The 57,671-nt window shown below is 47.0% G+C and carries 45 protein-coding genes, 1 tRNA gene and 2 pseudogenes; 26 read left to right on the top strand and 22 right to left on the bottom strand.

Going from position 1 to position 57,671, the window contains the following annotated elements; translation table 11 throughout:
- Window positions 1-203 precede the first annotated feature (203 nt).
- The 7 genes from BHV83_RS03205 (at window position 204) to BHV83_RS03175 (ending at window position 8,496) form a co-directional block, all read left to right on the top strand.
- Window positions 204-692 carry a pyridoxamine 5'-phosphate oxidase family protein gene (locus BHV83_RS03205; protein WP_005639730.1) on the top strand — a complete coding sequence of 163 codons (489 nt, stop codon included), beginning with the start codon at window positions 204-206 and terminating at the stop codon, window positions 690-692.
- A 136-nt stretch (window positions 693-828) separates the two neighbouring features.
- Window positions 829-1,734 carry a serine O-acetyltransferase gene (locus tag BHV83_RS03200; protein ID WP_046451526.1) on the top strand — a complete coding sequence of 302 codons (906 nt, stop codon included), beginning with the start codon at window positions 829-831 and terminating at the stop codon, window positions 1,732-1,734.
- Window positions 1,735-1,826: 92 nt separating this feature from the next.
- On the top strand, window positions 1,827-3,332 hold the full coding sequence (locus BHV83_RS03195; RefSeq protein WP_005645251.1) for a THUMP domain-containing class I SAM-dependent RNA methyltransferase: 1,506 nt from the start codon (window positions 1,827-1,829) through the stop codon (window positions 3,330-3,332).
- Window positions 3,316-5,517, top strand: a complete 2,202-nt coding sequence (locus tag BHV83_RS03190) for a S9 family peptidase (RefSeq protein ID WP_122205526.1) — start codon at window positions 3,316-3,318, stop codon at window positions 5,515-5,517. The genes BHV83_RS03195 and BHV83_RS03190 overlap by 17 nt, the downstream gene beginning before the upstream one ends.
- Before the next feature lie 131 nt (window positions 5,518-5,648).
- Window positions 5,649-6,920, top strand: a complete 1,272-nt coding sequence (gene purD, locus BHV83_RS03185; protein WP_119216229.1) for a phosphoribosylamine--glycine ligase — start codon at window positions 5,649-5,651, stop codon at window positions 6,918-6,920.
- 128 nt (window positions 6,921-7,048) lie between these two features.
- Window positions 7,049-8,062 (top strand): hypothetical protein, encoded by a 1,014-nt coding sequence (locus BHV83_RS03180; RefSeq protein WP_286756226.1) that lies wholly within the window; start codon window positions 7,049-7,051, stop codon window positions 8,060-8,062.
- A complete protein-coding gene (locus BHV83_RS03175) occupies window positions 8,047-8,496 on the top strand; it encodes a YqaA family protein (RefSeq protein WP_286756224.1) in 450 nt (149 codons plus the stop codon). The genes BHV83_RS03180 and BHV83_RS03175 overlap by 16 nt, the downstream gene beginning before the upstream one ends.
- Here the strand turns inward: BHV83_RS03175 and BHV83_RS03170 are convergent, their stop codons facing one another.
- The 6 genes from BHV83_RS03170 to BHV83_RS03145 all read right to left on the bottom strand — a co-directional run bounded on the left by BHV83_RS03170 (window position 8,497) and on the right by BHV83_RS03145 (window position 16,097).
- Complete coding sequence (locus BHV83_RS03170; RefSeq protein WP_005639739.1) at window positions 8,497-9,210, bottom strand: DUF5036 family protein; 714 nt, start codon at window positions 9,208-9,210, stop codon at window positions 8,497-8,499.
- Window positions 9,211-9,278: 68 nt separating this feature from the next.
- Window positions 9,279-9,725 carry a helix-turn-helix domain-containing protein gene (locus BHV83_RS03165; protein ID WP_122205525.1) on the bottom strand — a complete coding sequence of 149 codons (447 nt, stop codon included), beginning with the start codon at window positions 9,723-9,725 and terminating at the stop codon, window positions 9,279-9,281.
- 203 nt (window positions 9,726-9,928) lie between these two features.
- Complete coding sequence (locus BHV83_RS03160) at window positions 9,929-11,233, bottom strand: S28 family serine protease (RefSeq protein WP_122205524.1); 1,305 nt, start codon at window positions 11,231-11,233, stop codon at window positions 9,929-9,931.
- A 4-nt stretch (window positions 11,234-11,237) separates the two neighbouring features.
- A complete protein-coding gene (queG, locus tag BHV83_RS03155; RefSeq protein ID WP_022321242.1) occupies window positions 11,238-12,245 on the bottom strand; it encodes a tRNA epoxyqueuosine(34) reductase QueG in 1,008 nt (335 codons plus the stop codon).
- A gap of 1 nt (window position 12,246) precedes the next feature.
- Window positions 12,247-12,855 (bottom strand): polysaccharide deacetylase family protein, encoded by a 609-nt coding sequence (locus BHV83_RS03150; protein WP_005639748.1) that lies wholly within the window; start codon window positions 12,853-12,855, stop codon window positions 12,247-12,249.
- A 2-nt stretch (window positions 12,856-12,857) separates the two neighbouring features.
- Complete coding sequence (locus BHV83_RS03145; RefSeq protein WP_286756218.1) at window positions 12,858-16,097, bottom strand: DUF2723 domain-containing protein; 3,240 nt, start codon at window positions 16,095-16,097, stop codon at window positions 12,858-12,860.
- A 1,584-nt stretch (window positions 16,098-17,681) separates the two neighbouring features.
- Between BHV83_RS03145 and BHV83_RS03140 the strand changes: the two are divergent.
- Window positions 17,682-18,633, top strand: a pseudogene (locus BHV83_RS03140) (glycoside hydrolase family 88 protein).
- On the opposite strand, the gene BHV83_RS03135 reads toward BHV83_RS03140, so the two are convergent.
- Window positions 18,630-19,103 carry an arsenate reductase ArsC gene (locus tag BHV83_RS03135; RefSeq protein WP_046451532.1) on the bottom strand — a complete coding sequence of 158 codons (474 nt, stop codon included), beginning with the start codon at window positions 19,101-19,103 and terminating at the stop codon, window positions 18,630-18,632. The pseudogene BHV83_RS03140 and the gene BHV83_RS03135 sit on opposite strands and share 4 nt — an antisense overlap.
- Window positions 19,104-19,458: 355 nt before the next feature.
- Here BHV83_RS03135 and BHV83_RS03130 point away from each other — a divergent pair, with 355 nt between their 5' ends.
- From BHV83_RS03130 to BHV83_RS03090, 9 genes are all read left to right on the top strand, one after another.
- Complete coding sequence (locus BHV83_RS03130) at window positions 19,459-19,632, top strand: hypothetical protein (RefSeq protein WP_259324878.1); 174 nt, start codon at window positions 19,459-19,461, stop codon at window positions 19,630-19,632.
- Window positions 19,633-19,761: 129 nt separating this feature from the next.
- On the top strand, window positions 19,762-22,494 hold the full coding sequence (locus BHV83_RS03125; RefSeq protein ID WP_122205521.1) for a DNA gyrase/topoisomerase IV subunit A: 2,733 nt from the start codon (window positions 19,762-19,764) through the stop codon (window positions 22,492-22,494).
- Window positions 22,495-22,522: 28 nt separating this feature from the next.
- Window positions 22,523-23,401, top strand: a complete 879-nt coding sequence (locus tag BHV83_RS03120) for a DUF3316 domain-containing protein (RefSeq protein WP_022322147.1) — start codon at window positions 22,523-22,525, stop codon at window positions 23,399-23,401.
- A 13-nt stretch (window positions 23,402-23,414) separates the two neighbouring features.
- Complete coding sequence (locus BHV83_RS03115) at window positions 23,415-24,431, top strand: S41 family peptidase (RefSeq protein WP_005639777.1); 1,017 nt, start codon at window positions 23,415-23,417, stop codon at window positions 24,429-24,431.
- 83 nt (window positions 24,432-24,514) lie between these two features.
- Window positions 24,515-24,596: transfer RNA gene (locus BHV83_RS03110), tRNA-Leu, on the top strand.
- 87 nt (window positions 24,597-24,683) lie between these two features.
- Complete coding sequence (locus tag BHV83_RS03105; protein ID WP_022322148.1) at window positions 24,684-25,589, top strand: metal ABC transporter solute-binding protein, Zn/Mn family; 906 nt, start codon at window positions 24,684-24,686, stop codon at window positions 25,587-25,589.
- The gene (locus BHV83_RS03100) at window positions 25,573-26,334 is read left to right on the top strand and encodes a metal ABC transporter ATP-binding protein (protein ID WP_005649832.1); all 762 of its coding nucleotides are present in this window, start codon (window positions 25,573-25,575) and stop codon (window positions 26,332-26,334) included. Before BHV83_RS03105 ends, BHV83_RS03100 begins: the two co-directional genes overlap by 17 nt.
- Window positions 26,327-26,527, top strand: coding sequence for a PLDc N-terminal domain-containing protein (locus tag BHV83_RS03095; RefSeq protein ID WP_005645287.1), 201 nt, complete (start codon window positions 26,327-26,329; stop codon window positions 26,525-26,527). Before BHV83_RS03100 ends, BHV83_RS03095 begins: the two co-directional genes overlap by 8 nt.
- Before the next feature lie 5 nt (window positions 26,528-26,532).
- Complete coding sequence (locus tag BHV83_RS03090) at window positions 26,533-27,543, top strand: NAD-dependent epimerase/dehydratase family protein (RefSeq protein WP_005639784.1); 1,011 nt, start codon at window positions 26,533-26,535, stop codon at window positions 27,541-27,543.
- A gap of 28 nt (window positions 27,544-27,571) precedes the next feature.
- Here BHV83_RS03090 and BHV83_RS03085 read toward each other — a convergent pair whose 3' ends face one another.
- The 9 genes from BHV83_RS03085 to BHV83_RS03045 form a co-directional block, all read right to left on the bottom strand.
- Window positions 27,572-28,357, bottom strand: coding sequence for a head GIN domain-containing protein (locus BHV83_RS03085; RefSeq protein ID WP_286756205.1), 786 nt, complete (start codon window positions 28,355-28,357; stop codon window positions 27,572-27,574).
- Between the two features lie 79 nt (window positions 28,358-28,436).
- Window positions 28,437-29,246: a head GIN domain-containing protein gene (locus BHV83_RS03080; protein ID WP_286756203.1), complete on the bottom strand. Its 810-nt coding sequence runs from the start codon at window positions 29,244-29,246 to the stop codon at window positions 28,437-28,439.
- A gap of 240 nt (window positions 29,247-29,486) precedes the next feature.
- Complete coding sequence (locus BHV83_RS03075; RefSeq protein WP_005645293.1) at window positions 29,487-30,446, bottom strand: DUF6807 domain-containing protein; 960 nt, start codon at window positions 30,444-30,446, stop codon at window positions 29,487-29,489.
- Between the two features lie 99 nt (window positions 30,447-30,545).
- Window positions 30,546-31,934 carry a Gfo/Idh/MocA family protein gene (locus tag BHV83_RS03070; protein WP_122205519.1) on the bottom strand — a complete coding sequence of 463 codons (1,389 nt, stop codon included), beginning with the start codon at window positions 31,932-31,934 and terminating at the stop codon, window positions 30,546-30,548.
- A gap of 26 nt (window positions 31,935-31,960) precedes the next feature.
- The gene (locus tag BHV83_RS03065; RefSeq protein ID WP_286756199.1) at window positions 31,961-32,464 is read right to left on the bottom strand and encodes a RagB/SusD family nutrient uptake outer membrane protein; all 504 of its coding nucleotides are present in this window, start codon (window positions 32,462-32,464) and stop codon (window positions 31,961-31,963) included.
- A 5-nt stretch (window positions 32,465-32,469) separates the two neighbouring features.
- Window positions 32,470-33,687, bottom strand: coding sequence for a RagB/SusD family nutrient uptake outer membrane protein (locus BHV83_RS03060; RefSeq protein WP_286756198.1), 1,218 nt, complete (start codon window positions 33,685-33,687; stop codon window positions 32,470-32,472).
- Between the two features lie 13 nt (window positions 33,688-33,700).
- Window positions 33,701-36,925 (bottom strand): TonB-dependent receptor, encoded by a 3,225-nt coding sequence (locus BHV83_RS03055; protein ID WP_286756196.1) that lies wholly within the window; start codon window positions 36,923-36,925, stop codon window positions 33,701-33,703.
- A gap of 209 nt (window positions 36,926-37,134) precedes the next feature.
- On the bottom strand, window positions 37,135-38,151 hold the full coding sequence (locus tag BHV83_RS03050) for a FecR family protein (RefSeq protein WP_122205517.1): 1,017 nt from the start codon (window positions 38,149-38,151) through the stop codon (window positions 37,135-37,137).
- A gap of 61 nt (window positions 38,152-38,212) precedes the next feature.
- Complete coding sequence (locus tag BHV83_RS03045; protein WP_005645311.1) at window positions 38,213-38,809, bottom strand: RNA polymerase sigma-70 factor; 597 nt, start codon at window positions 38,807-38,809, stop codon at window positions 38,213-38,215.
- 422 nt (window positions 38,810-39,231) lie between these two features.
- Here BHV83_RS03045 and BHV83_RS03040 point away from each other — a divergent pair, with 422 nt between their 5' ends.
- The 7 genes from BHV83_RS03040 (at window position 39,232) to BHV83_RS03010 (ending at window position 48,769) form a co-directional block, all read left to right on the top strand.
- Window positions 39,232-39,993 (top strand): LiaF transmembrane domain-containing protein, encoded by a 762-nt coding sequence (locus tag BHV83_RS03040; protein WP_122205516.1) that lies wholly within the window; start codon window positions 39,232-39,234, stop codon window positions 39,991-39,993.
- A gap of 3 nt (window positions 39,994-39,996) precedes the next feature.
- Complete coding sequence (locus BHV83_RS03035; protein ID WP_122205515.1) at window positions 39,997-40,794, top strand: LytR/AlgR family response regulator transcription factor; 798 nt, start codon at window positions 39,997-39,999, stop codon at window positions 40,792-40,794.
- A 789-nt stretch (window positions 40,795-41,583) separates the two neighbouring features.
- The gene (locus BHV83_RS03030; protein WP_122205514.1) at window positions 41,584-42,366 is read left to right on the top strand and encodes a HipA family kinase; all 783 of its coding nucleotides are present in this window, start codon (window positions 41,584-41,586) and stop codon (window positions 42,364-42,366) included.
- Window positions 42,344-42,727, top strand: a complete 384-nt coding sequence (locus BHV83_RS03025; protein ID WP_122205513.1) for a DUF3037 domain-containing protein — start codon at window positions 42,344-42,346, stop codon at window positions 42,725-42,727. The genes BHV83_RS03030 and BHV83_RS03025 overlap by 23 nt, the downstream gene beginning before the upstream one ends.
- A 105-nt stretch (window positions 42,728-42,832) precedes the next feature.
- Complete coding sequence (locus BHV83_RS03020; protein WP_286756189.1) at window positions 42,833-46,090, top strand: SusC/RagA family TonB-linked outer membrane protein; 3,258 nt, start codon at window positions 42,833-42,835, stop codon at window positions 46,088-46,090.
- 19 nt (window positions 46,091-46,109) lie between these two features.
- Window positions 46,110-47,864 (top strand): RagB/SusD family nutrient uptake outer membrane protein, encoded by a 1,755-nt coding sequence (locus BHV83_RS03015; RefSeq protein ID WP_195434685.1) that lies wholly within the window; start codon window positions 46,110-46,112, stop codon window positions 47,862-47,864.
- A gap of 26 nt (window positions 47,865-47,890) precedes the next feature.
- Window positions 47,891-48,769 (top strand): endonuclease/exonuclease/phosphatase family protein, encoded by an 879-nt coding sequence (locus BHV83_RS03010; RefSeq protein ID WP_286756185.1) that lies wholly within the window; start codon window positions 47,891-47,893, stop codon window positions 48,767-48,769.
- Between the two features lie 3 nt (window positions 48,770-48,772).
- On the opposite strand, the gene BHV83_RS03005 is transcribed toward BHV83_RS03010, so the two are convergent.
- The 4 genes from BHV83_RS03005 to BHV83_RS02990 all read right to left on the bottom strand — a co-directional run bounded on the left by BHV83_RS03005 (window position 48,773) and on the right by BHV83_RS02990 (window position 52,543).
- Window positions 48,773-49,543, bottom strand: coding sequence for a helix-hairpin-helix domain-containing protein (locus BHV83_RS03005; protein ID WP_005645323.1), 771 nt, complete (start codon window positions 49,541-49,543; stop codon window positions 48,773-48,775).
- 118 nt (window positions 49,544-49,661) lie between these two features.
- A complete protein-coding gene (locus BHV83_RS03000; protein ID WP_005645325.1) occupies window positions 49,662-51,029 on the bottom strand; it encodes a sodium-dependent transporter in 1,368 nt (455 codons plus the stop codon).
- Window positions 51,030-51,085: 56 nt separating this feature from the next.
- On the bottom strand, window positions 51,086-51,754 hold the full coding sequence (locus BHV83_RS02995; RefSeq protein ID WP_122205509.1) for an ABC transporter ATP-binding protein: 669 nt from the start codon (window positions 51,752-51,754) through the stop codon (window positions 51,086-51,088).
- 63 nt (window positions 51,755-51,817) lie between these two features.
- Complete coding sequence (locus BHV83_RS02990; RefSeq protein WP_122205508.1) at window positions 51,818-52,543, bottom strand: tRNA threonylcarbamoyladenosine dehydratase; 726 nt, start codon at window positions 52,541-52,543, stop codon at window positions 51,818-51,820.
- A 145-nt stretch (window positions 52,544-52,688) separates the two neighbouring features.
- Here BHV83_RS02990 and BHV83_RS02985 point away from each other — a divergent pair, with 145 nt between their 5' ends.
- A complete protein-coding gene (locus BHV83_RS02985; protein WP_122205507.1) occupies window positions 52,689-54,662 on the top strand; it encodes a beta-N-acetylhexosaminidase in 1,974 nt (657 codons plus the stop codon).
- A 192-nt stretch (window positions 54,663-54,854) separates the two neighbouring features.
- Window positions 54,855-55,181 (top strand): hypothetical protein, encoded by a 327-nt coding sequence (locus BHV83_RS02980; protein WP_005645329.1) that lies wholly within the window; start codon window positions 54,855-54,857, stop codon window positions 55,179-55,181.
- 96 nt (window positions 55,182-55,277) lie between these two features.
- Here the strand turns inward: BHV83_RS02980 and BHV83_RS02975 are convergent, their stop codons facing one another.
- Both BHV83_RS02975 and BHV83_RS02970 read right to left on the bottom strand, forming a co-directional pair.
- Window positions 55,278-57,140, bottom strand: coding sequence for an FAD-dependent oxidoreductase (locus BHV83_RS02975; protein WP_005639854.1), 1,863 nt, complete (start codon window positions 57,138-57,140; stop codon window positions 55,278-55,280).
- A gap of 6 nt (window positions 57,141-57,146) precedes the next feature.
- Window positions 57,147-57,671: pseudogene (locus BHV83_RS02970) on the bottom strand (FAD-dependent oxidoreductase); the annotation flags it as partial.

The raw sequence follows: 57,671 nt of genomic DNA, 5'->3' as shown, positions 1-57,671 counted from the left end.
TCTTTTATTTGTTGGGTTTTTGGTTGTGAAGTGCTGTCTTTAAACTGACAAAGAACCTTTGCTATGATATTATGACGTGCCGATAGGAAAATGAGAATGACCTTTCTGTTTTTGTAGGAGGATGCGACAAATATATCCTGCGAGAGCATCTTGAAAAAGATAAAAAACTTGTATGTTTGTAGGGATAAAAACAGAAATGCGAAATGAAGACATTAGTACATACCGACAAAGAACTGATTGAAGCGACCATTAAGAAGTGTGATATCTGTTATGTGGGACTGGCCGATACGGATGGGACTCCCTATGTATTGCCGATGAACTTTGGCTATCGTGATGGTGTTATATACCTGCATTCGGCACAGGAAGGACGGAGTATTTCCATTTTGGAACGGAATCCGCGTGTCTGCATTACATTTAGCACGGACCATGATCTCGTTTTCCAGCATCCGGAGGTCGCTTGTAGTTACCGGATGCGCTCCAAGAGCGTGATTTGCTGGGGTGAAGTCCACTTTGAAGAAGATTTCGATAAAAAAACGGAAGCTTTGGATATCATTATGAAACAGTATTCGGATAAGGAATTCCGCTATTCCGATCCGGCTGTGAAGAATGTCAAAATATGGATTGTGGAAATGGACGAAGTGACCTGCAAGGAATTCGGGGCACCGCATAATAAGCTGAAAATTGGAAGTTAAAAATTGAAAATTGACGTTGCCGGGTGGTTTGTCTTTTTGGATAAAGCGTTGTATGATGGGCAAATAATTGTCAATTGTCAATTGTTAATTGTCAATTTCTTCTTACTTTTGTTGCCAAATATGATATTGCTGAATAATGGGATTGCAAAAGCATAGCAAGGTCTTGAATGATACAGTTGAGATGCTCTCGGACGAGGGGTCTTACCATCAACTGTTTCATGCTTACCGCGATGAAGAGGCGCTTCCTTCGGGTGAGGTGCTGAAAGAGATCGTAGATTTATGCCGGGCAATCCTTTTCCCCGGTTATTACGGGAATGCACGGATCAGCAAGCAGACCATCCGTTTTCATACCGGCGTGAACGTCGGAACGTTGCATACGCTGCTTTCCAAGCAGATTTATGCAGGGCTTTGTTTTGCTGATACTGCCTGTGTTTCTTGTCCCGAAGAAAAGATCCTTACCGAGGCGGAAAAACTGTCGGAAGCCTTTATCCGTACGCTTCCCGAAATGCGCGCCTTGTTGGCGACGGATGCCGAGGCTGCTTTCAACGGTGATCCTGCTGCTCAGAACATCAACGAAGTTATTTTTTGCTATCCCGGTTTCCGGGCTGTCTGCAACTATCGTATTGCGCACCAGCTATACCGGTTGGGCGTTCCCTTTATTCCCCGCATGATTACTGAAATGGCCCATTCGGAGACTGGTATCGATATCCATCCGGGGGCGGAGATCGGACACTATTTCTCGATTGACCACGGGACGGGAACCGTTATCGGTGAGACCAGTGTTATCGGGAACCACGTCCGTATCTTCCAAGGAGTCAGTCTGGCAGGAGAGAAACTGCCGCCTGACGAAAACGGGAATGCGATACGCGGTGTGCCGCGTCATCCGGTGTTGGGCGATCATGTGACTGTTTATTCCAATGCCACATTGTTAGGGCGTATTCGTATTGGCGAAGGAGCTACGATCTGTGGCAACGTCTGGATCACGGAAGATGTTCCGGCGGGAGCAACCGTGAGCCAGCAGACAATTAATAAAGTCAGTTGACTGCCAGTGAAGTCATAGAACAAAGAATAATTAATAATTAAAATAGAATTACTAATAAACGATGAGGAATCATTGTTAACTTTCAACTTAAAATGAGCGAAACATTTGAAATGGTGGCTAAGACCCTTTACGGGTTGGAAGAAATCCTGGCCGGCGAGTTATTATCTTTAGGTGCCAACGATATACAGATTGGCCGCCGGATGGTTTCCTTTACCGGGGATAAGGAAGTGCTTTACAAAGCCAACTTCTATTGCCGTACGGCATTGCGTATCTTGAAGCCTATCTATCACTTTAAAGCTAAAGACGCCGATACTGTCTACAAAGAGGTTAAGAAGGTGAAATGGGAAAACTACATGTCTTTGGACAAGACGTTTGCCATCGACTCTGTAATCTACTCTGAAGATTTCAATCACTCCAAGTTTGTTGCTTATCGTACGAAGGATGCGATCGTGGATTATTTCATGGAGAAGGATCAGAAGCGCCCCTCTGTCCGTGTAAACAATCCGGATCTGTATATCAATATTCATATTTCACATAACGACTGTACGCTCTCTATCGACAGTTCGGGCGAGAGCTTGCATAAACGTGGTTACCGCGTGGACCAGACGGAGGCTCCGTTGAATGAGGTGTTGGCTGCCGGTATGATCTTGAAAACAGGCTGGAAAGGCGAATCGAATTTCGTCGATCCGATGTGCGGTTCCGGTACGTTGCTGATCGAAGCGGCGATGATCGCCTTGAATATTGCGCCGGGCGTGCATCGTAAGGAGTTTGCTTTCGAGAAATGGATCGATTTCGACCAGGAACTGTTCGACCGTATCTATAACGACGAGAGTCAGGAACGTGAGTTTAATTTCAAATGTTATGGTGCCGATATCAATCCGGCGGCGATCGAGATTGCCGAGAAGAATATCCGTAGTGCCGGCCTGATGAAATATATCGAACTGAGGACCCAGCCGTTCCAGCAATGCACGGAGGCTCCCCAGCCGGGCATCATGGTGACCAATCCCCCTTATGGAGAACGTATTTCCAGTCGTGATTTGTTGGGGTTGTACAATATGATCGGTGAACGTGTCAAACATGTGTTTACTGGCTATAAAGTATGGATTCTGAGTTATAAGGATGAATGCTTCGACAAGATCGGCTTGAAACCGAGTGAAAAGATGAAGCTTATGAACGGATCGTTGGAATGCGAATACCGTTGTTACGATATATTCGAAGGAAAAATCAAAGACTATAAGAAAGCACTGAACGAAGAAGGTGAAGCACGTCCTTCCCGTCCGGAAAGACCTTCTTTCGAACGTAAGCCGGACCGCTCGTCACGTCCGAATTTCCGTACCGACCGCATGGATCGTCCCGCCCGCCGTTTTGCTGCCGCGCATGCTGAGGACGACAATGAGCGGACGCCTTTTATCCCCGGCAAACGCTATTTCGGCGATGACCGCGCAGATGGCCGTCCGGCTCGTAGGGATTTTGTCGGCAAACGTCCTGTCAAGAGACATTTTAAGGATGACGAGGAGTTTGGCGGTAAGAAAAAGTTCGGTGACCGTTCGTTTAAGAAACCATTCAAAAGAAGAGGAAAGGATGATTTTGAGGATTAATATTTTAGGTGTATTATGTGCTTTGGCACTTATAAATCCGTTGTCGATGATGGGACAAGACAAACAGTTTACTTTGCATGACTTGATTCCCGGTGGAAAGACGCAAAGTCGTTTTGTGCCTCGCAACTTGAAACAGTTGCAGTGGTGTGGAGACACATATCTGTATGTCAAGGGTGACAGCATGATGAGTGGAGAATCGACAAAGGCGGTGAAAGTCGCCTTTACCCGCCAGCAGTTGAACGAAGCGCTTGCGGTGGCTGGCGCGCAGTCGGTTGGCGGTATGCCCTTCTTCTCGGTTCCTTACAAAGATCAGCCGGTGCTTGCTTTTAATGCCAAGCACCATCGTTTCCATTACGATTTTGTGGAAAACAGGATTGTAAGCATGTATGATCTGAATGGTTCCTGGGAGAATTTAGACTTTTGTCCGGCCAACGGTTATTTGGCTTTTACGGAGGAGGACAACCTGAAAATCCTTTCGCCGGATAACGCTGTCAGTATCGTGACGGACGAAACAGCTGAAGGTGTTGTTTGCGGGAAGTCCGTTCATCAGAACGAGTTCGGTATCCATAAAGGGACTTTCTGGTCTCCGAATGGTTCGGCGCTGGCTTTCTACCGGATGGATGAAAGCATGGTGACGGATTATCCGTTTGTCGACATTACTGCCCGTTGCGCGAAAGCCGAACCGCACAAATATCCGATGGCTGGGATGAAAAGCCATGAGGTGACAGTCGGTGTCTACAACCTGGCGACCGGAAAAACCGTCTGGTTGAAAACCGGATTACCGAAGGAAAAGTATCTGACGAATATTACCTGGAGCCCGGATGAAAAGAGCATTTATATTGCTGAACTGAACCGGGATCAGAACGAGATGCACCTGGTACGCTATTCTGCCTTGACAGGTGATAAAGAGGCGGATTTGTTTACCGAAAAGAACGAACATTATGTAGAGCCGCAACATCCGGTGCTTTTCCTGCCGAACAATCCGGATCAGTTTATCTGGCAGAGCCGGCGTGATGGTTATAATCATTTGTATCTGTATAATACGAAGGGAGAACTGTTGAAGCAGTTGACGGAAGGCGAGTGGGAAGTCCTGGACATCCTCGGTTTCGATATTAAGGGAAAGGCGTTGTTTTTCTCTTCCACAAGGCCGTCAATGCTGAGCTCGTTCAGTTATGGTGATGCTCTGTATGTCGGAACGTCACGCCTGGATCTGAAAAAGGGAACTTCTTACGAATTGACTTCGGGAGGTTTGCAAGGAGTTCATGCTACGCAACTGAGTGCTTCCGGTAAATATTTGATCGACAGTTATTCAGCTCCCGATGTCCCACGTGAAATTTCGATTATCGACGGACAGAAACGTGAAACTTTACGGACGTTGTTGACGGCGAAGAATCCGTACGAAGGTTATGCGATGCCGGAAATCGTTACCGGAAAAATCAAGGCGGCAGATGGTGTCACCAATTTGAATTTCCGTCTGGTAAAACCTGTCGGTCTGGATGAGACGAAGAAATATCCGACGATCGTCTATGTGTACGGCGGCCCGCATGCCCAGTTGGTAACAGGCGGATGGAAGAACGGTGTAGGCGGTTGGGATATCTATATGGCTCAACGCGGATATGTGGTTTTTACGCTCGATAGTCGGGGATCGGCAAACCGGGGACAGGCTTTCGAAAATGTCATACATCGTAATTTGGGTGTGAACGAGATGGCAGACCAGGTAAAAGGCGTTGAGTTTCTGAAATCACTTCCGTATGTCGATGCCGACCGTATCGGTGTGCACGGATGGAGCTACGGCGGCTTTATGACGACGAACCTGATGTGTTCGTATCCGGAACTGTTCAAAGTGGGGGTTGCCGGTGGTCCGGTGATCGACTGGAGCAACTACGAGATTATGTATGGCGAGCGCTATATGGACCGTCCGCAGGACAATCCGGAAGGTTATAGGAATGCCAACCTGAAATTGAAAGCAGGTAATCTGAAGGGACATCTGCTGTTGATCCACGGAGATATCGATCCGGTTGTTGTTTGGCAGCACAGCCTGGGATTCCTGAAAGCCTGTGTGGATGCGGATACATATCCCGATTATTTCGTTTATCCCCGCCATCTGCATAATGTGATTGGTAAAGACCGTCCGCATCTGTATGAGAAGATAACGCGCTACTTTGACGACTACCTTAAGGATTGACAATTGACAATTGAGAGAAAGAACAAAAATGAAATAACAAAGAAAACAATAACCATTAAAAAAAGATGATTGGGAAAGGATAATGACAAGTAATTGTCAATTGTCAATTGTCAATTGTCAATTATAAAAAAATGAATATTCTTTTATTAGGCTCAGGCGGCCGCGAACATGCAATAGCCTGGAAGATTGCTCAAAGTCCGAAAGTGGATCAGTTATTCATCGCTCCCGGTAATGCAGGTACTGCATTGGTAGGCACGAATGTAAATATCAAGGCCGACGATTTTTCTGCTATCAAGGAATTTGCTTTGGCAAATCATATCGGTATGGTGGTGGTAGGTCCGGAAGATCCGCTGGTGAAAGGGGTGTATGATTATTTCAAGAACGATGTCGCCCTGGCAGGTATTCCCGTGATAGGCCCTTCGAAAGAGGGAGCGCAACTGGAAGGCAGCAAGGACTTTGCGAAGGCCTTCATGATGCGCCACAACATTCCGACAGCTCGTTATAAGAGTATTTCTGCCGGAAATTTAGAAGAAGGATACGCTTTCCTGGAAGAATTGCAGGCTCCCTACGTATTGAAGGCCGATGGTCTGGCTGCCGGTAAAGGTGTGCTGATTCTCGACACGCTCGAAGAAGCAAAGAAGGAGCTGGACGATATGCTGGGGGGTATGTTCGGTGATGCCAGCAAGACGGTCGTGATCGAAGAGTTCCTGGACGGTATCGAATGTTCCGTGTTTGTGATGACGGATGGCGAGAGCTACAAGGTGCTTCCGGTGGCAAAAGACTATAAGCGTATCGGCGAAGGCAATACAGGTTTGAATACAGGTGGAATGGGAGCCGTTTCTCCGGTTCTTTTTGCCGATGAGACGTTTATGCAGAAGGTGGACGAGCGTATTATCCGTCCGACGATCGAAGGGCTGAAAGCGGAAAATATCGACTATAAGGGTTTCATCTTCCTTGGTCTGATCAATGTGAAGGGCGAACCTATGGTGATCGAATATAATTGCCGCATGGGTGATCCGGAAACGGAAGTTGTCATGTTACGTATCCAAAGCGACTTGGTTGAACTGTTGGAAGGTGTGGCCGAAGGTAATTTGGGCAGTCGTACATTGGTTCACGATCCGCGTGCGGCCGTAACAGTCATGCTGGTAAGCGGCGGTTATCCTGAAGCGTATGAAAAAGGGAAGGTTATCAGTGGCCTGGATAAGGTTCCCGCCGAAAACATCATTTTCCACGCAGGGACAAAAGCTGCCGATGGGCAGATCCTGACCAGTGGCGGTCGTGTCATCGCTGTCAGCTCTTACGGAGCCGACAAGGAAGAAGCCCTTGCCCGATCTTTCGCCGGTGCCAAGCTCATCGATTTCGAAAAGAAATATTTCCGTAGTGATATCGGATTCGATTTATAAATTGTTGTCATAAATGCTGATTTATAGGGTGAGCTAACAGACGATTCAAGCCTTGTGTGTTGCAGGCTCTCTTTTGCCTCGTCTGTTGGCTCGCATGTAAGTCAGCATTTATCTATTCCTGATCAGAAATGCGAGTAGCTTATAACAAATATTCCCGTCGATTCGACTTCTCCGCGCCACCGACATTCGTGCCGGTCTTATTGGCATGTATTGCCTGTTGGGTGGTCAGTTATTTGTACTCCGTGGGCTATCCTGTCTATGGCGAGGTTTCGGCTACTCCTCTCTGGAATACGATTTGCCAGACATTGCCAGGCAAGGAGTTTACCTATATTATCGGGATGACGTTGATGTTCGGAGGGGCTTTCCTATTGCATCGTGCGAACTATGTACTGGTGTTGATACGGGAGAAGACGATGCTGCCCTTCCTCTTCTATGTCCTGTTCATCAGTACGAATCCCGACTTCTTTCCTTTGAAATCGACTTCGGTCGGTGTTTTCTGCCTGATTCTGGCAATTTACCAACTGTTCACGACCTATCATGATCCCGGGGCGAGAGAGAAGGCCTACAGTGCCGCCTTGCTGATCGGTATAGGCAGTCTGCTTTGGGTTCATTTGCTGTGGTTTTTGCCGTTGTTCTGGCTGGGGATGTATAATTTCCGTTCGCTGACGTCCCGTACCTTTATCGCCTCTTTGTTAGGGGTGGCGACAGTATATTGGTTCCTGTTGGGGTGGTGTGTCTGGCAACGGGATTTCACGCCGTTCAACGTCCCTTTCTCGACGCTTTTCAAGGTGCGCCTCTTGGCGACGGACGGAATAGTGTTGCTGGATTGGATCAGTATCATGGCGATTGCCCTGTTGACAGTTGTCGCTTCCCTGAATATTGTCATGCACGATACGGAGGATTCGCTTCGCTCCCGTCAGTTTCTCTCGTTCCTTATTGCGATGTCCGTATGGGCGTTCAGCCTTTATTTCCTCTATGATCAGGTTTCGGAAGAATTTTTGGAAACAGCTTGCGTGCCAGCCTCTATCCTGATCGCTCATTTCTTTACGGTGACACGTGGCAAGATCGTGTTTTGGTCGTTTTTTACAACTGTGGCAGTCCTGGTTGCCACTCTATTCATTCGTATATGGAATTTCTTATAGAATACGGATATATCGGTGTGTTCATCGCCTCTTTTTTGGCTGCTACCGTTTTGCCGTTCAGCAGCGAGGTCGTTCTAACCGGAGTGTTGTTGGCGGGAGCGGCCTACTGGCCTTGTATGATTGCGGCTACGTTAGGTAATTTCTTAGGTGGCATGAGTTGTTATTGGCTGGGTATGCTGGGCAAGGTCGAATGGATAGAGAAATGTCTGAAACTGGATGCCGTCAAATTGCAGAAAGTGCAGGATTGGATAAAAGGGAAAGGTTCCTGGATGGGCTTTTTCGTTTTCCTTCCCGGTATAGGCGATTTTATCGCCGTGGCGCTCGGTTTTCTCCGCGCCAATATCTGGATCGTGGCTGTCTCGATGTTTCTCGGAAAGGCGATCCGATATTGGGTTTGGATGGAATTTGTCTATAAAGTACAGGGAATGTTCTGATTATTCCACTTTGACATATATTTTCGTATACACCTCGTTATGGCGGGCGTAAATGGCATAATTTCCCCGGATGTCGCTCCACGAAGGCAGAAGTGTGACTTTCAGTATGCCGCCTTCGGTCGTAATCTGAAAGAGGTCTTCGAGGTCGCTATCGTAGCTGAACTCCGTGTCTTTGGGAAATTCCCGGACAATCTCGTCTTCATAACCGCTTACCACTGTCCCGATCGTGCTGTCGTAGGCGGGTAACCCGTCTGCTTCGGGATTGATCAGGGCAAACTGGATGACAGCGCCTACTCTTTTCTCCTCTTTCATGATCTCGGATCCGACATAGAATTGGTAGTAGTCTCCTGCCAGCGCCAATGCGAATTTTCCCGATGGAAATTGCTTCACGGCTTCTTCCTTGAAAGCTTGGTAGAGGTGTCCCGGCGTTACGGCTGCTTGATAAACCAATCCATTGCCGACTTGGGGCGGAATGACTTTTCCAATCCCTTTCGACGGACCGATTTCGGCGATCAGGCATTCGTTTGTTTGAAAGTTGTTTGCCGCGTTGATATAGATGTCCGAATTGCCCAGACGGGTCGCTCCATTCTCCACATCGAGCATGTTCAAGGTTGTTGCATTGTTGATTTCAGGAGCCGAATCGTCGTCCGAACAAGAAAAAGCCGGTAACAGGAATGCTGCCAGCAAGAGCTGGAACAAGAAATTCTTTTTCATTTCTTCTTTATTTATAAGTTAGACAATAGGTAAAACATGCACAAAGGTATTTATATTTTCCTGAAAAGCTAATCATTCCCTTTATATTTCGCCCGCCAATGGGACGGAGGTATGCCGACACGCTCGATGAAGGCGCGACTGAAGGTTTTCACCGAACTGTAGCCCATTTTCGTCGCCACTTTGCCCAAAGGCCAGTCCGTATGGAGCAGGACGTCGCGGATGGCCACCCAACGGTAGGCTTCGAGCCATTCGTCTGTAGTCACCCCGGTCAGTACCCTCAGGCAGCCGGACAGATCGACTCGCGAGACGCCTAATTTTTTTGCATAGAAAACCGGATCATGATTCATATAATGATGAACCATCGAGGCGAAAAGGTCCAAAAATTCGTTGCCCGTTCGTTTATGGAAAATGATACCCGATTGTACGCCTTGCCAGCGTTCCGCTTCGGTCGCTTCCCGGCCACAGAAGGAGATAAAGATATCTTTGGGAGTGTATAGGGGGTATTTTGTGTCCATTTTTGTATATATTCGTTTGTTTATAGCTTATACAAGACCGACGGATTCGTTCAAGGGGTAATTAGAGAACGAATCCGCAGGTTATAATTCGTTAACCGGATAATTGTAGAATGAATATGGGAGTTATGATTCATTCGCTAAATGCTCGTTAAACGAATCTGTTGATCGTAATTCGTTCTGCAATTAATTGAGAAACGAATCCGCTATTCTGCCAGCCATTTGTTAATCTGTGTCAGTATCTTTTCCTTCATGTCTTCGGGCATGTTGCCGATACGGGCGCGGTGGCTGCCTCCGGGTTGGATGTAGACTTGTTCGTTTACCTTGCCTTTGAAGATCGGGACGCGGGTGGCGCTCCACGGGTCTACTTCGCCATAGATAAAGATCATCTTCGGATCGTTGTCACGGAGGAAATCATAGACTTTGTGGTAAAGTTCGGGGCGGTATTCAACTTTGTCGACCAGCTCTTTCGGCAGCATGATGCGGTTCAGGTATCCCCGGCTGCTGTCGATTGTCAGGTATTTCCTGAACGGTTTCGTGTCATAGCCGTAATAACCCAATTCGCGGGCAGCTTGTACGAAGAAGGAGATATTCGGCTGGTTTTCGGCAAAATAGTCGGGTCCGCTGATGTCAACCAAATGATAAAACAGTGTCTTTGCATCGGATGTGAGCGGCGGGATCACGCTGGTCGGCGTACCCCATTGCCAGAGGGCGAACGGGTATTCCAGGACGCAATAATCCAATACTTCGGCTATCGGAATGCGGAATTCCAGCTTCTTGTCCTTGCAGAACTTTTCCAGCATCGGGACGATTTCGTCCTTGTGTTTCAATATTTCAATCTGGAAAGCTTCGATCTTCTGACGGTCTTTCTTCGTGCCTACTTTGCGGAGGAACGGTTCGTGGCGCCCGTCTTCCACACCGCGGTTCAAGGGGGCTACGTAGGGGACGGAGAAGTCTACGTCGTCCGGAAACCAGGCACGGTACAGGCAAGTGGTTTGTCCGCCTTTGCTGATGCCGGTGCTGACCCATTTACCGGTGTACAGCTCTCGGAATGTTTGGTTGACGTTATGCAGGTCGTAGGCCGAGTTCTCTGCCGTCAGGTATTCCCAGTTACAGGGGGTCGGGGTGGATTCGAGGAAATAACGGTATTCCACGAATACCATATTGGCATCGAGCAGCTTCGACAGCTCTTCCTGATAACGAGGGTTCAAGGCATACGCCGCACCATATCCTTCCGTGACCAATATGGTCGGGCGGTCGAAACCGACGTGGGCGACGATCACGCGTTGCGTGAATGTTCCGGCTGCCGGGTTCTTATGGTCGACAGGCTGTGTGATGCGTACGAGATATTTCTCGGCATAATGGTCCGATTCCAGCTTCTCGATGCCGCTGATTCCTTTCAGCCCTTCCAATTTCTTTTGTAATTCCTGTGCGTAACCTGCAAATGCGACTGTCAGCATCAACAGGAATGCGACGAGGCATGGCGATAAGGTTTTCAATGTCCTTCTCATGGTATTAATCTTTTAAGTTATGTATATTTCGTATCAATCCTTCGTATTTGGCTCTTTTGACCGCCGATTTGGCAAATATACGATTATAATCCTCACGGGAAAAGACCTTTAGATCCTCTTTTCGAAGAGAAAGCAAAGTCGGTTTCGGACGGAATGCCTCTATTTGGGTCGGGCGGGCGAAACGGTTCCAGGGGCAGACCTCCTGGCAGGTGTCGCAACCGTAGAGGCGGTTACCGAGTCGGGAAGCCTGTTCGGCGGGGATTTCTCCGCGGTTCTCGATGGTGAGATAGGAGAGGCATTTGCGGGCATTCAGGTGGCGGGGGCCTTCCAGTGCTCCTGTCGGGCAGGCATCCAGGCAACGGCTACAACTGCCGCAACGGTTCTTCTGCGGTGTGTCGTACTGGTCCGCTTCGAGGGTGGTGACGATTTCTCCCAAGAAGAAGAAAGAGCCTTTTCCGGGAATAATCAGGTTTGTGTTCTTCCCGATCCATCCCAGTCCGGCTTTCCAGGCCCAATAGCGTTCGAGGATGGGAGCTGAGTCGGTGAAAAAGCGGGCGGCTGTTACGTCTGCCTGTTCCGTTCCCGCGCTTGACGCGGGATCGCAAAAGAACAGCCCGTTGCGATCCATACCTTTCCCGTCCGTCTCTATGCGATCCCGCGCGGGGCGCGGGAACAGGGCGGTCCATAGCTCGCTCAACATCTCTTTGACGACGAGATGGTAATCCTTCCCGTAGGCGTAGTAGGCGATATGGGGCGCTTCGGGTGGAAGTTTCTGCTCCGGATAATAGTTCAACGCCACGGATATGACTGTCTTGGCTCCTTCCACCAATCCGGCGGGATTCAACCGGATCTCGCGATGGTTCTCCATATACGCCATCCCTGCATGGTTGCCCTCCTTCAGCCATCTGTCAAAAAATAAGGCCTCGCTGTCTGCGGCCGCTACTTGTGCGATCCCGCAGGCATCGAAGCCGATCTCTTTTGCTTTCTCTTTTATTTCGATAGCTGGAAGCATATTAAAACACTTTGAACTCATACCCTTGTTCCTGTAGCCATTCGATGGCCCTGGGCATCGCTTCGCGCATGTTGCGTTCGGCTTTCAGCGAGTCGTGAAAGACGATTACGGAACCGTTGCGGGTATAGTTCTTCACCACGTTGAAGACACCGTTCGGTGTCATGTGCGGACTGTAATCGCGCGTCACCACGTCCCACATGATGATCCGGTAATGCCTCCTGAGTCCTACCACCTGTGGGAAACGCATGTGTCCGTGGGGCGGACGGAACAGGTCGCTTTTTATATATTCGGCAGCCTTTTCCACATTCGCCAGATAGTTCTTGGTCCAGAAGCGGATACCTTGAATATGGTTGAAAGTGTGATTGCCTACACGATGCCCCCTGTCCAGTACCATCTGGTAGATGTCCGGATGTTTGCGGACGTTGTCCCCGACACAGAAGAAGGTCGCCTTCACGCCATATTTGTCTAATATATCCAATACCCAAGGGGTAACCTCAGGGATCGGGCCATCGTCGAAGGTGAGATATACACACTTCTTCTTTGCCGGAATCCGCCAGATTACCCCTGGAAACAGAGCCCTGTAAAACCAGGGCGGTTGTTCTATAAACATATCTATTCTCTGCGCACCGATTCGTAAGCCATACGGTAGTTGTCAAACTCTTCCTGGTATTTCTTGTTGAATTCGGGGTTGTAATGTTTGTTGATTAACAATACTTGATTCAAAACCTGCATGTCCTGTAACAATTCTGTTTCTACGGACGCCAACTGCACCGGGTTCAAGCGGAAGTACCAGTTTATGTTACGCATCATGTTATCGGCGATGCCTGTAAATATTTCTGCCGCTTTTTCTTTCTGGCCCAGCACATAATAGAGTTCACCGGTTGAAAGAGCCGTGTAGTCGAGCGGGACATTTTCCGGCGGCAACACCTGCATACATTTGTCCAATACTTCCAAAGCCTTGTCGTTCTTGCCTTCTTTCACCAATGCTTCTGCCAACTTGTTGAACAGCATCATGCGGTAGCTCTTGCACATGCGCATTACGTTTTCGTCGATGTAAACGCCTGGCTTGTCTACGCCGCCCCATTTGAATTTGTTCATCACGTTGTCGTACATTTTGTCGGTGTTGACTGCTTTGTTGGCATTTTTCGGAACGACCTGGTAAGCGAGACCTGTCTGTTCGAAGTAGCCGTCCAGGTTGACGAACTGATCCGGGCTGACCGTGATCGCGTAGTACATAGGACGTTCGAAGTTGTTGGTCTGCAACATGTCGAGGATCGTCAGTTCCTGTTTACCCAGCGCATTCTTTCCGGCGAGGTTGATCATCATCTGGTCTACCATGCCGTCTGTCTTACTGCCTAAGATCTTGGCGCCGGCGACCGAGTCGACTTTGTAGTACAGTTTGTCGGCCGGGATATAATCGAGTTCCTGGTTGATACCCGGAATCTTCTTGAACTTCGGATCATCGCTGCGGACAAAGTTCAAGGCCGTGTTCAGGTCGATCGAATCTTTTGTCAGCGGGAATACATAAGCTGCATCGCGGGTCCCTTGTATATACTGGTCGCGTGTCCAGGTGATCGGCAGCGGAGCGGACTCGTAAGCCTGTTTCTTCATCTGGTCGATATACCAGTCTGTTTGCAGGTAGCTGGTGTTACATACGCGAACATCGGTACGGACGCCTTCTACCTCCTGGGCATACCACAAGGGGAATGTGTCGTTGTCGCCGTTGGTGAAGATGATGGCATTCGGCTCGCAGGATTCCAGATAGTTAGAACCGAAATCACGGCAGACATAGCGGCCTGAACGGTCGTGGTCGTCCCAGTTTTGTCCGGCCATCTGGATAGGTATGAACAAGCAAAGCACGGTTGCCACCGATCCGGCGATGACCGGATTCAGTTTGCCGTATCGCTCCAGTCCCTTTGCCAGTGCCGCGACACCGAACCCGATCCAGATACAGAACGCATAGAACGATCCGGCATACGCATAGTCTCGTTCACGCGGCTGATATGGCGTCTGATTCAGATACAGAACGATAGCCAGACCAGTCATGAAAAACAGGAAGAAAGTCACCCAGAAACTCTGGATTCCTTTTTCGCCCGAATAAGCCTGGAACAGCAAACCTAAAATACCTAACAGCAACGGCAGCATATAATAGACATTGTGCCCTTTATTATTGATAATATCGAACGGCATATCTTTCTGCGGGCCCACCAGAACTTCGTCGATAAACGGAATGCCGGTAATCCAGTTGCCGTTCAGCACCTCTCCATTTCCCTGGATGTCGTTCTGACGGCCGGAGAAGTTCCACATGAAGTAGCGCCAGTACATAAAGTTCAACTGGTAGGAGAAGAAGAACTTCAGGTTTTCCGCGAATGTCGGTTTCATTACGCTCTTCATCTCTCCGCAATAGTTATATTTCACCGGTTGGCCTTTTACCTGCGCCCATTCCTTATAGGCCTGTACATGGCGCGGATCGGAGCTGTACATACGCGGGAACAGCATGTTCAGTTCGTCGACATATTTGTATTCCTGATCGGTGCGGGACACGAAATAACGGTCTTTCTCGTTTTTGTCCTTCTTGATCACACGGCTCCAGGTCGGTTCGCCTTCTGTCGTGACAGGTACGCAGCTTCCTCCCTGGTTTTCGCGCTGTACTTCCGAAACGTAGGTCTGCCCATAAAGAAGCGGGGTTTTACCGTACTGTTCACGTGCCAGATAGGTACGCAACGTAAAGATATCGCTCGGCGCGTTCTGGTTCATCGGCGTATCGGCCGTTGCACGGATCAGTGTCAGTGCATACGAAGAATAGCCTACAACGACTACCATCAGGCAGACCAGGATCGTATTCAGCGTCTTGATATCCACCTTCTTGCTCTTGAACAGGTACAGGCTTAATGCAGCAGTCAGAATGACCGCCAAAACATAACCGCTACCGATAAACGGAATACCGATCAATACGACCGACAGGATGAAAGCGATCTTCATGCGTGTCGGATGGATCTCGTCGCGCATGGTTTCCCAGATAGACCAGATCAACACGCCTGCCACAATGATCACATAAGCGAATACCCCGGAATTGTAAGGCATGCCTAAGACATTGACAAACAACAGTTCGAAATAGCCGCAAACCTCGACCAGCCCCTGTACGACACCATACATCATCAGCGCAACGATGGCGAAGGAAGCGAGCAAAGCAACCAATGTACCCTTCATCGTCGGGTTCGGGAATTTCTTATAGTAATATACCAGCACGATAGCCGGGATACACAGCAAGTTCAGCAAGTGGACACCGATACTCAACCCCATCAGGTAAGCGATCAGTACGATCCAACGGTCTGCATGTGGTTTGTCGGCAACAGCTTCCCACTTCAGGATTAGCCAGAAAACAACGGCTGTAAAGAGTGATGAATAGGCATACACTTCTCCTTCCACGGCACTGAACCAGAACGTATCACTGAATGTATAAGCCAGTGCTCCGACCAGACCGCTACCCATAACGGTAATCATCTGGCCTAAAGACGCTTCTTCTCCGTCTTTCACCATGATCTTGCGGGCAAGGTGAGTGATACTCCAGAAAAGGAACAAGATCGTCAGTCCGCTAAACAAGGCGGACATCGTATTTACCATCTTCGCCACTGTGGACGGATCGGATGCAAGTTGTGTGAACAGGTTGGCCGTCAACATAAAGAACGGTGCTCCGGGCGGATGCCCTACTTCCAGCTTGTAAGCTGAAGAAATGAACTCACCGCAATCCCAGAAGCTGGCAGTGGGTTCCATAGTCATCAAATAGACGGTTGAAGCGATCGCAAAAACGATCCAGCCCAACACGTTGTTGATCAATTTATACTTTCCCATACTTTGTATAAAGTGTAATAATTAATTGTCTTAATTCTGTATCCTCACACGGATAGTTGGCCGCAAAGGTAAGCATTTACGTTTAATACCAACGTCCTGATACGCTATAAATTGTGTGGAAGAGATTAGAAATATATTAAAAGAATCCGTTGAATGACAGTCTGAAATCTGTCAGTTTGCCGACATTCGGATGGTGGCAAACTGACATTTGCGGACAGGATTCCATTTAAACTACTCTGTTTACCGTCCCTTCGAGTAAGGCGTTATTATAGTTTGTGTCAACAGCCGCCTGTACTGCACCTTGTCGGCTGTAATGTTATATGCGAATCCGGCCAGACTGTTGCTTGCGGATTTTTCAGCCTCTCGTTCGAAAATGAACCTTGAGCCATTTACTTATTCCAAGAAATGGATCGGTATTACATTTTTTAGGCTACCTTTGACCGTTGCAGATATTTACTTGCATTATAACATCTTTTGCCACTATCATTCTACCATCATACTAAATTGGCAAAATACGGTTCTTCATTCCACAAAAGCCCTCTCTTTTTTAGCAGAAACAAGCAGATAATTCCGTAAACACCCCCATGTTGCCATCCTTTACATCCGGGTGTAGAGAGCCGGTACATCCGGATGTAAAGGATGGCAACATGGGGATGTCCGGCAACTAAAGTACCGTGCCGGAGAATGAAAACCACTCGGTTTTACCTATTTTATAGCCGTTTTTACATAAAATAATCGAGTGATTTGCAGAGATGGGGATCTGGTGTTTATTGTTTGTTTTTATTTGTAATATGTTAATATACAGATATGTATAAGCGGAATGCCTGTTCTCCATCCAAGTTGCCAGTGATAGGGTTGTGATACTGTAGTAATATAGAAAACGGGCATATATCACTAATCAAACAAGTTGAATATCAATTGGTAAAAAGGAATCAGTGATACAGTGACAGAGGAAATGGGAAAAACTTTGGTTCTTCGTCACTTCTGCAAGCAAGGGCTTGAAATAGCGGGTCATCCGCTTACGCTCATGATCAATGTGCGTAAGTTCCGCTGCAGAAATACCGCGTGTCAAAGAAAAGTCTTCAGCGCCCCCCTCTCTCCGCTGGCTTCTTCGCACGCGCGAAATACCCGGAAAGTGGNNNNTACCCGGAAAGTGGAGGAACGCATCCGGAGCATATCCTTGAAGACCACTTCCCGTATCGCCGGTAATCTGCTGCATGAACAAAACATCGTCTGCAGCCAATCTTCTTGCCTGAGATGTGCCAATGTCCGTATACTGGTTGCGGACAGCATAGGGTTACAGAGCCCATCTCAGTCGGTGCAATGGTCCGTAATAACTTCGGCAAACGTCGAATGCAAAGGAAATACTGCCGTTCTCAGGAAAGACGGTAAATCTTTTTCCTTGAAGATTGTTTCACCCGTCTATGCTTCTTTTACGACAAGGGCGGCAAAAAGAGGAACGGAAGCAGAGAAACCGATAGAGGGATATACGATCCTATCTGCATCGGTATCAGGTGACCCTGTACAGGTGATTAAAGTTCTCCTGTCGGGAGAATAGAAGAGTAGTTACATTAAAAATAAATCATGGTAAAAGTGAAGTATTTAATGGGCATGGTACTCAGTGTTGCGTTGATTTCCTGCGGGGGGGGCAGGAGACGGGTTTGTTGAAGAGAACGTAGGATTTGCCCGTAAACAGATCAGAAACATCAAGTGGAACCATGATGTCGGTTTTATGATCTATTGCAGTTTTGGGAACGGTTTGCGTCTGACGGGCGATCCAGCATATAAGGAGATGATTGTTGAGGCTGCCCGTTCCTTGTCCACCCGCTTCCGTCCGGTGGCAGGGATTATTCAGTCGTGGGATGTGGATAGAGGATGGATTTCGGAAAGGGGTTGGGAGTACCCGGTGATTATCGATAATATGATGAACCTCGAGCTGTTGTTTGCCGCTACACGGTTGTCCGGCGACTCAACTTTCTATAAGGTTGCCGTTTCGCACGTCGACCGCACTATGAAAGAACAATATCGTCCGGATGGCAGTTTCCGTACGCAATCGCCATACGGCACAGGGATATGCGCACGAATCGGCGTGGAGCCGTGGACAAGCTTGGGGTATTTACGGTCTGACGCTGTGTTATCGAGAAACCGGAGACCGGAAATATCTCGATCAGGCTTTAAAAGCGGTTCGTTTTATGTTCAATCATAAGAATACGCCTGAAGACCTTGTGTTCTATTGGGATATGGATGCCCCGAACATTCCTAACGATTACCGGGATGCTTCAGCTGCCGCTTGTATCGCCTCCGCTTTGTATGAGATCAGTACGGTGGATGTGCCTGAACCGCAAACGTATAAGGCGTATGCCGACCGGATCATGGAAAGTCTGGCTTCTCCGGAAACTTCTTGCTGATGCATTGTGTCGGAAGCATTCCGCATAATGGAGAAATAGATGTCCCGTTGAACTATGCCGACTATTACTTCTTGGAGGCTTTGAAGCGGAAACGGGATATCGAGCAGAAGGGCTCCAAAGGCTGCTAATTGCATCTGCAAAACCGGTTCGCGCCACAGGTACAAGTCGGTCCGTATCCGCCGTTTTGTATTTCGTCGCAGTACAGGTCGTACATTTTCATTTTGATTTGGTTGCTGATCCGACGAAATTCATTAGCAATGGATTCAGGCGTGCCTTTCGCACGTGCCGGGTTGTAGAAATTGCTGTGTATCAGGTTGCGTACTTTTCCTGTGAAAGCAGGACAGTTTTCTTCCGCATCTCTGCTGACGGTGATTACATAGTCCCAAGGTTCATCTATATATTCTTCTACAGCTTCTGGTTTATGATGGCTGATATCGATGCCGGAGGATGCCAGTGTCTGGACGGCGAGCGGATGTACCTCTATGGCCGGACTGATTCCGGCGGAACAGACTGTGAGTGATTTGTCGAATGATTGCAACCAGCCTTGTGCCATTTGGCTAAGGCAGCTGTTGTCGGAGCAAAGAATCAATATTTTCATCGTTTTCTTTTTATCGTTACGGATGCAAAAATAATAAATGCCGGGCTTTGATGACTTTACAGTAAATTGATTTTGTTTATCGCATGAAAGATATTTTCTATATATGTTCGTTATTGTTTGCTCTGGCAGCTTGTCTCTTGTGAAAAACAGGTAGCCTCTTTTCCTGATCAATGAAGTTGTCGAATCTCTTTTACTGCTGCGTTTGCCCTATGCGTTTGTACTGGCTGGGATGCAGAAGAATTGGGTTAGGGATGTGTTGGAAGAGAAAATACGGTATTATGGAAGAAGGATGAAATATTATATGTGACCGGTTGTTGTTATGCCCAGTCGGGAAAACCTGTATATGTTGTCCGTTATGTACAAACATAAGCGAATCACTGTCGGTGTGGGAATGGGCAACCCGTTTGTCGATAACTACAAGCGGATTAATGAAACCTGTAATTTCCCGTTTGGACGGAACTATCAGAGTGGTGGAAAGAAAATCTGGAATCAGGATACGGATACTGGCGTGATGAATACTTCCAAATAATGAATTTTTGCAGGCCTTGTCTTGTTCTTTTTATTATTTCGGCAATATTTCGTATATTTACAGCCTATTATGGCTTATGAGCAATTACCGCAGAGCCCGGGATGATGCAAAAGATTTGGATAGAGATATATGAGACCAGAAGATATTACTGAACAGGACGAAAACGGAAAAATAAAAGATACGGAAGGACAACTGGCTGCTGATGAAAACAGGAATGAGACTGTCGAAACAGAAGTAAGCCAGGAGACACATTCGGAATATAAGATACCGGGCAAATCGGAAAGCCGGGTGTCTTATCATTTGTCGGGTATGTATCAGGATTGGTTCCTCGATTATGCCTCCTATGTGATTTTGGAGCGTGCCGTTCCGCATATCAACGACGGGCTGAAACCCGTACAACGTCGAATTTTGCACTCAATGAAGCGGTTGGACGACGGACGCTACAACAAGGTGGCGAACATTGTCGGACATACCATGCAATTCCATCCGCACGGCGATGCTTCTATCGGTGATGCACTGGTACAACTCGGACAGAAAGACCTGTTGATCGACTGCCAGGGAAACTGGGGTAATATCCTCACCGGTGACGGTGCTGCGGCTCCGCGTTATATAGAGGCGCGCCTCTCCAAGTTTGCGCTGGAAACGGTCTTCAATCCGAAAACGACTCTCTGGCAACTTTCCTACGACGGACGGAACAAGGAGCCGGTGACGCTTCCCGTCAAGTTCCCTTTGCTGCTGGCGCAAGGTGTGGAAGGTATTGCCGTAGGGCTTTCTTCCAAAATATTGCCGCATAATTTCAACGAACTTTTGGATGCCTCCGTCGCTTATCTGCGAGGGGAAGAGTTTACCCTGTATCCCGATTTCCAGACTGGCGGGTATATTGATGTCTCAAAATATAATGACGGCGAACGTGGAGGTTCCGTAAAAGTACGTGCCAAGATTACGAAACTGGACAACAAGACGCTTGTCATCAGCGAGATCCCTTATGGAAAGACAACCTCTACTTTGATCGAATCGATCCTGAAAGCAAACGATAAGGGAAAGATCAAGATCAAGAAAGTGGATGATAATACGGCTCGTAACGTGGAGATTCTCGTGCATCTGGCTCCGGGTGTATCTTCCGACAAGACGATCGACGCGTTGTATGCTTTCACGGATTGCGAGATCAGCATTTCGCCGAACTGTTGTGTCATTATGGACAACAAGCCGCACTTCCTGACGGTAAGCGATGTGCTGAAACATTCGACTGACGACACGCTGCATCTGCTCTGTACTGAACTGGAGATACAGAAAGGGGAACTGGAAGAATCGCTCTTCTTTGCCTCCCTGGAAAAGATATTCATCGAAGAACGTATTTATAAAGACAAGGAATTTGAGGAGGCGAAAGATATGGACGAGGCGATTGCTCATATCGACCAACGTCTCGATCTGTTCAAACCGCACTTTATCCGCGAAGTGACTCGCGAAGATATCCTGAAACTGATGGAGATTAAGATGGGACGTATCCTCAAGTTTAATACGGACAAGTGTAATGCGACTATTGCCCAATATAAGGAAGATATTGCCAAGATCGACGATCATCTGGCGCATATCGTCGATTATACGGCTGACTGGTTCATGATGCTGAAAGAAAAATACGGCAAGAACTATCCACGTATGACCGAGGTGCGCAACTTCGACACGATCGAGGCGACCAAAGTGGTTGAGGCGAATGAGAAACTGTATATCAACCGTGCCGAAGGATTTATCGGGACAGGTTTGAAGAAGGATGAATTTGTCTGCAACTGTTCCGACATCGACGATATTATTCTTTTCTATCGCAACGGTACATACAAGGTTGTGAAAGTGAGCGAGAAAATGTTTGTCGGAAGGGATATCCTTTACCTGAATGTGTTCAAGCGGAATGATAACCGCACGATCTATAATGTGATCTACCGAGATGGAAAGGTGGGTTATAATTATATCAAGCGTTTTGCCGTAACAGGTGTGACACGTGATAAAGAATATGACATTACCAAGGGAACGGAAGGTTCGCGTATCCTTTATTTCAGCGCCAATACCAATGGCGAAGCCGAGACGGTGAAAGTGATCCTGAAGCCGAAACCCCGCCAGAAGTTGTTGGTGTTCGAAAAGGATTTCAGTACGATCGCGATCAAAGGACGCGGTTCGATGGGGAATATCCTGACAAAGGCGGATGTGCATAAGATCAGTCTGAAGCAGAAAGGGAGTTCGACACTAGGAGGCCGTATGGTTTGGTTTGACCGTGATGTGTTACGCCTGAATTATGACGGGCGTGGAGAAGAGTTGGGCGAGTTCCAGAGTGACGATCTGATCCTGGTGATCCTTCAGAATGGCGATTTCTATACGACCAATTTCGATTTGAGCAATCATTACGAACCTGATATATTGAATATTGAGAAGTATGATGCGAATAAGGTTTGGACGGCAGCCCTTTACGATGCCGACCAGAAGTATTACTACCTGAAACGTTTCCAGCTGGAGGCTGGAAGCCGCAAGCAGAATTTTCTCGGCGAGAACCCGAAAAGCCGTCTGATGCTGCTTACCGACGAGGCCTATCCGCGAATCGAGGCAGTGTTTGGCGGGCATGACGCTTTCCGTGAACCGCTGGTGTTGGATGCGGAAGAATTCATTGCCGTGAAAGGATTCAAAGCGAAAGGAAAACGTATTTCGACTTTTGATATAGAGACGATCAACGAACTCGATCCCGTCCGTTTTGCTCCGGCGGAACAACCGCAGGAGCAGAATGACGACGATGGAGAGGATCCGGATCTCGATCCGGATGCCGATAAGAGCAACTCGGATATTATTGATGAGATTACCGGGCAAATGAAGCTTTTTTGAGAATGAATAATTAAAAACGAATGATTTAGTGGCAACTGTTAAACGTCAACTATTAATTGTTAATTCCCTCTGCCTTCTCTTCTTTTGCCTCCCTTTCCCGGCAACCGCTCAGGCAGAGGACGTACCCCGCTCGATCAATGAGAGCACTATGGTTGGGATCGGCGGTTATAATTTGAGGGACACCTATCTATCGCCCAGTACGGACATTAATTATACGGGCTGGGTGGCACGGGTCCTCAATGAACGGATGAAGATCGTTCGGTTGGCAGACTATAATGTGTCCCGCCAGCAACTGATCAACGTGGAGTTCGGTTCGACCCGCAACGGCGCGGAGACGGCAAACGAATATGCCGGATTTGTGGACTACAGCCTGGGTTATCATTACCGTTTTCCGCAAGTGCTGTCCGGATTAAAGGTCTTGACCGGGGCATCCGCACGTCTTTCAGGTGGTTTTATCTATAATACGCGTAACAGTAACAATCCGGTTTCCGGCAAGGCGGATTTCGACTTGAATCTGTCAGCCATGGCGATCTATAATTTCAGGATCAAGGATTTTCCGCTCACGCTCCGTTATCAGGCGGAGATACCGTTTGCCGGTGTGCTCTTCTCAGTGCATAAAGGCGAACCCTATTATTTCCTGACGCAAGGCAGTGCGGACGGGGTTGTGCGATTCAGTTCGTTCCATAATAAGTTTGCGATGAAGAATTATTTCACGCTCGACATTCCGGTATCGAGTTTTACGGTCCGTGTCGGCTACCTGAACAGTATGTATCGGACAGATGTGAACAGCATCAAGACGCATGTCCTTTCCAATTCGTTTATGATCGGGCTTGTGAAAGAGTTTGTTTCTTTCGGAGGCAAACGGTTGAAGAGCGAGCGATATCGGTACAAAAGCGCATACTATTAAAGATTTATGATTTATGAAGCCTTTCTTCTTTTTCCTCTGTTTTCTCTTTCTCTTCGGTTGCGAGAAAGCGACAAAATATAACTCGTCTCCTCGTGATAATTTCGAGGCGCTTTGGCGTATCATGGACGAGAATTACTGCTTCTTTGCCTTCAAGGATGTGGACTGGGACGATGTGTATGACCGCTATAATCTGCTTGTTAAAGACACGATGAACCAGTATGAATTGTTTGATATCCTCGGAAAAATGCTTGCCGAGGTGAAAGACGGACATACCAATCTGATCTCTTCTTTCGATATGTCCCGTTACTGGGCTTGGTATGAAGATTATCCGGCTAACTTCTATAAAGAAATACAGGACAATTATCTCGGTACGGACTACAAGATTGCCGGGGGAATGAAGTATAAGCGTCTGGCGGACGATCAGATAGGATATGTCTATTACGGTAGTTTTTCAAGTGGCGTGGGTGAAAACAACCTCGATTATATGTTTGCGCATTTCAAGGAATGCAAAGGATTGATATTCGATGTGCGCGACAATGGGGGCGGTTCCATGCTCTATTCCGACCGCATCGCCTCGCGTTTCCTTGAGGAAAGGATTCTGACGGGTTACACGCAATATAAGAAAGGAAACGGGCATAACGATTTTACCCAGCCCAATCCGGTCTATCTTTCCCCGTCTGACCGCACTCGTTGGTTGCGCCCGGTCATCGTCTTGACCAACCGGCATTCCTACAGCGCTACGAACGATTTTGTCAATGTGATGCGTCTCCTTCCGCAAGTCACGGTCATGGGTGACCGTACGGGAGGTGGCAGCGGCCTGCCTTTCAGTTCGGAATTGCCGAACGGATGGAGTGTCCGTTTCTCAGCTTGTCCGGTCTTGGATGTGAACAAACAGCACACGGAGTTCGGAATCGATCCCGACACCGCGGTAGCCATTACGGGCGAGGATATCATGAAAGGACGGGACACGATTATAGAGGCGGCGATAGGGTTGTTGCTGGCAAAGGGGGATTCGGCCATCTCATACTAAACTGGCGTGAAAACGAAAATTCATTTAAATCCTATGGCAACATTTGCATATTAACAGAATTTGTTTACCTTTGCAAACGCAATGCGGCTGTGGTGTAATTGGTAGCCACGTCAGACTTAGGATCTGATGCTTCACGGCGTGGGGGTTCGAGTCCCTTCAGCCGCACAAAAGAGTTTGTTCGATTGAGAGCAAGCTCTTTTTTTATTTGTCGGATGTTCCTATCTTTGTGTCCTTGTCAAAATAATGAATAAGATGAAATATACCGGAATATATATCCTGTTGACGGTGCTGTTGCTACTTGCCGCATGTACCGGAAAGCTGACGGAAGGAAAGGTGGTGACGGTGACGATAGAGCCGCAACGTTTCTTTGCTGAAAGGATTGCAGGAGATAAGTTTGTTGTCCATTGTGTAGTTCCATCCGGGCAGAGTCCGGAAACGTATGATCCTACTCCGAAGCAAATGGTGCAGATCGGACAGAGTGAAGCGTATTTGCAAATCGGTTATATTGGCTTCGAGCAGGTATGGATGCAGAAGATTCGCGAGAATAATCCCGATTTGAAGATATTCGATGTCTCGAAGGGCATGCAGTTTGTAAAAGAAACGGAAGAAGGGGAGCACCGGCACGAGGGGCATGAAGCGGATGACGGACATCATCATCACCATGCGGGTGGTATCGATCCGCATATATGGAGTTCCATCGAAGGGGCAAGGGTCGTTGCCTGGAATACACTGAACGCTTTTATCGAGCTGGATAAGGAGAATACGGAGTATTATTGGAAAAATTATAACGATTTACTGGCGGAGATCGATAAGACAGAGGCCGAGATCAAACGTTTGCTCGATCCGCTGAACGACCGTACTTTTATCATCTATCATCCAGCATTGACTTATTTTGCAGCTGAATTCGAACTCGTCCAGCTTTGTATCGAAATGGATGGGAAAGAACCTTCACCTGCTCAATTGAAACAATTGGTGATGACGGCAAGGGAGAACCATGCGAAAGTCGTTTTTATCCAGCAGGAGTTCGATCAGAAAAATGCCGAACTGATTGCGAAGGAAACAGGTTGCCGGCTCGTGAAAATCAACCCGCTGGATTATCATTGGAATACGGAACTGATTCATATAGCGAAAGCATTGGCTGATGGAGAAACTGATTGACATAGATCATGTGACGGCTGCCTACGGCAATAAAACCGTATTGCGGGATATTTCCCTGACAATCTGGAAAGATGATTTCCTGGGGATTATCGGACCGAACGGGGGAGGGAAGACGACTTTGCTGAAGGTTATACTCGGCTTGTTGCCGCCTGTCTCCGGCGTGATCCGCTTTTATGAAGACGGACGATCTGTCCCTTCTCTACGGATTGGTTATCTTCCTCAGTTGAACAATATAGATAAGAAGTTTCCGATCTCCGTACGCGAAGTGGTGACTTCGGGGTTGGCCTCGGAAAAGCCGCTTTTCCGTTCCTACAGTGCAAGCCAGAAACAGCGCGTGGAGGAGGTGCTTGGAAAAATGGGACTGGAAGATTTGGCGAACCGGGCAATCGGCGAACTGTCCGGCGGACAGTTGCAACGTGTGTTGTTGGGGCGTTCTATCGTTTCCCGTCCGCAAGTGCTGATCTTAGACGAACCGAATTCGTATGTGGACAAACGGTTCGAGTCTCATTTCTATAAGCTCTTGGACGAGATTAATAAAGAAAGTGCGGTCATTCTGGTTTCACACGATATCGGGACTGTATTGGCGATGGTGAAAAACATCGCTTGTGTAAACGAAACATTACATTACCATCCCGGAGCGGATGTGTCCGAAGAGTGGCTGGGCGAGAAATATGCTTGCCCGATAGAGCTGATCGGACATGGCGATTTGCCGCACCGGGTTTTGAAAAAGCACGAACATGAGTAATCTTTGTTTGATAGGTCTACCGGAAGTCGGATATATTGCTGGTATCGCTGTTCTTATTTTCGGCATTACTGCGGTGAGGCAAAATCCTTTCATCAGTCGCGGGCAGAAGATTCTTTGGATACTGACTATTGTCGTATTGAATTGGATCGGCCTGTTGCTGTATTACTATACCTATTACATTAAGAAGAATTGACAATTATGAAAAAGATATTGATTACGGGGGCCAGTGGCTTTATTGGCGGTTTCCTGGTGAAGGAGGCGCTTAACCGGGGATATGAAACCTGGGCAGGTGTCCGTTCGACAAGTAGCCGCGTTAATTTGCAGGATGAACGGATTCGTTTTATCGACTTGAAATATTCCGACCGTGAGTCGTTGACCGCCCAGTTGGCTGATTTTGTCCGTGAGCATGGTCCTTGGGATTATGTGATCCATAATGCCGGACTGACGAAGACGCTTGATAAAAGAAACTTTTATCGTATCAATGCCCAGAATACGGCCAACTTGATCGAGGCACTTGCCGCATCGGGTTGCAAGCCTGAGAAATTTCTTTTGATGAGCAGCTTGAGCAGCTACGGGCGTGGAGACGAGAAAACATTCCGCCCTATCTCTCTGGATGATCCTCAATTGCCCGATACAGATTATGGAAAGAGCAAGCTGGAAGCGGAGAATTATTTGCGTCACCAGTCTTATTTCCCGTATGTGATCCTGCGTCCGACAGGGGTGTATGGACCGGGCGAGAAAGATTACTTCATGGAGATTAAAAGTGTAAAGTCTGGTTTTGATTTTGCTGTCGGCTTTACGCCCCAGCGTATTACTTTTATATATGTAAAGGATTTGGCTACCGTTGCTTTCCTTGCTTTGGAGAATGAGGCTGTCCGGAACCGCCATTATTTTGTAGCGGACGGTGATGTCTATACGGATGAATCGTTCGCCCGGATGATACAGGAAATCCTGCGGAAGAAACATGTCCTGCATGCCCGTATTCCAATGGGACTGGTGCATATAGCCTGCCAGGGGTCCGAATGGATAGGCAAGCTGCTGAAGAAGAGTATGACATTGAATACGGATAAATATATAATCCTGAAACAGCGTAACTGGATTTGTGATGTTACACCGCTTCAGGATGAATTGGGCTTCGTTCCGGCTTACCCGTTACGCCGTGGCCTGGAAGAAAGCATAGAATGGTATAGGAAAGAAGGTTGGCTGTAGACCAGCTTTTCTTTTGCCGATTCGTATTTTATTTTACTTCTTCAACAGTTCCTTTGCCGATGACTTTCTGTTGTACGGCTGTCGGGCCTTTATAGCGGATATTTCCTTTACCTACGATTGTTGCTTTCAGGTTGTCGGTCGGATGGATCTGGGCGGAACCTTTGCCTGTGATTTTACAGTTCACTTCGGGCACTGCCACCCCGAAAGCCATGATTTCACCGTCGGTCGTAATGGTGTAGTCTGCTTCTTCGGCGTTTCCAGCTTTTAGGTTGATCGTGCCGGAACCGTTAATGCTGCATTCCAACTTGTCGGTTTTGAGTTCATTCACGACCATATTGGCGCTACCGGACACGTTCAGGTCGAGCTTGCCGACTTCGACTTTCTGCTTTAGCTGGACGAGGCAGTTAGAGTTGGCGTTGATTTTCAATTCGTCACCCTTCAATGGGCTGTTGGCTATGAAGTTAGCATTGCCAGAGGCTTTTACCTCTTTCAGCCATTTGGAGTTAGTCTTGACGATGAATTTGGTGAAATGGTCGACTTTCGCACCTTTGAATCCAACGGTCAGGACACGGTCTTGGATATCGATGTTTACGTACGGGTGCAGATTTTCATCTACAGTTATTTCGATATGCGGAGTAGATTCCGACTGCTCGTAGTTGAAGTCGATCACCCCGTCGAACTTGATGGCATTGAAGTCGTCGATCGTTATTTTCTTGGTCGAGAGCTTTCCGTTTCCTTTCACATGATCTGCTGCCTGGGTAGAGAAAAACATTCCCATTAGGAAAGCAATCATTAGTAAACCTTTTGTTTTCATGTCTATCTTCTTTATGTTACACTTAGGAATGCGTTTGCCGCACTTTGGTTACAAATGTAGAATGAATTTTATAGAAATACTAATTCTTTTTGATCGAACCTCCGCCTATGACGCTTTTGCTTAGCTCTGGATCGCCTTCATATCGTATATGGCCACCGCCGGCTATACTGGCATCTAGTTGTTCGGACGCATGTACTTCGATGTCTCCGCCACCGGCTACGCTGCATTCCGCTTTCCGAAGGACACATCCGAAAGCACTGATATCCCCACCGCCAGCTACGCTCAGATCTCCTCTTTCGGCCTCTCCTTTGAGCAGGATGGAACCACTGCCTGCCACGCTGCAATCCAGGTTGTTTACTTTCAGTTGGGTTGCGTTGATATCTCCTGATCCAGCCACGCTAAAGTTGATTTTGCGCGCTTCCAGCTGCTTATCGAAGTTTATTGTGCTGCTTCCGGCAATACTGATATCCAGTTTGTCGGTTTTAAGAGGGCTTTTGGCGATAAACTCTCCGCCTCCTACTGCACTTATCTCTTTCAGTTCACGGGAGCTGGTCTTTATCTCGCATACGGTCGGTTGGAGATTGAGTCCGTAAGAATTTCCGTTAAAATATTTTTTTTCATTTTTGGGCTGTATGATCAATGTCTTGCCCTTTATCTTTATGTTGAGGTGGGGTAGTATGTTCTCGTCTATTGTTATCTTAAAAAAGGGGGATGCGTTGGATTGTTCATATTCGATGTTTACTTTTCCTACATATGAGATCTCATCATAATCGGATATGGAAATTTCTTTCGTGATGATCTTCCCGTCCCCTTTTATTGTATTCTGGGCAAATCCGTTAGTTGTCAGCAACCAGATACAAACCATAAAGAAAAATGCTTTTGTTTTCATGTCTTGTTATATTTTCGTTTATTTTCTTTTATAGACGAGAGGGGGCATATTACGGTTGCATATTTTCTTTACTTTTTGATGAATTAGTTTTTATTATATGCTTTACAACATAAATTAGTACTTTAACTATTGACGAATTAGGAAAAGCCCGTATCTTTGCATCGTGGTTTTTTCATAATAGTATTAGATTTAAGGTTAACAAAGTTGGTTAGGGGTTGTCGTGAGACAGCCTTTAATTTTTTATAGGGATTTCTGTACTACAGAAATATTTTCTATTTCCTGGTTGGAAAGATAATCTCCGTCCTTTATCAAAATCTGATGGGTGAAAGTGATGGAATCCTCTTTTTTTAGCAGGATTTGAACTTTTTCCGCCTGTTTATCGAAACACCGTCCTCCCAGGTTATTAATCGCAAACAGGCCGTATTCACGTGCATGCGACCAACCCGGATAATTGGGATTTTCAGGATGGTCTATGATAGCTATCGATATTTTCTCATCTTTTATCTTCCCGTTCAAAACAACCCAAGCCGAACGTTTTCCCCAAACATCGTTACCGGTATCTCCTTCTTTATTTTGATAGATTCCGGAAATGTCGGCTTCAAGGTTTCGATCTAAACGCATACCGAGTAAGCCTTCTTTATTTTCCGTAATGAAAATAGAATCGTTGAAAGCAGTCAGTGTAGTGGTTCGCTGAATGCCTCTTTCGTGTGGCTTACCGGTGAATGCGTAGGTGGTTTTTTCTTTTAGTAGGATATATCCATTGTGGTTTGTCCAATTTGCTTCGACTGTAAATTGGTTTTCTTTTTCGTTTATATTTTTGATGCCGGTAAACCGGATAATGCCGTAATGTTCTTTTTTATCGAGGGGAATGCGATTCGAATTATTCCAAAAATCCAATCCGTTGATGCTTCCGAAGCTAAACCATAGTCCCATCTGATGAGGATGATCTGTCCGTTCATCGGCTTTCGGGCGGGCAGGATAGCCACGAGTGATTTCAGTTCCGGACGCTGTATAGATTGGATAAAGGACTTGTTTATATAAAGTGTCAGAGTAAAGAAATTCTGTAAAAAGAGTCTGGTCTATGTATATGCTTATTTTTTGTGAGTCGGGCTTCTCTATAAAATGTATGTGTGAATCCTGACCTATTACAGCATTGCAATAAGACAGAGAGAAGAGGATAAGTAGAATCAGTTTGTTCATGGAGTAAAATAATTAAAATGGGCTAAAAAGAAGGGCTAAACCTACCCTGTCCCTACACTTGACGCGGGGACAGGGTAGGTTGACATCCTCTTTGAATGTTTATAAGATACGTTTATACAACTTCTTTTCCTGTGGTTGGATCGAAGTTAAATCTGCAATTTTTACCGGTTGTCCGGATGCTATACTGTTGCGGGCCGCGATTCCGACCAGACAGGCCAAAGCTCCGTCGCGGGTATTTGCACACTGTTGGAACGGATCGTCGATATTGGGCAGGAATATCTGGTCTTTTAATAATGCATCCCCGCCGCCATGTCCGGATGTTCCGAACGGAATCTGGATATATTGCCGTTTATTAAAGTTCTTGAACAAAACGATTTCGTCATAATTGGCATCCGATGTCGGTTTGGATTCCTGAATCCAGGCTTCCAGACGTCCTTTTGTTCCGTTGAATGCAATCCGGTAACCTTCGTATGGAGAATAGGTTGTCAACGAATAGGCTACTTGTACACCATTTTTATATTTGATTGTTGCCGCCATTTTGTCGAAGATGTTTACATCCTTTTTGAACACACAGCCGTCGCGCAGGTAACCGTCGTACTTTTCATTGGCCACGTACAGTTCCATGTAGTTCTTGTTCTTGGTGATGTCAAAAAAGAATTTGCATTTGTCTGTATGCGGGCATGTACGGCAGTTTTCTGCCCGTATGGTTCCATTCTTTCCATAATGGTTGAGAGCTCCAAGCGCATAAACACTTTCGGGATCGCTGTCGATCCACCAGTTCAGGAGGTCGAAATGATGGCTGGCTTTGTGTACCCATAACGAACCGCTACATTCAACGAGCCTGTGCCAGCGGCGGAAATAATCGGCTCCGTGTGAGGTATCTAGATACCAGTGGAAATCGACGGAAGTGATATCACCGATTTCTCCGGCACGAAGCAGTTCCCATATTTTTGCCCGGTGAGGGGAATAACGGTAGTTGAACGTGACCCGGCATGTCTTGCCCGTCCGCTTTTCAGCATCCAGAATCGCCTGGATTTTCTTTTCATCGGTCGTCATCGGCTTTTCCGTGATAATGTCGGCTCCCAACTCCATTCCCCGGATAATGAATTGATGGTGTGTGCTGTCCATTGTCGTGACAATCAATACATCCGGTTGTGTCTCGTTCATCATTTTTTCAAAATCGGTATATGTCGGACAAGAAGTGCCGATGATACGTTTGCCGGTTTCAACGCGTCCTTCGTTTTTATCGCAAAGGCCTACGAACTCAAGGTAATCAGGATAACTTTTCAGAATGTCCCTTCCCCACATGGATGTCCCGCGGCCTCCTGTCCCGACAAGTGCGATCCGGAGTTTTTTACCTGTCGGTGCTGAAATACCGGTAGTTTTTGCTTTTATATCAGATAAGGGATTGAGCAAGGCCGTTCCGGCAATCGCCCCTGTGGTTGCAAGAAAATGTCTTCTTGACATTTGGTTTGTTGTGTTATGCATAGTAAATGATATTAAGTGTTTAAAAATTATTTATCATATTCTGGTAGCTGGTGGAATTCGTCTTTATTTGTGACAACATCCACTTCATTTTGAGGAATCGGACGGGTGACATGATAGGCTTTCATCTTATCTTTGACATCTGGATTGTATTTCAATGCGCGTTCCAACAGTTTGCCAGTACGTTTCAGTGTGTACCACCTAAAACCTTCCATACTTAATTCGCGCATATATTCATCAAGGATAAAATCGAGCGTAATCATATCGGGGGTGACTTTCAGTGCCTCTTCGTGCCCTTCGGTCAATGCCCTTTTCCGCAATTCCGTAATGACTTTAGCAGCTTCCTCTTTTTGTCCCATATACATATATAGCTCTGCTTGGGACAAATATACTTCACCTAAACGAAACCAAATAAAATCTTTGTGACCTTTTTCATCTTTTGCAAATTCACGGGATGAATCCAATAGTTTCAGATTGGTATGGTAGCAGGAACGTCCATTCATTGTTGGTTCCCCTGTTTGTAGATTGTACATATGGTTCAATCCTTCAACAAATATTCATGTCCTAATGGGTGAGTCTCTGCTCTCTGTCGTCCGGCCGCAACTTCTTCGTCTGTCACAGTGCGGAAATGGCGGATTAAGACTGTGTCGGAGTAAACAGGCTTCTGATTCCAATCTGTCGGGATCCAGCACCAGTATTCTTGTAATGAGCCATAAAGACGCTTATCGTATTCATTGAAATTTTGAATCATAAATAAGGATGGCATAGTCCAGCGATATTCACGTCCATAATATAAGGAATGGCTCCATAAGGTTGTGATTGCTTTGTTGTCGACAGCAGATTTGTTGTACCAACCGACACCGTAGCGGTGAAGTCCGTTTTCACCTCCGCCATTATAGGTTTTATCAGTCGAATATTGTACAGACCAGATAATTTCGTCATTAATCTGGTTGTCAACATCGAATATCTGTGTGTAATCGTCCAGTAACCTGTAATTATAGTCGGACCGCAACGATTTTGTCAAAGCAAGAGCATCTGTGTAACAACGCTCTTTTGTGTATCCGGCAGCAGAAATCACATCGTCCGGATAACCGGCCAGTGACATCAAAACTTTCATTAGGATGAATTTACGTATTCCTTCATTCATGCGTCCCCATTGGCTGTTTTGTGGCAACTTCAATCCGGTAGCGGCAATGTTGAGATCTTCCAGCATTTGCTTGTAGAAAGTAGCAACGCCGGGTTGATATCCAATAGTTTTGACACCGGCAGTACTTTCTGTCGTGAAATGTGCTCCATCTCCATAGGTTTCCGTGATGATCCAGAAATAAAAAGCGCGTAGTGCATGTGCTTCTGCACGAAGTTCAGCCCGTCTGCCTTCATCTTTGATCTCTGCTGTTTCAATGATCTCGGTTGCCAGGTTTGCAACATTGAGAGAGTTATACAGTTGTTTCCAGAAATCTCGGTTCCAGCCATTGTTTATCATCTGGGTATCGAAATATTCTCCGAAATAACGCCAGTCATTTCCATTTACGGCAACTAACTGCTCATCTGCTCCCATCGAACCGAACAGGTAAAGTCTTTCGAGGAAATCGCGGTGTGTATTATATAAACTCAGAACCAACCGTTCACAACCTTCTTCTGTTTCTGAATAGTTGGTGGTGATATTTCCTTTTGGGTCTTCGGAAAGAAAATCGGAACAGGAACATAGGCTGCCTGCATATAATGCGATTATAAAGGTCCAATATTTTAGTTTCATAATTTGTTACAGTTTAAAAGTCAATATTTATCCCCATTGTATAAGTTGTCGGAATATTATAGTCAAAATCGGGAGCTTCCGGACTTACGTCATTTTTACATGCTTTATAGATATATCCGAGATTCCGGACTTGTGCATAGAGCCGTGCTCGTAAGATCTTCCAGTTTTTCGGCATTATTTTACTGAAATCGTAGCCCAGTGTTATATCTTGGATTTTGATGTAATCTCCCTTCATGTAGCCACCTGTACCGGCAAATGGATCATATCCGCTTAGTTTATCTGCACGGGTATATTCGTTTGTCGGATTGTCGGGTGTCCAGTATTTGAAGTTGGACGGCATCCAGCGCAGTCCGTCACGTGTGATTAAGCTAGCATAGGTATTAGGATGGATCAGGCTTCCGAAATTCATGTTCAGATTGATGGAGGCATCAAAAGCACCGAAACGGAATGAGTTCAGTAAAGATGCGATGATTTTTGGATCTTTCTGTCCTAATATTACTTTGTCCAGCTCTCCGATCGAACCGTCATTATTCTGATCTTTAACTTTGATGTCTCCAGGAATAGCACCATATTTCTGTGCTTCCTTTTCTTCGCCTAATTGCCATACTCCTATCATCTCATAGTTGTAATGTACTTGCAAAGGCTTGCCTATAAACCATGAATTGTTGCGAATGTCGCCACCTCCCAGCAGTTCCGTGATTTTATTCCAATTGCGGGCAAAAGTTACAGTTGTTTCCCAAGAGAATGATTTAGTCTTCAACGTATTTGCTTGGATATTTAGTTCGATACCTTTATTTTCGGTTTTACCGATATTTTGCCAAACCTTGGAGAAGCCGGTGAAAAATGGCAACGTACGCTCCATTAGTAAATCACTTGTTTTGGTGATATAGCCCTCAATGTAACCGGATATACGATTGTTCCACAAACCAAAATCCACTCCGAAGTTTGCTGTACGCGAAATTTCCCATCCTAAATCTTTATTCGGAATCATAGAAGGCCGATAAGCGAAAAATTTGTTGCTGGCATCCTCTCCAAACAAGTAATCATATTTGCTTAATCCGGCAATCGTCTGGTAAGGATCGATGGCGGAGTTTCCTACGGCTCCGTAGGAGGCTCTTAATTTCAGAGAATTAAGCCATTCTCTTTTTCCGAAGAACTTTTCTTCTGAGATACGCCAGGCAACACCTCCCGATGGGAAAAAAGCCCATTGGTTCCCTGCCGCCAACCGGGATGAACCATCTGTACGGATAGCGATGTTGGCATAGTATTTGCCTTGATAATCCCAACGTGCACGCACAAGGAAGGACGCTAAAGTCCAATGTTGGTATGAACTTCCGATTTGTAGGTTTTCGGCAGCGGTCCCTAGGTTGTGGAATGATGTCGAAGCTACCGGCTGATTTTCCCCACTCATTTCTCCTGTCTCTTTTGTATAGCCTGTCGCTTCAAAGACCCCGTCCAATACAAGATGATGCTCTCCGAAATCTTTGTCGTAAGAGAGAATATCGTTGAAGGTATATTCTACTTCGTCCTGATATTTTTTACCGGCAAGCGGAACAGTTCCTTTTCGTTCGTATGAGTTTTCTCCGAAAAAATAGCCGTTTTTACGATCGATGATGTTATAAGAAATATTGGCCCTGTTATTCAAATATTTTGAAAAACGTATATTGATATAACCTGTGAGATATGCCGCGTTTTTAATAAATTCATTCGTATAGTTGTCTTTGCCATAATTAGCTAATACGTTATAGCCGGATGTGTTTTGAGGTGCCGGATAATAATTCAGGCTTCCATCCTCGTTGTACGGCTTTGCGAGTGGAGTCATGTATTGCAGCTTTTCCTCGAACTTTGTCATACCTTGGCTATTATTTCGTTGTAGGCGAGCAGATAATCCGACTGACACATACTTATTTATTTCATGGTCGAGATTCAATGTTATATTATATTTGTCTTTGAAATTTATTTTGGAATAACCTTCATCTTTGGTATAGTTTAATCCAAGATGTAATTTGGTCGTTTTATTTCCGGCACTGAGACCAATATAATGACTTTGTGTCTGACCGTTTCGATACAACAAATCGATCCAGTCTGTAAAATCGCGGCTTTTTATGACTGCTAATTCGGCCGGTTCGAATACATCTTCGTCTGTAAATGGCTGATCCCAACCGTTTCTGTATCTATAACCGTCACGGCGGAACTGAATATATTCATCTCCACTTTGCATTTTTACTAAATTAGGTACGCTGATACCTATGTAACCACTATATGAAATACGGGTTTGCTGCTCTTTCGCTTTCTTTGTCGTGATCAGAATTACCCCGTTTGCGCCTCTCGAACCGTATATGGCTGTACTGGCTGCATCTTTTAATACTTCTATGGACTCTATATCGTTGGTATTAACAGCTTCCATACGTCCGGGAACTCCATCTACGATAACCAGAGGATCATTACTTGCATTCAGTGAACGATTGCCACGGATACGGATAGAACCGGATTCATCAACTTTGGAGGAAGATGTGATGTTCATACCGGCAACTTTTCCTTGTAGGATATCAGTAATGTCAGTCGAGGCAATCGCCGAAATTTTATCTCCTTTTACACTGGAGACGGCACCCGTCAAATCGGATTTTTTCATTGTCCCGTATCCGATTACAACGATTTCGTCTAAGTTCTCGGAGTCTTCGGCCAAGATGATGTTAAATATATTTCTTTTGCCGACTTTGATCTCTTGTGACAAATATCCTATGTAGGATACTGTAAGGGTAGAGTTTTCCGGAACCTCTAATGTAAATCGACCTTCGTGGTCGGAAATATTACCGATGGTAGAACCTTTGACGACGACGTTTGCTCCTATTATGGGTTCTCCGTGTTCATCTTTAATGACGCCGGATATTTTTTTGTTTTGTTGAGGTAATCCGGCTCCCGCTGATTGGTTTAATATCTCTTTTTTAACAATAATGATATGATTCCCTTTTAGTTCAAAACCAAGATCTTGTCCTTTCAATATGGTTGATAAGACAGATTTGACCGTTTCGTTTTCTACATGAATAGACACTTTGCGATCAATGTCGACATCTTTTACGTCAAACCAGAATGAATAGTTTGTCTGAGCTTTGATTTCAGTGAAAACTTCATTGATTGTCGTGTTATTTACTGTAATGGAGACTCGGGCTTCCTGTGAATATCCTGTAGCTGAGACAGAAAATATTCCAAATAAAAGTAACAGAATTGATATTTTCATGATATTCAAGGCCTTATTCTTGCATATAAGTGGGTATAATTTCCCTATATCCTGATATTTTTTATACATTTGTATCGGATTTAAAGTTAGTAATCAGAAATTTAAATCTATTCTCGGGATCGGAGAGTGTTGCAGCATTCTCCGGTTCTGTTTTTTATTGTACTACTTCATAGGCAAATGATTATTTAAGATTAAACACAAATTATGAATTAATAGACGTCTATGATATTCCCTTTTATCGTATATGTGAATTTTTCATTGGATGACATGACTTTAAATATCTGTTCGATTGTTTCGTTATTAACAAAGTCACCAATGAAACAACGTTTTTTGATGGACTCTCTGTGGATGTTTATTTTTACGTTGAAGGTCCTTTCCAGTATTTTAGTGATTTGTTCGAAACTTTCTCCGTTGAATATAAATTTGTTATCAATCCATCCAATACAATTTTGAGAGTATCCGGTGTTATGGCAAATGTCGGTTTCTTTTGTTTGTGTATTGAAGTGGGCGATATCTTTAGGAACTAATTTTAGCATATCTCCGTTATTTGTTTCCATTTCGACAGAGCCTCTTAATAAAGCGACTTTTATTTCTTCGTTATCTTTATAGGCTCTGACATTAAAGCAAGTACCCAATACTTTTACTTTTATTTCTCCTGCGTCGACAATAAAAGGACAGTTTTCATCTTTTGCTACTTCCAGATAGGCCTCACCTGATAATTTGAGCAGGCGGTTCTTCTTTCCAAAATCGGAGTCATATTGAATCTTTGAACCTGCATTCAGCCATACTTTCGTCCCGTCTTGTAATGTCAGTTTTGTTTTTGAGCCATTAGGTACTGCAATTTCTGACAATCGGAGAATATTCTGATCTGAAGGATGAATGTAATATTGATGGATCAGACAATTGAGGGTAATGAATGAGATTAGGATGGCTGCATATGACAACACTTTCTTTAAGGTGAATGATTTTCGCGTGTTTATCGTGTTTTCTGTCTCGATACGCTGTTTAAAGAGCAAAAAGGCACGGTCTGAATCGTATTGTTCTCCTTCGTGGACAACTTCCATTGAATGCCAGAGCAGTTCCATATTTTTGAAGTATCGGCTGTTCTCATCAGAAGCATGGATCCATTCTTGTAGGCACAAGTCGGAGTCTTCCGATATAGTTCCTGTCAGTCGGTCGATTATGAGATTTAACCAATGCTCTTTATGTTGATTCTGTGTGTCCATCTTTTCTGCTTATATAAATAAGACAAGCCGGAAAAGATTTAGGGTAAATGAAAAAACGGATTTATTTTCCGAAAGGGAAAAAAATAAGTAGAAACAAGGGTAAATAGTCTTTTAATTCTTCCCGTAAATGAGATAGGGCAGATTTGATGTGATATTTGACAACATTGACGGAAACGTTGACTTCTTGAGCAATTTCTTCATATTTGAGGTTTTCGAAACGGCTCAGACAGAATATGCGCCGGGTAAGTGCCGGCAAATTGTTTATACAATTCTTTATTTTGACATCAAGTTCTTTTTCTATCAGGCTGGACAGCGGATAGCCGTGTTGTTCCTCATAATGGATTTGTTCTTTTTCGAGCAGATCCCCAATATGCGAACGGACATCTTCCCTTTTGTTCAGTTGGGCAAGATAATTCAGGCACCGGTTGCGGACTGCTTTGATCAGATAACTGCGTAACGAAAGATTGATGTCTATTTCTTTCCGGTTTTTCCATAAGGCAAAAATGACATCGCTTACAATCATCTCTGCAGTGAAAGTATCATCTACATATTCTTTGGCGATAATACAAAGTATTTTGTATTGCCGTTCGTATATGTATTTGTACGCTTCTTCGTGACCTGCTTTCAGACCTTCGATGATTTCATATTCGGTATTCATTTCATATTTTCTTTATGTGGATCGTTATTTCGGTTGGATTGAGAATGAAAGTTTTTTGTAGGCAGCCATAAAAAACAGTGGGTTGTTGCCTATACTTTGTCAGGTATCGCCAGAAACCTCTACCACATAGACAAGCAAACCCACTGATATAGCGATTGCTTGTGCTTCGTGGTGGTCAAAACTGGCGATTTCGACAAAGTGAAGCACTTTTGATTTTTCTCGAATAGTTCCTCCAAACATTGCAAATATATGCAATTTTGGGGCATTGGCAAAGATCGAATGAATATCTTTGGGGAGGCTATCAATGCTTTTTTATCGGGATTATTCCGTTATTCGCCGGGATTTAGTCGTTACTGACCGTTTTTTTATTGTGTAAGCGGTTATGTGGCGGTAGTTTTGCAACAAATTAAAAATGTACGAGTATGAGAACGAATCAACAAGGAAATTTTATCAGAGGCGGTTATCCCAGCCACAGTAGACTGAACACGGTTACGACGGCTGCTGTGTTTATCATAGTAGGTCTATTGTTTCTTGGGCGGAATTTCGGGATAATAGACTCTGATCTGTTCGGTATCCTGGTTTCCTGGCAGATGTTGCTGATTGTGGTCGGCGTTGTCAATTTGATTAAACGGCATTTCTTCGGGGGAGTGATTACGATTGCCGTAGGAGCCTATTTCCTATTGCCGGAAATAAGCTGGGTAGAGGGCGAATGGCTCGATATGTTCTGGCCGGTATTGTTTATTTTTGTGGGAATCATGATACTCTTTAAACCGGAACGTCACCACTTCAATGCTCATTGGGATGGCAGAAGGCCGGAGTATACAAAAGAGGTATATGGTTCTGAAGACGGTTTTATCGTATCGGACAATACTTTCGGATCGGTTCAGCAGATTGTTTTGGACCCTGTGTTCAGAGGGGCGCGACTTAGGAATGCGTTTGGCGGGACTGTCCTGGATTTACGGAGGAGCAAGCTGGAAGCTCCCCAGACGTTTATAGATATCGACTGTACTTTTGGAGGGGTCGAGATTTATTTGCCGTCGGATTGGAATTTGCTGACGCAGATTGATGCATTTATCGGCGGATGTGACGATAAACGCTATAATTCGTCTGTGGAGATAGACAAGGAACACATTTTGATCGTGAGAGGAAAAGTCTCTTTCGGAGGTATTGAGTTTAAAAGTTGATTTATGCAGACGCATCCATTTATAGGGTCGGTCATCAATCGCGTGATGGGGATTACTCTGTCGGTTGTGGCCTGGATGATGTGTTCATGGCTCCTGTTCTGTTATGGAGGAGAGGAGATATGGATAGCCTGCCTGGATGGATTGGTCTCTGTCGGATTATTGGCTGCCGCCGGTTTCCTGTACGGATATATTGACGGGACTATTCATGCTCTGCAAATACAGGTTGCATTGGCGGTATTGGTTCAGGCGATCAGTCTGGCAGGGGCTTTCGAGCTACAGGTGCTTTTGGAACGAGGAAATGCCGGTGATTTTATGGATAGTGTTTCCCTCCGTCTGGTCTTTGGCATATTATGCTGGATCATCCTGTTGCAATGGTATCGGATGAACCGGACGGATGAATCGGATTTTGAGGAGATATCCGGAACTGAGACGGATAAGGGACAAGAAGAAGCGGTTCCCGCTGGTGAAACTTTTCTGGATCGCGTATCGGTAAAAGACGGTTCCCGCATTCATATCATCCATCTCGAGGAACTGTTATATCTGCAAGCCGGAGGCGATTATGTGACGATTTTTACTCCGGGTGGCCAGTATGTGAAGGAGCAGACGATGAAATATTTTGAGACACATCTTCCACCTGCTCTGTTTGTGCGGATTCACCGTTCTTGCATTGTCAATACCGAACAGATTTTACGAGTGGAGCTATTCGGAAAAGAAAATTATCAGGTCCGTTTGAAAAACGGAGTTTGTTTGCGGGCAAGCAATGCCGGTTATAAGCTCCTGAAAGAGCGTCTTTCTCTTTAAGAAAGAGGAATTAAAATGTTAATTTTAGTAGAATTTGATACCATTGTGTAAAGTTTTGCCCTTTGTAACACTTTTTATTGCAAAGCTCTTCCGGACTTAACATATATTGTCTGTAAAAGGCTTGACAAACGGTCTTGACGCATGTATCTTTGCATTGTGGTTTTTTCATAATAGTATTAGATTTAAGGTTAACAAAGTTGGTTAGGGGTTGTCGTGAGACAGCCTTTAATTGTTTATAGAGGGGAGCTTTTCCCCTTTTTTATTTTTCATATGACGGATCTTGTTATGTTTTGGCTTCACCTTGTCCTTTCACTCTTTGATTATCAAAGTGTACAAGGGTGAAGGTGAACATCGGGACTGCCTTCACCTTAAAAATTTGCTTTCACCCAGTGTCTCGTCCTGAAATAGGTTGACTATGCGCCCCCTTCTGTCTCTTATCCGAAGCAACCTATTTAAGTGAAAAATAAAGAGATTATGAATGTGTATAATGGTTTAATATATAGTCATTTAATGTTTGTCTTATATCCTTCTATCTTATCGACCTAAGTCGAAAACCTTTTTGCCCATTGTCGAAAAGGTATTCGACTTAGGTCAAAAGCTCTATGGCATTATAGTTTGGCGATAGAAGCATGGCAGTTGTAGCTTTATAACACACTTTCCGTACTCGGTTTACTTTTTCCGGTGAAGGCGGTTGGCAGATTATGGCGAAAAAACAAACAGATAGTGTGTAGTCAACCTTCGTTTGTTTAAAAAGAACGTGTATCTTTATCTTCAAATAACTGGAATGTGATGGAATTACGAACAGAGAATGTGACGCGTTATATCATGCCTCTTCGGGAAGGCGGATCGTTGCCGGCATTGGCGGAAGCTGATGACGAGTTTAAATATGTCGTGAAGTTCCGTGGGGCAGGCCATGGGACGAAAGCGTTGATAGCCGAGCTGATTGGCGGTGAGATAGCCCGTGCACTTGGTTTCCGGGTTCCCGAGCTGGTCTTCCTGAATTTGGACGAGGCTTTCGGGCGTACCGAAGGTGATGAGGAAATCCAGGATCTGCTGCAAGGCAGCCGGGGATTGAACCTCGGGCTGCATTTTCTGTCGGGGGCTCTAACCTTCGACCCGGCAGTGACGAAGGTCGGGGCTGAGTTGGCGTCCCGTATCGTGTGGCTGGATGCGTTTCTGACCAATGTAGACCGTACATTCCGGAATACCAATATGCTGATGTGGCATAAGGAACTGTGGCTGATCGATCATGGCGCTTCGCTTTATTTCCATTATTCATGGGTGAACTGGCAAAAGCATGCCGTAAGTCCGTTCGTGCAGATCAAAGATCATGTGCTGCTACCCGAAGCTTCCGGGTTGGAAGAGGCGGATGCCGAGATGAAACGCCTGCTGACGGAGGAGAAGATCCGGGAGATCGTGGCTCTGATTCCCGACGACTGGTTGTATTGGAGTGAAAGTCCCGGTAGGCCGCAAGAGATAAGAGAGATTTATATCCGGTTCTTATGTGAGAGACTGGCACATTCCGAAACATTTATAAAAGAAGCACAAGATGCAAGGAAAGCACTTATATGAATATGCCGTTATCCGTTTGGTCCCCAAAGTAGAACGTGAGGAGTTCTTTAATGTGGGAATTATTCTGTTCTCGAAAAGAGCGAAGTACATCAAGGCGCTTTATAAGGTAGACGAGGACAAGTTGAATCTATTTTCTTCCGAGTTGGACCGTGAATCGTTGTTTGCCAATCTGCATGTTTTCGATAAAATCTGTTCCGGCACGAAAGAGGGCGGCCCTATCGCTGCTCTGGACATCCCGGAACGGTTTCGGTGGCTGACAGCAGTGCGGAGTGCATCTATCCAGACTTCACGTCCGCATCCGGGTTTCTCCGACGATTTGGACCAGACGTTGGAGATACTGTTCAGGGAATTGGTTCTGTAACGATATTGTAATTGATAGTAAACAGCGATTTAATACTCCGGTTGTTCCTTTGCAGCGGTTTTAATTAGGTGAAAATATATTTGTTTTAACGCAAAAAGAACAAACATGGAGATTAAGAGTAGAGTGACCCGGTTTGCGGGTTTACTATGTATCGCAGGTGCATTACAGGGATTCCCTGTAATCTATTCCGCCAATCCGGGTGGAATCATAAGCGTAGCCCGGCAGGGCACGTATCATCTGACAGGTACGATTGTGGATGGATACGGAGAACCCGTTATCGGAGCCAATGTAGTGGAAAAAGGAACGACTAACGGGGCGGTGACCGATATTGACGGGAAGTTTTCGCTGGAGGTAGCCCCTGACGCTGTGTTAACCATCTCTTTTATCGGATATATCTCGAAAGAAATCACACTGAAAGGAGAGAAAGAGCTGAAAGTGGCCTTGGTGGAAGATACGCAGACGCTGGACGAAGTGGTCGTAGTCGGTTATGGCACACAGAAGAAAGTGAACCTGACCGGAGCCGTCGAACAGGTGACCAGCGAAGTGTTTGACAATCGTTCCGTTCCCAATGTGACACAAGCCCTGCAAGGTTCGATCCCCAACTTGAACATCCAGTTGACTGACGGTAAGCCGACCCGTTCGGCGAGTTATAATGTCCGCGGTACGACTTCGATCGGGCAGGGTGGTAGCGCACTGATCCTGATCGACGGTGTGGAAGGTGATCCCTCGATGTTGAACCCGAACGATATCGCCAGCGTGTCTGTCTTGAAAGATGCCGCTTCGGCTGCCATCTATGGGGCGCGCGGTACTTTCGGGGTCGTACTGATCACCACGAAAGAGCCGACTAAGGACAAGACTTCCATTACCTATTCAGGAAATTTCGCCATGCAGAAGCCGGTGACGGTTCCCGACTTCGTGACCGACGGATATGAATATGCCAGTCATTTCTATGAAGCCTATCATGCGTGGAACAACTATTCGGCCGACCCTAAGAACATCAACAAGACGCAGGAATTCTCCCTCGGCTGGCTGGAAGACTTCAAAAGACGGAAGGAGCAGGGCATAACTGACGAGGTGACGGTCGATGCTACCGGCAAATATGTCTACTACGGCAACGAAGACTATTACGACGCCCTGTACAAGAAAACGACTTTCGCGCAGGACCATAATTTGTCGGTGACCGGTAACAATGGGAAACTGTTCTATGGCTACGACGGTTTGTTCCGCTATAATACCGACAATTATAAGATGATGAACCTGCGTGCGAAAGGTTCCGTACAGGTGTTCGACTGGCTGAAGATCGAGAACAATATGGATTTTTCCAATATGGATTACCATAACCCGATCAATGTCGGCGAAGGCGGCTCCATCTGGCGTAACATTTCCGATGAAGGTCATCCGACCTCGCCTATCTTCAACCCCGACGGCAGCCTGACTTTCTCGGCCGCTTATTCGGTCGGTGACTTTATCTATGGCAAGAACGGTATCGATACCAATAACAAGGTGTTGAAGAATACGACCGGCTTTACTGCTTCTTTTCTGGAAAACAAATTGCACGTACGGGGCGACTTCACGTTCCGCAATACGGACGAGGGACAGACGCAACGCCGCGTACCGGTTCCTTATAGCACTCACGAAGGGCAGATTGTCGAACTGAGTACCAAATACAATGACTTGAAGGAGAGTAATATGCGGACCGAGTATATTGCGACCAACCTGTATGCCGATTATGAGGATACATTCGGTGATGCGCATTATTTCAAAGGTATGGTCGGTTACAATTATGAACAGTCAACTTATAAGAGCACATATGTGCAGCGTAACGGGTTGCTGCTCGACGATTCGGAAAACATCAACTTGGCGCTGGGAGATGCGATCACTACGTCGGGAGGTTATAACAGATGGCGCGTGGCAGGTGGCTTTTTCCGTCTGAACTATGCGTTCAAGGATCGCTATCTGTTGGAAGTGAATGGACGCTATGACGGTTCTTCCAAATTCCCGACCGATCAGCAATGGGCGTTCTTCCCTTCTGTCTCCGGTGGATGGCGCGTGTCGGAAGAGGCGTTCTGGAAGGTGAACCCGGATTTGTTCTCCAATCTGAAAATACGTGCTTCATACGGTTCGTTAGGGAATGGTAATGTTTCTCCCTATAGCTTCCTCGAGTTGTTGAGCATCAGCACTTCCGGTCGTGTCCTGAACGGTTTGAAGAACAAGTATACGAGTGCTCCTGCCGTCATGCCTGACGGACTGACCTGGGAAACGGCAACGACGACCGATGTCGGACTGGACTTCGGCATGTTGAACAACCGCTTGCAATTTAACGGTGACTATTACATCCGTAAGACAACGGATATGTACACGGTCGGCGAAACGCTTCCCGATGTGTTCGGCGCCTCTTCTCCCAAAGGCAACTATGCCGACATGACGACCAAGGGATGGGAAATCACGCTGACTTGGCGCGACCAGTTCACATTGGCGGAGAAACCGTTCAACTACGAGATCCGTGGAACGCTATCCGACTATATCTCGACCATCGACCGCTATAACAACCAGACGGGTAACCTGGATGACTACTATGCTGGCAAGCGTGTAGGTGAAATCTGGGGATATGTGACTGAAGGGCTGTTCAAGGATCAGGCTGATATTGACAGCCATGCCGACCAGACACTGATCCAGTCTTCATCCAAGCGCATCACCTATCCGGGAGATGTGAAGATCAAGGACCTGAACGGTGACCATGTGATCGACTACGGCAATAATACCGTGGACGACCACGGTGACAAGACCGTGATCGGAAATGCGTTGCCTCGCTATGCGTATAGCATCAACCTTTCCGGTGACTGGAACAACTTCTTCCTTTCCGCCTTCTTCCAGGGTGTGGGAAAACAGGATTGGTATCCCAGTTCGGAATGTATTTTCTGGGGACAGTATAACCGCCCGTATAACAACATGCCTACTTGGCATCAGGGCAACTATTGGACAGAAGACAATACGGATGCTTATCTGCCCCGTTATGCCGGCTACAATGCTTCCCTGAAGTCTACACCGCAGACCCGCTACTTGCAGAATGTCGCTTATATCCGTCTGAAGAACCTGCAATTCGGCTACACCTTGCCACAGCCGATCGTTTCGAAAGCCAAATTGCAGAATGTACGGGTTTATATTTCGGCCGAGAATCTCTGGTGCTGGTCCCCGCTCTACAAGCATACGCGTGACCTCGACGTGACGAACATCTACGGTTCCGATCCCGACCTGACGGATGCCGATATGTCGTCCGGACTGAACGGGAACCGTGGTAGCGGTGACGGGAACAGCTATCCGCAGATGAAGAGTGTGAGTTTAGGTTTATCAGTAACATTTTAATTAAAGAACTATCAACGACATGAAACGGATTATATATTCTTTTGTATCAGTCTGTTTACTCCTTTCCTCCTGCTCAATGGACGAGACACCGCAGGCTTCGGTGGACAAAGACACAGTCTTCAGGACGGAGAAAGGGCTGGAAACATATTCCTATTCTTTCTATAATATGCTCCCTTCCGTCAGTGACGGTTTCAGGCAGGATGCCATGTGCGATTATGGAGCGGTGACCAGCTTCGACAACTTTATCCGCGAAGGGGCTTACTCGGCCGAGTTGAGCAGCGGGTGGTCGTGGAGCGATCTGCGCAACATCAACTACTTTATTGAGAACTGTACGAACGAGGCGGTCGATGAATCTGTCCGTAACAACTATATCGGCTTGGCCCGCTTTTTCCGCGCTTACTTCTATTACGAGATGGTAGTACGTTTCGGCGATGTGCCTTGGATAGACCGTACGTTAGGTGTGGACGACGAGTTGCTGTATGCTCCCCGCGATTCGCGGACTATCGTCATGGATCATGTGTTGGAAGACCTGGACTTCGCTTGTGAGAATATCTCGCGGACGAAGGACGAAACCGGTTCTCTGGTGACGAAATGGGTGGCTTATGCGTTGAAATCCCGTATCTGCCTCTTCGAAGCTTCTTTTCGCAAGTATCATACGGAGTTGGGATTGACCGACTCGGCCGACGAATGGTATCAGGAGGCTGTCCGTGCTGCCGAAACGGTTATGAAGGAAAGCGGCCATTCTATTTATACGGGTGAGGGTACGGATGCTTCTTTCCGCTCGCTGTTCATCAGTGATAAGCCGGTAACTAGTGAAGTGATGCTGGCGAGCTGCGCCGATGCCGGGCTGGCTGTGTTGGGCGAAGCTAACTGGTGGTGGACTTCAGGCACGTACGGAGCGCGTTTCAGTATGATCCGTACCTTTGTCAATACTTTCCTGAATACGGATGGGACACCGTTTACGGATCGTGCCGGTTACGAGACGATGGAGTTCTATGACGAATGCCAGAACCGTGACGCACGCCTTGCCCAGACGATCCGCACACCGGGGTATGAACGCGACGGGGTGCCTGCCGCTCCTAACTTCAACGGTTATTCCTATACGGGCTACCAACCGATCAAATATACGTTGGATGATACCAAATACGATGCCGGTGCTTTGAATACGAATGCGATTCCGTTGTTCCGTTATGCCGAAGTCCTGCTGAACTATGCCGAGGCAAAAGCCGAGTTGGGGACGCTGACGGATGCGGATTGGGCGAATACGGTCGGTGTGCTGCGTGCACGCGCCGGTATCACCGGCGGTCTTTCTGCCAAGCCAACCAAGGTGGATGCTTATTTCCAGCAAAACTATTTCCCGAATATTTCCGATCCGGTCATCCTCGAAGTGCGTCGTGAGCGTTCCGTCGAACTGGCTCTGGAGGGTTTCCGCTTCACCGACCTGAAGCGTTGGAAACGCGGTGAGCTGATGACGATGCGTTGGACTGGTATATATGTTCCCGCCTTGAATGTCCAGATGGACCTCGACAAAGACGGTACGCCGGACGTGATCTTCTATAAGGGAGAGAAGCCGACCGGTCTGCCTGCTTCCTGTACGCCTGTTTCAGTAGGAGAGGGCACGCAGCAGGGATTGACCGGGGCGGATTCGGGTAACCTGACTTGGTCGGACGATGATCCGCGTATCTGGTACGACGATGGTCGCCAGTATTACTACCCGATCCCTCAGTCGGCAATCATCAAAAATGGAAACCTGAAACAGAATCCGGGTTGGTAAATGTGTAATCGATAAATGATAAGGATATGAAAAAGACGGTAAGTGTATTTGTTTCGGTCCTCCTGCTGGCAGCTTTGCTCCAGTCATGGGCCATGAAAGAATCCCATCCGGCCACAGGCGGGAGGAGCGAACTGAACGTGGCGACTTTCAACCTCCGTATGGATACGGAAAAAGATGGTGTGAATGCCTGGCCGAACCGCAAAGAGATGGTGAAAGGACTGATCCGTTTCCACGATTTCGATATCTTCGGGACACAGGAAGGGTTCAAGCACATGTTGGACGGGATTGCCGAGTTGGATGGGTATGCCTATATCGGTGCCGGGCGCGATGACGGCGAGGATGCGGGCGAACATTCAGCTATCTTCTATAAGACCAGTCGTTTCGATTTGTTGGACAAGGGGAATTTCTGGTTTTCCGAAACACCGGATGTTCCGAGCAAGGGCTGGGATGCTACTTGCTGCAACCGTATTTGTTCCTGGGGTAAGTTTCGCGATAAGGAGAGTGGCAAGGTGTTCTATTTTTTCAATTCCCATTACGACCATCAGGGGAAGGTAGCACGCCGGGAATCCTCCAAACTGCTGATCGCTCGTATCAAGCAGATTGCCGGAACGGATGCGACGGTCTTTGCGACGGGAGACTTCAATGCCGTTCCGACCGATGAACCGATGGTGACGCTAGCATCCGACGGTCTGTTGCTGGACTCGTATGACCTGAGCGAGCAGCCGCGTTATGGTACGGAAGGTACTTACAACAGCTTCAAAACGGATTCCGAGATGATGAACCGCATCGATTATATCTGGGTGACGAAGGGGACGAAGGTGGAAAAGTATGCTGTTCTCAACGATATGCAGTACGGTCGTTTCCCGTCGGATCATTTTCCCGTGATGATACAAGTCACGTTTTAAAGTTTATTTGAATGACAGGTACGGTGTGAGCCGTTTCTTGTCCGTATCTGTAAATTCTTCTATCAGTTGCAGGTTCTCCCATCCGGAGAGCCTGCTTTTTTGTTTCCGGAGCTGTTCGATCGCTTTTGCCTGTCGGTAGTCGAGGTAAGGGTGTTTGCGGAGAGCGGCGGCGGGTAAGGCGTTGACCTCTAACCGGCGTACATGGAGCGTGTCGGCAATGAACCAGGGGGCGAGGGCTTGGTAGCGTTCTTCATCGATCCCATACACTTCCGCCAACTGGCTGACATCGTAGAAGCCCCCTAAGAGTTCTCTGTATTTCATGATCCGCCGAGCGAAGGTGCTGCCGATGCCAGGGACTTTTTTCAGGATCGTGGTGTCGGCGGTGTTGAGTTCGACGAGGGTTCCCGGCGCGTACTTTTCCGTTCGAGTGTATAGGGTATATCCTTTCCTCTTCTTGCCTGTAGGGTAGGAGTTGTTACCTGTAAGGGTAGGACTTTTATCTTTAAGGGTATTCTTGGTTTTATTCGGATGAGGTCCGGATTCTTTCCGGATGAAATTTTTTCCCCCTTCGGATGTATTTTTTCCGGTGATGATCCGTCTTTCGCCCGGTGCTTGTCGGTTTTCCGTTCGATGGGCATCTGTCTGCGCTTCGATAGGCATCCGTTTCGTGTCTGTCCAAAGCAATAAGATCCAGGAAATAGTGATGAGGCAAAGGAGTAAAGCCAGTGCTCTCCGTTCGCCTTTGGAGAAGTAGAGAAGGTCGCGCCAGTTCATGGTAAGAAAGTATTTTTTCGAATGGTTTTGGTCTCCATAAGACAGTTATTATTAAATGAATACTATTTTACAAAGGTATAAGTTCCCTACCGATATGCAAGGAACTTACGGGTTTATTTTAAAATAGTTTCTTCAACTGGTCAAGCAGGCCGAGTTCGTTCAGGAATACGATGCCGATGGCGATCGGGGAAACGTATTTCATGAAGAAGACATAAATGGAGAAGAGACGGAACTTGATCGTCCCTTCGTTGGTCAGCTCGGCTTTCAGGATTTTCTTGTCGACACGTGTCCCGACGAAGATGCAGGTCAGCATTCCTCCTAACGGCAGCATGATCTTGGCCGTCAGGTAATCCAGTGCATCGAAAAAGATCAGTCCGCCTATCGTGAACTCTTTTAATAATCCGAACGAGAGTGAACTGAGAATGCCTAAGATGAATACACCGATCGAAACGAGCCAAGCCGCTCTTTTCCTTGTCATACGGAACTCTTCATGGATATAGGCGGTCACCACTTCATGCAAGGAAATGGTAGAAGTCAGTGCCGCCATCGCCAGCAAGATATAGAAAATAAGCGACCACAAGCTGCTGAACGGTAACTGCTCGAATACATTGGGCAAAGTGATGAATACCAGTTGGGCGCCTGCCGATGGGGCAATCCCGAAGCTGAAGACTGCCGGGAAGATCATGATCCCTGCCAGGACTGCCACAAAAGTATTGATGATCGTCACCTGCCAAGCTGTTGCCAACATGTTGGTGTCTTTCCCGAAATAAGAAGAGTAGGTGATAAGGCAACCCATGCCGAGACTCAGCGAAAAGAACGCCTGCCCGACGGCACTCAGTACAACGGATGAAGTCAGCTTGCTGAAATCCGGTTTGAACAGGTACACCAGTCCCGCTTCTGCATTTGGCAGCGTGACGGAGCGTACACACATCACGACCAGGATAAAGAACAGGAGTGGCATCATGATCTTGGAGGCCCGTTCGATACCTTTTTCCACACCTGAGGCAATCACGAAATGCGTCAGTCCGATAAAGACTGCTGTCCAGAAGATCGGCCGGAGTGCATTGGAAGAGAAGTTGTCGAAGCCGGCGGTAAAGTCCACACCCGGCGTACTGTAGAGGCTACCGTTTACTGTCTGCCAGACGTATTCGAGTGTCCAGCCGGAAACGACCGCATAGAAGCCCAGGATCAGGAAAGCGGCCAGGATGCCGTTGTATCCGATCCAGCACCATTTCGTCCCGGGGGCCATTTTCTTGAACGAACCGACCGTATTGCTGCGGGAGTAGCGGCCGATAAAGAATTCGGTTACCATTACCGGAATTCCTAAGAATATCATGAAGAGAATATAGATAAGCAAGAATGCGGCACCGCCGTTCGTCCCTAACATATAAGGAAAACGCCAAATACTTCCCAGTCCTACGGCGCATCCTACGGTAGCTAGGATAACTCCGAGTTTACTACCGAATGTGACTCTGTTGTCCACCATGTTTGAATGAATAATTAAGAATTAAAAATTAAGAAATAATTGCCCTCTTTTCACTTTTAACTTTCCCCTTTCAACTCTTGAACCGTTCCGTCTTTGATATGGATCACGCGGTCTGTATCGGTTGCCAGTTGCTCGTCGTGTGTGACGATGACGAATGTCTGGTGCATCTGGTTGCGCAAGTCGAAGAAGAGCTTGTGCAGCTCTTCCTTGTTCTTGGTATCCAGGCTTCCTGATGGTTCGTCTGCGAGGATTACGGACGGGTTGTTGATGAGGGCGCGGGCAACGGCTACGCGCTGTTTCTCTCCGCCTGACAGTTCGTTCGGTTTGTGGGACATCCGATCGGTCAGGTTCATGAAGTCAAGAATCTCCTTCGCCCTTTTCTCGGCTACAGCCGGTTTTTCACGGGCGATCAGTGCCGGGATCATCACGTTCTCCAAAGCTGTGAACTCCGGGAGAAGCTGATGGAACTGGAAAACGAAGCCGATGTTCCGGTTGCGGAATGCCGCCAGTTTTTCTTCCGAAAGGCGGACGGTTTCGGTCCCGTTTATATATAGTTTGCCGCTGTCCGGAGCATCGAGTGTCCCGATGATCTGAAGCAGGGTTGTTTTTCCCGCCCCGCTCGGACCGACAATCGCTACGATCTCACCTTCGCCTATCGTCAAGTCGATTCCTTTCAATACTTGCAGGGAGCCGAAGCTTTTGGTTATTCCTTCTGTTTGTATCATATCAGTTGAAAGTTGAAAGTTGAAAGTTGAAAGTTGTATAAGGAAAAGAATAACTTCTCATTTTCAACTTTCAACTTTCAACTGGTTAATAACATATGAGGCTAAGTAGCATCCGAATATTGCCGGCATATAGGAAACGGTTCCGGTCGTTGTCCGTTTGCATTGTTCGCCTTCCACTTCTACGACGGCATCAGGATTGGCTATCTCGGTAGAGAAGACAACCGGAATCCCTTTGTTGACGCCCAGACCGCGCAGTCGTTTGCGTACGGCTTTTGCCAATGCGCAGTTGCAGGTCTTCGAGATATCCGCGATCCTGACTTGTGACGGGTCTATCTTGGCTCCGGCACCCATTGAGGAAACGACAGGGATATTTCTCTGATAAGCGTGATACAAGAGGAATACTTTCGGACTGAGGGAATCGATCGCGTCGACGACAAAATCGTACCGGGTCGCCGAAAGTACCTCTTCCGTCCGTTCGTCGCGCAAAAATTCGTTCAGGACGCCTAGTTTCAGACGGGGATTGATATCTAACAGGCGACGGGTTACGACTTCAGCTTTCGGCATCCCCAACGTCGAATGTAACGCCGGCAGTTGGCGGTTGATATTGCTTTCGTTCACCGTATCGGCGTCGACGATCGTCATGTGGCCGATTCCGGCGCGGCATATCTGTTCGGCTGCATAAGCTCCCACACCTCCTAGTCCCACTACCAGCACATGGCTATGTGCCAGCCGCTCCATCCGGTCGGCGCCTAACAAAAGTTCCGTCCGTGTGTTCCAATTGTAACTCATTAAAATGATTTTGGATGCAAAAGTAATAAATCAATCAGAAATGCCCTGCTATTTAGCCATCTTTTAACGAAAAAGGGGCGATACACTCCGATTGTGAGAGATAAGGAATAATTCGTATCTTTGTCCGCAATAAATTCAAATACTTATGAAGATACAACTCTATTGGCTGCTTTTGGCAGCTTTATTGTTATTGCCTGGAAAAGCAGACGCCGCAAATAACAAGAAACCGTTTGTCATCCCTGAATTGCAGGAATGGAGAGGAGCTCAGGGGATGTTCACTCCTACGGCTACATCCCGGATCGTGTATACCGGAAAAGATCCGTCTGTAGCCCGTGTTGCCAATCAGTTTGCCGAAGACTACGAGCTGATGTTCGGCCGTCGGATGCAGGTCGTGCAAGGTCGTGCGGCTGCCGGCGATTTTGTGTTCTCCCTCTCGTCCGACAGCCGGTTGGGAGAGGAAGGCTACACGATGAAGATCACTGACCGCGTCACCGTTACTGCTCCTAAGAGCAAGGGGCTGTATTGGGCTACCCGCACGTTGCTACAACTGACCGAACAGCAGGGTAATCAGGCTTTGCCGAAAGGGGCAGCCCGTGATTATCCCGACTATGCGATCCGTGGTTTTATGATGGATTGCGGGCGTAAATTTATTCCAATGAGCATGTTACGTGATTATGTGAAGATGATGGCCTACTATAAGATGAACACATTCCAGATCCACTTGAACGATAATGCTTTCAAGCAATATTACAATCACGACTGGAGCAAGACCTATTCGGCTTTCCGCCTCGAATGCGAAACTTTTCCCGGACTGACCGCCCGCGATGGCTATTATACAAAAAAGGAGTTTATCGCCCTGCAACAACTCGCCGATAGCCTGGGTGTGGAGATCATTCCGGAGATAGATGTCCCGGCACATTCGCTTGCTCTTACACAGTATAAGCCGGAGATCGGCAGCGAAGAGTATGGTATGGACCATCTTGACTTGTTCAAACCTGAAACTTATGAGTTCGTGGATGCTCTTTTCCGCGAGTACCTGGAAGGATGTAATCCCGTCTTTACCGGCAAACGTGTCCATATTGGAACGGACGAATATTCCAATAAAAAGCAGGATGTGGTGGAGAAATTCCGTGCTTTCACCGATCACTATATCCGTTTTGTGGAAGGTTTTGGTAAGCAGGCTTGTGTCTGGGGAGCTTTGACGCACGCAAAGGGTGAAACACCTGTAAAATCTGAAAACGTGCTGATGAGCGCTTGGTATAACGGGTATGCCGATCCGAAAGAGATGATCAAACAAGGCTATGACCTGATTAGTATCCCTGACGGGTATCTGTATATCGTTCCCGCAGCAGGCTATTATTATGATTACCTGAATACGGAAATGCTTTATAAAGAATGGACGCCCGCCCATGTAGGGAAAGAAGTGTTTCCCGAAAAGCATAAGCAGATCAAAGGCGGTATGTTTGCTGTCTGGAACGACCATGCGGGTAACGGCATCAGCACGAAGGATATTCACTATCGCGTGTTTCCTGCTATGCAGACGTTGGCTGTCAAGATGTGGACGGGAAAGGATTGTACGGTTCCGTATGCCGACTTTAACAGCACCCGTATGGCGATCAGCGAAGCACCTGGCGTGAACGTGGCCGGACGTATCGGGACGAAGCCGCGTGCCGTCTACAACCTCGAAACTTTGAAGCCGGGAATGGAAACGGGGTTGAAAGAGATTGGTTATCATTATACCGTCTCTTTCGATATCAAAGCGGAGGCGGAGGAAAAAGGAACCGAATTGTTTCGTTCGCCTGATGCTGTCTTTTACCTGTCTGATCCGGCTTCCGGAAAGTTGGGATTTATCCGGGATGGATATCTGAATACCTTCAACTACCAGTTTTATCCAGAAGAGACCGCATCGGTAACCATTACTGGGGATGAGAAATCTACGCGGCTTTACATCGACGGTAAGTTGAAAGAGGATCTGGCTATCCGGAAACAGTATTTCAATGGAGGAAAAGATTCGATGAATTATGTCCGCACATTGGTATTCCCATTGGAAAAAGCGGGAAATTTCAAGAGCTCGATCCGTAATGTGGAAGTGCTGAACTATTGCAAGCCGGAGATGTAGGTTTAACTGGTGACAATTGTGGAATTATAGACGGGGCGTGTGGATTTTTTCTACACGCCCCGTTGTTTTATGGGGTGACTTCTCGCTTTACAAACGCTTTTATAAGTTTGGCATGGCGTTTGTATTTATGTCGATGTAATGAAGTTTAGGTTATAAGAAGATTGTTAGATTAAGGTTTTAAGATTTAAGATTATGAAAAAGATTGTTTTAGCATTAGTCGTTGCAGTTGTTGCATGTGTGGTGGTATTTGCATCTCAGGATGTGAAGTGTAGACAGGCTGCAGTATATTCATCTTTCGAACAGGTTACTCCCGATGGGTTTCGGAGAATAGATATGCAAAACCTCCCACATGCCGTATTACGGACAATGGGAACCTCTTCTTCTTATGAGGGTTGTACTTTTGAAGGAGCTTATATGATGGGGAATCCCGGACATGAAACTTATAAGATCGAGATTTGTAATCCGGACCGGAGCGAGGGGTTTGTGTTGATGAACGGCCGTGGAGAAGTGATCAAGTAAGAAATTATATTGGATGATTATATTGGAAGGAAGTGTGTCGAAATCTATCTATTGTCCTATCAGGGAATAGATGGTTTTGACACATTTCCTTTTAGGTTATTTTATTTTCCGATAAATCATTTCCAAAGCCACTAATCTTGTCGTTTTGCCGGCTTCTATGCCCGGCAGGTCCTTTCCGCTCAGTTTTTTCCAGGCGGTTAGAGTCGCCATATCCACCGGCTCCTGCAAACGTGCAGTCCATTCGGGAAGATAGCCGCGAAGTCCCAGATATTGCACCATGCGGAAGTGAGGACTCGTGTAATCCACATCCTTGAAATACATAAGTGTCGCCTTCTGGTCGACCAGCTTGTCCTGCAGACGGGAGAGGTCGATGTTCTGCACCTTCACCTTTCCGTCAATCGAAAGGGCGGAGGCGATACCAGCGGCCTGTCCCATTGCCATCCAGCAAGGCTCCATGCGCAGGGTGGAAAATCCGATGTGCGAACCCGACACCGGGACGGGCAACAGGAGGTTGCCCACTTCTTTCGGGACCATCACGCCATAGGGGACTGTGTATACTGCCGACGGATAGCTCAGGAAGCCGTCCAGATGCACTCTTCCTTCTTCTCTTTTCCGTACCGCATGCGAATCCAACGCATAATGGCTCGCCGTTATGCTGCTTTGGTGGATGGGCGGGCGGCTACCGATCGTTACCGGAATGGCATCGTTGGCGGTAAAGAAATATGCACCTTCGAAACGACGGCCTTCACGGACGTAGACCTGGCGCGGGAAATGTCCGTTGTCCGCATATTCGTCTTTCGAAAGTCCCCATTCTTTTGCCGCTTTGCGGAAGTGGGCGGGCAGTTCGGGGTCGTTTTGGGCGAACCAGAAAAGGCCTTCGGTGTATTCACGCAGACGTTGGGCGAACTTGTCGCGCCATTCCCACGAAGAGGTGGGCCAGGGCCAGTTCTCCTCAGGCAGGTCGGTCGATACGAACACACCGTGCTGGTTATTGGCGTCCGTCTTCATGTTCGGGACATGGACGATGTTGGTGATCTTGGCGATTCCCCATTTGTCACCCGGAAGTTTGGAGGGGTTGCCGGCCTTGATATGCTTCCGGTTCTCTTCCATCATTTCGGGTGTCACGCGTTGCATGGCGGCATCCGTGTTGCGTCCGGTCCAGACATCCTCCACGATGGAGGCATAGTCTTCGCGGTTATAACGGGCCGGCTTGGTGAAGGCCACGCGGTTCGCCGGATTATTGGTCAGACAGAGGCGGTAATTGTAAGACTGCACGGCATTGTCTTTCTTGAACGTGCTGCCGTCCCCTTCCGGACCGCCCCAATATTTGTAGACACGTCCGGCTCCGGGCTCGCCGAACTCGTCTTTCCCTTCGCGCCCTACGCGGAAAGGAACGCCGGCGGCAGCCCCGAGGTCACCTTCGTAGGTGGCATCCAGGAATACAGAACCGGTGTATTCCTCCATCTCCCCGGTTTCGCGGTTCAGGATGCGGATCTTTTCGATGCGGTTATCGCGCATGACTATGTTTTCATCTTCGGCATCGAACTGACGCATGGTCAGGACCGTGATCTTGTCTTTCTGTCCGTCGAGCATCTTCTGGAAGATGCGTGCTCCGACGGAGGGTTCGAAGTGGTAGCCGTCGCTGCATACTTTCACCTGCTCGGAGCCAGGACCGTAGGTGTCGATATAGTGTTGTTTCACTCCGTCCACAAACTCACGGAACAAGCCGGTCGTTGCGGCACGGGTGGCGATGTCGGTTGCTCCGAGTCCGTTGGCAGGAAGTCCGCCTACATAGCGGGTACGTTCGAGTATCACCGATTTTTTCCCCATCCGGGCAGCCGAGATGGCTGCCATGATCCCTCCGGGGTTGCCGCCGACGATCACCAGGTCGTAGGACGACTGGCCGAAAGCGGTCGCACAAGCCAAAAGGAGGGAGAGTACAAGTGTTTTCTTTCTCATAAAGTGCTATTTACTGTTTAATATTTCTTGGGCATAACGGGCATAGTGGCCTTGCAGACCGTCGGCATACCGTCGGAGCACCTCTTCTCCGATACCGTTCTGGTCGCCGCATAGGTAAAGGGCTCTTGCCAAATGCAACTCCTTCAATGCGAGGTTACGGGTAGACGTGTCGTTGAGGTCGGGGACCGCATTGCTACGTGCTTCGGCAAACGAAAGGATCGAATGGCCCCGTACACCCGGTGTCGTTAGCATGGCCAGCAGTACGGGGACAGCTTCGCGGCTGCCGATTGCTTCGGTGGCCATAGTGATGGCACGGAAGTGGGAAAGATAGTCTTCCGGCTCCAGCTTCTTTGCTTTTTCCAATATGGTGGGAAGGACGGATGTATCGCGGGCGTTTCCCAATGCGGTGATAAGGGCATCCAAGCGGCTGAGGCACATCCCGAATTGTCCCATGCCGGTGTAGTGCCAGCCCTCGTCCCAGTCTTTATATTGCCGGATGGCTTCAGCCAGTACCGGGGCATGTTTCCCTTG

This window comes from Parabacteroides sp. merdae-related_45_40 (assembly GCF_001915675.1).
The sequence above is the reverse complement of the archived record's forward strand: the minus strand, read 5'-3'. Positions and strand labels throughout refer to the sequence as shown.

What these genes read in the sequence shown, in the direction of transcription:
- BHV83_RS03165 (WP_122205525.1), bottom strand. Translation starts at nt 9,725, where the DNA reads ATGGACACAAAATACCCCCTATACACTCCCAAAGATATCTTTATCTCC.
- BHV83_RS03060 (WP_286756198.1), bottom strand. Translation starts at nt 33,687, where the DNA reads ATGAAACTAAAATATTGGACCTTTATAATCGCATTATATGCAGGCAGC.
- BHV83_RS03050 (WP_122205517.1), bottom strand. Translation starts at nt 38,151, where the DNA reads ATGGACACACAGAATCAACATAAAGAGCATTGGTTAAATCTCATAATC.
- BHV83_RS03085 (WP_286756205.1), bottom strand. Translation starts at nt 28,357, where the DNA reads ATGAAAACAAAAGGTTTACTAATGATTGCTTTCCTAATGGGAATGTTT.
- BHV83_RS02975 (WP_005639854.1), bottom strand. Translation starts at nt 57,140, where the DNA reads ATGAGAAAGAAAACACTTGTACTCTCCCTCCTTTTGGCTTGTGCGACC.
- BHV83_RS03045 (WP_005645311.1), bottom strand. Translation starts at nt 38,809, where the DNA reads ATGAATACCGAATATGAAATCATCGAAGGTCTGAAAGCAGGTCACGAA.
- BHV83_RS02995 (WP_122205509.1), bottom strand. Translation starts at nt 51,754, where the DNA reads ATGATACAAACAGAAGGAATAACCAAAAGCTTCGGCTCCCTGCAAGTA.
- BHV83_RS03175 (WP_286756224.1), top strand. Translation starts at nt 8,047, where the DNA reads ATGGAATTTCTTATAGAATACGGATATATCGGTGTGTTCATCGCCTCT.
- BHV83_RS03070 (WP_122205519.1), bottom strand. Translation starts at nt 31,934, where the DNA reads ATGCATAACACAACAAACCAAATGTCAAGAAGACATTTTCTTGCAACC.
- BHV83_RS03195 (WP_005645251.1), top strand. Translation starts at nt 1,827, where the DNA reads ATGAGCGAAACATTTGAAATGGTGGCTAAGACCCTTTACGGGTTGGAA.
- BHV83_RS03075 (WP_005645293.1), bottom strand. Translation starts at nt 30,446, where the DNA reads ATGAACAAACTGATTCTACTTATCCTCTTCTCTCTGTCTTATTGCAAT.
- BHV83_RS03055 (WP_286756196.1), bottom strand. Translation starts at nt 36,925, where the DNA reads ATGAAAATATCAATTCTGTTACTTTTATTTGGAATATTTTCTGTCTCA.
- BHV83_RS03030 (WP_122205514.1), top strand. Translation starts at nt 41,584, where the DNA reads ATGGAATTACGAACAGAGAATGTGACGCGTTATATCATGCCTCTTCGG.
- BHV83_RS03205 (WP_005639730.1), top strand. Translation starts at nt 204, where the DNA reads ATGAAGACATTAGTACATACCGACAAAGAACTGATTGAAGCGACCATT.
- queG (WP_022321242.1), bottom strand. Translation starts at nt 12,245, where the DNA reads ATGCTTCCAGCTATCGAAATAAAAGAGAAAGCAAAAGAGATCGGCTTC.
- BHV83_RS03190 (WP_122205526.1), top strand. Translation starts at nt 3,316, where the DNA reads ATGATTTTGAGGATTAATATTTTAGGTGTATTATGTGCTTTGGCACTT.
- BHV83_RS03005 (WP_005645323.1), bottom strand. Translation starts at nt 49,543, where the DNA reads ATGAACTGGCGCGACCTTCTCTACTTCTCCAAAGGCGAACGGAGAGCA.
- BHV83_RS03010 (WP_286756185.1), top strand. Translation starts at nt 47,891, where the DNA reads ATGAAAAAGACGGTAAGTGTATTTGTTTCGGTCCTCCTGCTGGCAGCT.
- BHV83_RS03035 (WP_122205515.1), top strand. Translation starts at nt 39,997, where the DNA reads ATGCAGACGCATCCATTTATAGGGTCGGTCATCAATCGCGTGATGGGG.
- BHV83_RS03105 (WP_022322148.1), top strand. Translation starts at nt 24,684, where the DNA reads ATGAAATATACCGGAATATATATCCTGTTGACGGTGCTGTTGCTACTT.
- BHV83_RS03130 (WP_259324878.1), top strand. Translation starts at nt 19,459, where the DNA reads ATGTACAAACATAAGCGAATCACTGTCGGTGTGGGAATGGGCAACCCG.
- BHV83_RS03180 (WP_286756226.1), top strand. Translation starts at nt 7,049, where the DNA reads ATGCGAGTAGCTTATAACAAATATTCCCGTCGATTCGACTTCTCCGCG.
- BHV83_RS03090 (WP_005639784.1), top strand. Translation starts at nt 26,533, where the DNA reads ATGAAAAAGATATTGATTACGGGGGCCAGTGGCTTTATTGGCGGTTTC.
- BHV83_RS03115 (WP_005639777.1), top strand. Translation starts at nt 23,415, where the DNA reads ATGAAGCCTTTCTTCTTTTTCCTCTGTTTTCTCTTTCTCTTCGGTTGC.
- purD (WP_119216229.1), top strand. Translation starts at nt 5,649, where the DNA reads ATGAATATTCTTTTATTAGGCTCAGGCGGCCGCGAACATGCAATAGCC.
- BHV83_RS03150 (WP_005639748.1), bottom strand. Translation starts at nt 12,855, where the DNA reads ATGTTTATAGAACAACCGCCCTGGTTTTACAGGGCTCTGTTTCCAGGG.
- BHV83_RS03095 (WP_005645287.1), top strand. Translation starts at nt 26,327, where the DNA reads ATGAGTAATCTTTGTTTGATAGGTCTACCGGAAGTCGGATATATTGCT.
- BHV83_RS03040 (WP_122205516.1), top strand. Translation starts at nt 39,232, where the DNA reads ATGAGAACGAATCAACAAGGAAATTTTATCAGAGGCGGTTATCCCAGC.
- BHV83_RS03200 (WP_046451526.1), top strand. Translation starts at nt 829, where the DNA reads ATGGGATTGCAAAAGCATAGCAAGGTCTTGAATGATACAGTTGAGATG.
- BHV83_RS02990 (WP_122205508.1), bottom strand. Translation starts at nt 52,543, where the DNA reads ATGAGTTACAATTGGAACACACGGACGGAACTTTTGTTAGGCGCCGAC.
- BHV83_RS03145 (WP_286756218.1), bottom strand. Translation starts at nt 16,097, where the DNA reads ATGGGAAAGTATAAATTGATCAACAACGTGTTGGGCTGGATCGTTTTT.
- BHV83_RS03015 (WP_195434685.1), top strand. Translation starts at nt 46,110, where the DNA reads ATGAAACGGATTATATATTCTTTTGTATCAGTCTGTTTACTCCTTTCC.
- BHV83_RS03000 (WP_005645325.1), bottom strand. Translation starts at nt 51,029, where the DNA reads ATGGTGGACAACAGAGTCACATTCGGTAGTAAACTCGGAGTTATCCTA.
- BHV83_RS02985 (WP_122205507.1), top strand. Translation starts at nt 52,689, where the DNA reads ATGAAGATACAACTCTATTGGCTGCTTTTGGCAGCTTTATTGTTATTG.
- BHV83_RS03170 (WP_005639739.1), bottom strand. Translation starts at nt 9,210, where the DNA reads ATGAAAAAGAATTTCTTGTTCCAGCTCTTGCTGGCAGCATTCCTGTTA.
- BHV83_RS03100 (WP_005649832.1), top strand. Translation starts at nt 25,573, where the DNA reads ATGGAGAAACTGATTGACATAGATCATGTGACGGCTGCCTACGGCAAT.
- BHV83_RS03160 (WP_122205524.1), bottom strand. Translation starts at nt 11,233, where the DNA reads ATGAGAAGGACATTGAAAACCTTATCGCCATGCCTCGTCGCATTCCTG.
- BHV83_RS03025 (WP_122205513.1), top strand. Translation starts at nt 42,344, where the DNA reads ATGCAAGGAAAGCACTTATATGAATATGCCGTTATCCGTTTGGTCCCC.
- BHV83_RS03125 (WP_122205521.1), top strand. Translation starts at nt 19,762, where the DNA reads ATGAGACCAGAAGATATTACTGAACAGGACGAAAACGGAAAAATAAAA.
- BHV83_RS03135 (WP_046451532.1), bottom strand. Translation starts at nt 19,103, where the DNA reads ATGAAAATATTGATTCTTTGCTCCGACAACAGCTGCCTTAGCCAAATG.
- BHV83_RS03020 (WP_286756189.1), top strand. Translation starts at nt 42,833, where the DNA reads ATGGAGATTAAGAGTAGAGTGACCCGGTTTGCGGGTTTACTATGTATC.
- BHV83_RS03080 (WP_286756203.1), bottom strand. Translation starts at nt 29,246, where the DNA reads ATGAAAACAAAAGCATTTTTCTTTATGGTTTGTATCTGGTTGCTGACA.
- BHV83_RS03065 (WP_286756199.1), bottom strand. Translation starts at nt 32,464, where the DNA reads ATGTACAATCTACAAACAGGGGAACCAACAATGAATGGACGTTCCTGC.
- BHV83_RS02980 (WP_005645329.1), top strand. Translation starts at nt 54,855, where the DNA reads ATGAAAAAGATTGTTTTAGCATTAGTCGTTGCAGTTGTTGCATGTGTG.